The organism is Rathayibacter sp. AY1A3 (assembly GCF_002930975.1).
In the GTDB taxonomy this organism is placed as follows: Bacteria; Actinomycetota; Actinomycetes; order Actinomycetales; family Microbacteriaceae; genus Rathayibacter.
The window spans coordinates 1-55,851 of the sequence record NZ_PSTO01000019.1; the positions used below are offsets into that span (position 1 = coordinate 1).

A 55,851-nucleotide genomic window follows, 5' to 3' on the forward strand; every position below is an offset into this window, starting at 1 on the left:
GGAGCGCGCGGCGAGGGAGCGGGGGAGGGCGGCGCGTAGACTGGGGCGGCCATGATCCAGACTCTCGACCTCCGCGGCCGTCGTCCCTCCTCCGCCGAGCTCCTCGCCCTCGTGCCCCGCAATCCGGGCACCTCCGCCTCCGTCGGGCCCGTCGTCGCCGAGCTGATCGCCGACGTCCGAGAACGCGGCGCGGAGGCGCTCCTCGACCAGGCGGAGCGGCTGGACGGCGTGCGCCCCCCGCACCTCCGCGTGCCCGCCGAGCAGATCGCCGAGGCGCTCGACCGCCTCGACCCGGCCATCCGCAGCGCACTCGAGGAGGCGATCGCGCGCGTCCGCCGCGCCAGCGCCGCGCAGATCCCCCCGCCCCGGACCACCGAGCTCGACGACGGCGCCACGGTCACCCAGCGCTGGCAGCCCGTCGCCCGCGCCGGGCTGTACGTCCCCGGCGGCAAGGCGGTCTACCCGTCGAGCGTCGTCATGAACGCCGTGCCCGCGCAGGCCGCCGGAGTCGCCTCCATCGCCCTGGTCTCGCCGCCGCAGAAGGCGTTCGGCGGCTCCGTCCACCCCACGATCCTCGCGGCGGCCGCTCTGCTCGGCATCGACGAGGTCTATGCGATCGGAGGCGCCGGAGCCGTCGCCGCGCTGGCCTACGGCGTCGACTCGATCGGGCTGGATCCCGTCAGCATCATCACCGGGCCGGGCAACGTCTGGGTCACCACCGCGAAGCGCCAGGTGCTCGGCCAGGTCGGCATCGACTCCGAGGCGGGCCCGACCGAGATCCTCGTGATCGCCGACGACTCCGCCGACCCGCGCCTGGTCGCAGCCGACCTGGTCAGCCAGGCCGAGCACGACGAGGCCGCCTCCGCGGTCCTGGTCACCGACAGCGCCGAGCTCGCCGCCGCCGTCGAGCGCGAGGTCGCCGTCCAGGCCGCCGCCACCCACCACGCGGAGCGCGTGGCCATCGCGCTCGACGGCCCGCAGTCCGCGCTCGTGATCGTCGACGACCTCGAGCTCGCCTGCGCGTTCAGCGACGCCTACGGCCCCGAGCACCTCGAGCTGCACACGGCCGACCCCGTCGCGACCGCCGAGCGGATCCACGACGCCGGCGCGATCTTCCTCGGCCCGACCACCCCGGTGAGCCTGGGCGACTACCTCGCCGGCTCCAACCACGTGCTCCCGACCCTCGGGCAGGCGCGCTTCTCGTCCGGGCTCGGCGCCTACACCTTCCTCCGGCCGCAGCAGGTGATCTCGTACGACCGCGGTGCGCTCGAGCGCGTCGCCCCGCACATCCGCGCTCTCAGCGACGCCGAGGCGCTGCCCGCCCACGGCGACGCCGTCGACGCCCGCTTCGCCTGAGACCGAGAGGCCCTCGATGTTCTGCCCCTTCTGCCGGCACCCCGACTCCCGAGTGATCGACTCGCGCACGAGCGACGACGGCCTCTCGATCCGCCGCCGCCGGCAGTGCCCGTCGTGCGGCCGGCGCTTCTCGACGACCGAGACCGCGAGCCTCGTCGTGATCAAGCGCAGCGGAGTCGTGGAACCGTTCAGCCGCGAGAAGATCGTCAGCGGCGTCCGGAAGGCCTGCCAGGGCCGACCCGTCACCGACACCGATCTGGCCGTGCTCGCGCAGCGGGTGGAGGAGAGCATCCGCTCCACGGGCGCCTCGCAGATCGACGCGAACGACATCGGCCTCGCCATCCTGCCGCCGCTGCGCGAGCTCGACGAGGTCGCCTACCTCCGCTTCGCGAGCGTCTACCAGGCGTTCGACTCGCTGGACGACTTCGAGTCGGCGATCACCCTGCTCCGCGCCGAGCGCACCTCCGTGCCCCACAGCGCCGACGAGATCTGAGGCCCGGGTGTACCCGCTCCTGTTCCGCACCGTCCTGCGCCGCCTCGACCCGGAGCGGGCGCACCACCTGAGCTTCCCGGTGATCCGGGCCCTCGGAGCCCTCGCTCCGGTCCTGCGCCGGACCACCGTCCCGCGCGGAACGCCCGCGGTAGAGACGCTCGGCCTCCGCTTCGAGACCCCGTTCGGCGTCGCGGCCGGCTTCGACAAGGACGCCACCGCGGTCCTGGGCTTCGGCGCGCTCGGCTTCGGACACGTCGAGGTCGGGACCCTGACCGCTCGGGCGCAGCCGGGCAACGACCGGCCGCGCCTCTTCCGGCTGATCGCGGACCGCGCCGTCGTCAACAGGATGGGCTTCAACAATCACGGCGCCGAGGCCGCGGCGCAACGGCTGATCCGGCTGCGCAGCGCGCGCCGCCGCCCCGTGATCGGCGTGAACATCGGCAAGAGCCGGGTGGTCGAGGTGGACGACGCGATCGAGGACTACCTGATCAGCACGCGCCTGCTCGCGCCGCTCGCCGACTACCTCGTCGTGAACGTCAGCTCGCCGAACACCCCCGGGCTCCGCGGCCTGCAGGAGATCGACCGCCTCGAGCCGCTCCTCGCGGCCGTCAAGGACGCCGCCGACACGACGCCCCTGCTGGTCAAGATCGCCCCGGACCTCTCCGACGACGAGGTCGGCCGGGTCGCCGAGCTCGCCGTCCGCCTGGGTCTGGACGGGATCATCGCGACCAACACGACGCTCTCCCGCGAGGGCCTCTCGACCGATCGTGCCGTGGTCGAGGCGGCCGGCGCCGGCGGCCTCTCCGGTGCCCCGCTGGCCGCGCGCTCGCTCGAGGTGCTCCGCGTGATCCGCGGCGTCGTCCCCGCGGCCTTCTGCGTGATCTCCGTCGGAGGAGTCGAGACGGCCGAGGACGTGCGCGAGCGCCTCGACGCGGGCGCCACCCTCGTCCAGGGCTACACCGCCTTCATCTACCGCGGGCCCCTGTGGGCTCGGGACATCAACCGGGGACTGGCCCGCGCCTCCTGACCCGCCGTGCACGACAAGGGCCCCGGAGCCGCGCGAGGCGCGACCGCAGGGGCCATTCGTGGTCCGCCGTCCGACTACTCGGGGAAGGCGCGGCGCTTGACCTGGGGCTTCGGCAGTCGCATGACGCGCAGCTGGAGGGCGCGCATCGCGGCGTACCAGCGGATGCCCTTCTCGACCTTGTCGGCGCCGTAGCGCTCGGCGAGCTTCCGGCGCATCCGCATGCCGAGGAGGATGCAGTCGATCACCGCGAGGAGGAAGAACACCCAGAGGATGACGAGCGTCGCGTACTGCAGCTCCGGCTGCGGGAAGAAGCTCAGCAGCAGGACGACGACCATCACCGGGATGAGGAACTCGCCGAGGCTGAAGCGCGCGTCGACCCAGTCGCGCACGAACTTGCGCTGGGGACCCTTGTCGCGCAGCGGCAGGTAGCGCTGGTCGCCGGCGGCCAGGCCGATGCGGGCCTGCTCGCGCGACACGGCGGCCTTCTCGCGGGCGTCGCGGGCGGCCTGCTTGCGGTCGGTGACGACCAGCGGACGCTTGCGGGCCAGCTCCTGCTCGCGCCGGGTCGGCGTCGGCCGGCCCTTCCCGGAGCCGGGGGAGCCGGCGTCGTCGGGCGTGTCGGTTGCGATCGGGTGCTTGGCCACGGGGAACGTCCTTGGAATCGGGGGTCTCTTAAGATTACCTCCATGGCTCACGACGCTCCGACTCCGCCCGCACTCTCCTCCGACGAGGAGGCCGTCCTCGCCGCCGTCCGCGACGATCTGCCGCGCTCGCTCGCCCAGCTCGGGCAGCTCGTGCGGATCCCGTCCGTCTCGTGGGACGGCTTCGACGCGACCCGCGTGGCCGCCAGCGCCGAGGCCATCGCCGAGCTCGCACGCGAGACGGGCGTCTTCGACGACGTCGCGATCCACAGCGCCACGATCGACGGCACCGACGTGCTCGGCCAGCCTGCCGTCCTGGCCACCCGCGCCGCCCGCAACGGAGCGCCGACCGTCCTCCTCTACGCCCACCACGACGTGCAGCCGCAGGGCGCCGAGTCGGCGTGGGAGACGCCTCCGTTCGAGCCGACCGTGCGCGGCGACCGCCTGTACGGGCGCGGTGCCGCCGACGACAAGGCCGGAGTCGTGTCCCACCTCGCCGCGGTGCGCGCACTCCGCGAGGTCGCGGGCGAGGACCACGACCTCGGGCTCGTCCTCTTCATCGAGGGGGAGGAGGAGTTCGGGTCGCGCTCGTTCCCCACCTTCCTCCGCGAGCACCACGACGCACTCCGCGCGGATGCGATCATCGTCGCCGACAGCGACAACTGGGACGTCGACACCCCCGCGCTGACGGTGGGCCTGCGCGGCAACGTCACCTTCACCCTCACCGTCAGCACTCTCGCGCACGCCTCGCACTCGGGCATGCTCGGCGGAGCGGTCCCGGACGCGATGCTCGCGGCGGTCCGCCTGCTCGCGACGCTCTGGAACGAGGACGGCTCGGTCGCCGTCGCAGGCCTCACCGAGCACGACGGAGCGGTGCCCGAGACGACCGAGGAGGACCTCCGCCGCGACTCCGGGCTGCTCGACGGGGTCTCGCCGATCGGCACCGGCGCGATCCTCTCGCGCCTGTGGTCGAAGCCGGCCGTCACGGTCACCGGGATCGACGCGCCCAGCGTCGTCGACGCCTCCAACACCCTCGTCCCGTCCGTGCGCGTGAAGATCAGTGCCCGCATCGCCCCCGGCCAGGACGCGGAGGAGGCGTTCGCCGCCATCGAGAGCCACCTGCGGGCGAACTCCCCGTTCGGCGCCAACCTCGCGATCGAGGACGTCGACACCGGCAGCCCGTTCCTGGTCGACGCGACCGGCTGGGCCGTGGACCTGGTGAAGGGCGCGATGGCCGACGCGTGGGGACGCGAGCCCCTCGAGACCGGGATCGGCGGGAGCATCCCGTTCATCGCCGACCTCGTGCGCGAGTTCCCCGAGGCGCAGATCCTCGTCACCGGTGTCGAGGACCCCGACTCGCGCGCGCACAGCCCCAACGAGTCGCTGCACCTGGGCGTCTTCAAGCGCGCCGCGCAGACCGAGGCGCTGTTCCTGCTCCGCGCCGCCGCTCACCGCGACTGACCACCGGTCGTGGAATACCCGGGTGACCACCCGGGTTGCAGCCGTAGAATCCCGGAAGGCACGACGACCGTTCCGCCCGTCCCCTGAGGAGTGACATGTCAGACACACTGACCGACCAGACGGCGACCCCCCTCGCCACCCCGCCCAGCGCGGCCCACGGCGTCTCGATGACCCCGACCGCCGCCGCCAAGGTCAAGAGCCTGCTCGAGCAGGAGGGCCGCGACGACCTGCGCCTGCGCGTCGCCGTGCAGCCCGGCGGCTGCTCCGGCCTCATCTACCAGCTCTACTTCGACGAGCGCACCCTCGACGGCGACGCCGCAGTGGAGTTCGAGGGCGTCGGCCTCGTCGTCGACAAGATGAGCGTCCCCTACCTCGACGGCGCCTCGATCGACTTCGAGGACACCATCCAGAAGCAGGGCTTCACCATCGACAACCCCAACGCGGGCGGCAGCTGCGCCTGCGGCGACAGCTTCCACTGACGCCGCGCGGCCCCGGGCCGCAGCGCCTCCGAACGGCGTCCGACAGTCCACTCCGGTGGCCCGTCGGGCGCCGTTCGTCATGACTGCACCACTCGGCCGGGACGTCAAGAGCGGGTCGTCGTGCACCGGGCCGCCGGAGCGGAAGGGTAGGCTGGAGCCGGTCTAATACAGTTTCGTGTGAACTGGTCCCCAGTCTTCCGAAAGGTCACCGGTGCGCTTCAATCGCCGAATCCGCAGATGGGTCGCTGCCCCCGTCGCAGGAGCCCTCGCCCTCGTCCTCGCGGGCTGCACGCAAGAGCAGCTCCAGGGCTGGCTCCCCACCGAACCCGGCACGACGAACCACGTCGACCGCGTCATCGGACTCTGGGTCACCTCCTGGATCGTCCTGCTCGCCGTCGGCGTCGTCACGTGGGGTCTCACCATCTGGGCGGTGGTCGTCTACCGCCGTCGCAAGGGGCAGACCGGCCTGCCGGTCCAGCTGCGCTACAACATGCCGATCGAGATCTTCTACACGATCGTGCCGCTGATCCTCGTGATCGGCTTCTTCGCCTTCACCGCGCGCGACCAGGCCGCCATCGAGCAGCCCTACGACGACCCGGACGAGACCATCCAGGTGTACGGCAAGCAGTGGGCGTGGGACTTCAACTACGTCGACGAGGACGTCTACTCCGCCGGTATCCAGGGCCAGTACCAGGAGGGCGGAGACGCCGCCGGCTCGCTCGTCGAGTCCGAGATCCCCACGCTCTACCTGCCCGTCGGACAGAAGATCAAGATCCAGCTCGACGCGCGCGACGTGATCCACTCCTTCTGGGTAGTCGACTTCCTCTACAAGAAGGACATGATCCCCGGCAAGACGAACTACATGTACGTCACGCCTCTCAAGGAGGGGACCTACGCGGGCAAGTGCGCCGAGCTCTGCGGCGAGTACCACTCCGCGATGCTCTTCAACGTCAAGGTCGTCTCGCAGGGCGAGTACGACGACTACATCCAGTCGCTGCGCGACGCGGGCCAGACCGGTCAGCTCGGCGCCGAGTACAACCGCAATTCGAACCTTCCCGGAACCGGCGCGCCGGCCCGCGAGAACGAGGAGTAAGGGAGCATGAGCACCGCCACGGCACCCCGCCCGACGCGCACCGCCGGCACTCCGCCGGTCCAGCGCAAGGCGAACGTCCTCGTCCGCTGGATGACGTCGACCGACCACAAGGTCATCGGGTACATGTACCTGATCACGTCGTTCATCTACTTCTGCATCGCCGGCGTGATGGCCCTGGTCATCCGCGCCCAGCTGTTCGAGCCCGGCCTGAACGTGGTCGAGACGCGCGAGCAGTACAACCAGCTGTTCACGATGCACGGCACGATCATGCTGCTGATGTTCGCGACGCCGCTCTTTGCCGGGTTCGCCAACGTCCTGATGCCGCTGCAGATCGGCGCCCCCGACGTCGCGTTCCCCCGCCTCAACGCCTTCGCGTACTGGCTCTACAGCTTCGGCTCGCTCATCGCGGTCGCCGGATTCGTCACTCCGCAGGGTGCGGCGTCCTTCGGCTGGTTCGCGTACGCGCCACTGTCGAGCACGACGTTCTCACCAGGGCTCGGCGGCAATCTCTGGGTCTTCGGCCTCGCGCTCTCGGGCTTCGGCACGATCCTCGGCGCGGTGAACTTCATCACGACGATCATCACGATGCGCGCTCCCGGTATGACGATGTTCCGCATGCCGATCTTCACCTGGAACATCCTGGTGACGTCGATCCTCGTGCTGCTCGCGTTCCCGGTGCTCGCCGCCGCGATGTTCGCCCTCGGCGCCGACCGGGTGTTCGACGCCCACATCTACGACGCGGCCAACGGCGGTGTCCTGCTCTGGCAGCACCTGTTCTGGTTCTTCGGCCACCCCGAGGTGTACATCATCGCGCTGCCGTTCTTCGGCATCGTGTCCGAGGTCTTCCCGGTCTTCAGCCGCAAGCCGATCTTCGGCTACAAGACGCTGATCTACGCGACCATCGCGATCGCCGCCCTCTCCGTGACGGTGTGGGCGCACCACATGTACGTCACCGGATCGGTCCTGCTGCCGTTCTTCTCGCTGATGACCATGCTCATCGCGGTTCCGACCGGCGTGAAGATCTTCAACTGGGTCGGCACCATGTGGCGCGGATCAGTGACCTTCGAGACCCCGATGATCTGGGCGATCGGCTTCCTGATCACCTTCACCTTCGGTGGACTCACCGGCGTGATCCTCGCGTCGCCCCCGCTCGACTTCCACGTCTCGGACTCGTACTTCGTGGTGGCGCACTTCCACTACGTCGTGTTCGGAACCGTCGTCTTCGCGATGTTCTCGGGCTTCTACTTCTGGTGGCCCAAGTGGACCGGCAAGATGCTGAACGAGACGCTGGGCAAGTGGCACTTCTGGCTGCTGTTCATCGGCTTCCACACCACCTTCCTCATCCAGCACTGGCTGGGCGTCGTCGGCATGCCGCGCCGCTACGCCAGCTACCTGCCCGAGGACGGCTTCACCTGGATGAACCAGGTGTCGACGGTCGGAGCGATGATCCTCGCGGTGTCGCTGATCCCGTTCTTCCTGAACGTGTACATCACGGCCCGCAAGGCGCCCAAGGTGACGGTGAACGACCCGTGGGGCTTCTCCCGGTCGCTCGAGTGGGCCACCTCGTGCCCGCCGCCCCGCCACAACTTCACCTCGATCCCGCGCATCCGCAGCGAGGCCCCGGCGTTCGACCTCAACCACCCCGAGGCCGGCATCCCCGTCGGAATCGGTCCGGCGAAGGACGCTCCGGACGCCCCCACGTACGACAAGTCCGAAGGCACGGTGAAGTAGGCCATGCGCGCCAACGTCAATCTCTTCTGGCTCCTCGCGGGCTTCTTCCTCCTCGCCGACATCACGTACATCGTGTGGTCGCTGCTCGACACGGGCCAGGTGGAGTGGGTCGGCACCGTCGGCATCGGCCTCTCGGCCGTGCTGGGAGCGTTCATCGCGTTCTACGTCGGCCGCGTCCACAAGGCGCAGGGTGCCGAGCTCCCCGAGGACCGCCTCGATGCGGACATCGATGACGGAGACCCCGAGCTGGGCTTCTTCAGCCCGTGGAGCTGGTGGCCGCTGATCCTGGGCGGTTCCGCGGCCCTCGGATTCCTCGGCCTGGCCGTGGGGTTCTGGATCACCTACATCGCCGTCGGACTCTTCCTGGTCGCCATCGCCGGCTGGGTGTACGAGTACTACCGCGGGTACTTCGCCCGCTAGGGCGCATCGCACGGCCGAGGGCCGGGTGCACGAGGGCTTCGGCTCCGTGCACCCGGCCTTTTCGCTTATCCAGGAGGAAGCGATGCGCGGTCGGGGCCCGGTCGGCTCGGCCGTTCGGCTGCGTGCAGGGGCGTCATTCGCCGATCGGTGGCGGATCGAGCCTTCCGGTGAGAGCCGGGACCTCCCGGTGAGGGCCGGGGCCTCCCGGTGAGGGCCGGGATCGCTCAGTGAGGGATGACGAGGTGAGCTGGATCTCTCGCGGTGTCCTGCTGGCGGGACACCGAGGCGTCCTGCGCGGAGGAACTCGTCTGGGCACATCCCGACGGCCCGCGACGTGAAAGCTCGCAGGGCAGTGCAGCGGGCGGCGCCGAGCAGGAGCGTCGGCCCGCGTCATCACCCCTACGGGTCTGCGCTGCGACGGCTCCTGCTCCGGTCAGGGGTGAGCGGGCTACGCCTGTGGCGGCTCTCCTGTGCGCCTATGGGCGTGCCGACGGCGGTGGCGCGCTACGGATCGCGGATACTGCTGCGCCTGCGGCTGTCGTGGGGCTGCTGCGCCTGTTCTGGCGCCTGCGCCGCCCTGCGGACGTCTGTACACCGTTCCGAACCCAGCGGAGCCCGCACCCCGGCGGAACCGCGCGCGCCCCTGCGGCTCTCGGAGCTCCTCGGTACGGCTAGCGGGTCGTGCCGGTCGGCGCGGGGACAGGGAGCCTGAGACGCCGCTGCAGCGACGGTCGTCGATGTCCGGAGGTCGCCTCCTCGGTCTCACCGGCGAGCGTCGCCGTCGCCGATCACAGAGGGTTCGACCGTGAGTGGGGGGAGGGCAGTCCTGATAGGCCTGCTGGGGACGGGTGCCCTCGAACTGATCCGGAGCGTCTCGACGTGTAGGGGGACCGGGGACCTCACCGGACGACCACACTGCGAGCACGCAGAGGGGCTGGATCACTCCATGATCGGACGGGGGCGGACGTCTCCAGCTCGGCGGTGAGACGGCGTCTCGTGATCCAAGGAGCGGAGGTCTCGAGGTCCGGAGTATCGCCCCACCTTCCTGCCGGCTTGTCGCCGTCGAGGCGCTGTGATCCGGTCTCACCGGCTCCCGCTCTACCGCCGACCTCCACCGCTCCAGGAGTCAGGCGCCGCCCCGCTGCAGGAACGACGAAGGGCCCGGACGAACGAACGTCCGGGCCCTTCGGGGGAGGATCAGTGCTCGCTGTGCGAGCTCTCGAGCTCCTTCTGGGTGACGGGGGTGATCCGGTCCTCGAAGAACCAGCGGGAGAGGCCGGCGCGGACGCGCTGCGGGGCGGTGATGCGGCCACGCGAGTCCGGACGGATCATCAGGGGCTCGTACTCGTCCTGACCGACGAGCTTCCAGCGCTCGTACTCGTCGAGCTGCTGGTGCACCTCGATGAACTCGCCGCCGGGGAGGCGGACGATGCGGCCCGACTCGAAGCCGTGCAGCGCGATCTCGCGGTCCTTCTTCTGCAGCGCCAGGCAGATGCGCTTGGTGATGAAGTACGCGATGAACGGACCCGCGATGAGCAGGAACTGCAGGCTGTGGATCACGCCCTCCATCGTGAGGTGGAAGTGCGTCGCGATGAGGTCGGACGAGGCGGCGGCCCAGAGGACGGCGTAGAAGCTGACTCCGGCGGCGCCGATCGCGGTGCGGGTCGCGGCGTTGCGCGGGCGGTCGAGCAGGTGGTGCTCGCGCTTGTCACCGGTGATCCACGCCTCGAGGAACGGGTAGAGCATGACCACGGCGATGAACAGTCCGAGACCGACGAGCGGGATCAGGATGTTGAACGACAGGGTTCCGATGCCCGGGATGGCCCACTCGAGTCCCGGCGGGACGAGGCGCAGGGCGCCGTCGGCGAAGCCGATGTACCAGTCGGGCTGGGTTCCCGCGGAGACGGGCGAGGGGTCGTACGGGCCGTAGTTCCAGATCGGGTTGATCGTGAACAGCGAGGCGATGAGGACGACGACGCCGAAGACGATGAAGAAGAATCCACCGGCCTTCGCGGCGTAGACCGGCAGCACCGGGTAGCCGACGACGTTCTGCTCGGTCTTGCCCGCACCGGGGAACTGGGTGTGCTTGTGGACGACCACGAACACGAGGTGCAGGGCGATGAACGCGAGCACCAGCGCCGGCAGCAGCAGGATGTGCAGCGTGTAGAGGCGGCCGACGATGTCGGTGCCCGGGAACTCGCCGCCGAAGAGCAGGAACGAGATCCAGGTGCCGACGATCGGGATGCCCTTGACCATGCCGTCGATGATGCGGAGGCCGTTGCCCGAGAGCAGGTCGTCGGGGAGCGAGTAGCCGGTGAAGCCCTCGGCCATCGCGAGGATGAAGAGGACGAAGCCGATGACCCAGTTGAGCTCGCGGGGCTTGCGGAACGCACCGGTGAAGAAGATGCGCAGCATGTGCAGGCCGATCGAGGCCACGAACAGCAGCGCCGCCCAGTGGTGGATCTGCCGCATCAGCAGGCCGCCGCGGATGTCGAAGGAGATGTCGAGCGAGGACGACATCGCCGCCGACATCTCGATGCCCTTGAGGGGCAGATAGCTGCCCTCGTAGTGCGTCTCGACCATCGAGGCCTGGAAGAAGAAGGTGAGGAAGGTGCCCGACAGCAGGATGATGACGAAGCTGTAAAGCGCGACCTCGCCGAGGAGGAAGGACCAGTGGTCGGGGAAGATCTTGCGACCGAACTCCTTGACGACCGCGGAGATGCTCGTGCGCTCGTCGATGTAGTTCGACGCCGCTCCGACGTACCCCTTCTGGAACTTGCCGGATCCGAGGATGACGCCGTCCTCGGGCTCCGCGGGGGAGCTGGAGGGGCGTGAGGGGGTGGTGGTGGACATGTGAGTCATCGCTCCCAGAAGGACGGTCCGACGGGCTCCGTGAAGTCGCTTCTGGCGACCAGGTAACCCTCGGCGTCGACGGTGATGGGGAGCTGCGGAAGCGGACGCTTCGCCGGGCCGAAGATGACGGCGGCCTCGCGCGTGATGTCGAATTGCGACTGGTGGCACGGGCACAGCAGGTGGTGGGTCTGCTGCTCGTACAGCGCCACAGGGCAGCCGACGTGCGTGCAGATCTTGGAGTAGGCGACGATTCCGTCGTAGTTCCAGGTCTCGCGACCCTCACTGACGATGAGGTCCTCCGGCTTCAGGCGCATCAGGAGGACGGCGGCCTTGGCCTTCTCCTCCAGCTTGCCCTCGGCGTCGTTGAGGCCCTCGGGGATGACGTGGAAGGCGGATCCGAGGGTGACGTCCGATGCGAGGATCGGCGCTCCCGACGGGTCCAGGGTGAGCCTCGTGCCCTCTTCCCACAGGGTGGTCTTGAGGAGGGCGACGGGGTTCTGGTCCTGCGGGCCGAGGCCCCGGAACAGGATCACGGCGGGCAGGGGGAACACGACGAGGGAGGCGATCAGGCTGTTCCGGACGAGGGAGCGGCGGCCGAAGCCGGACTCCTTGTCGGACTGGTCGAAGATCTCGAGCGCACGGGCGCGGGTGGGCTCCGCGCTGCGGACGGGGTGGCGGATGTCGATGCCCTCGTGGTCCGACATCAGCTGCTTGCCCCAGTGGACGGCGGCGATGCCGATGCCCAGGAGCGCGAGGGACATGCCCAGGCCGATGAACAGCGTGTTCAGCCGGACCGACGCGACGTCCTCGGTGATCGGGAACGCCATGTAGGCGGCGACCGCGAAGATCGAGCCCGCGAAGGAGAGGTAGAAGAGCGTGTACACCGTGCGCTCGGCACGCTTCTCGACCTTGGGGTCGAGGTCGGTCATCCGGGGGCGGTGCGGCGGGAGGCCCGGGTCCTGGACGCGGTCCCGCGTCACGACCGCGGTGCCGGCCGGAGCCGTTCCGTGCCCGGTGGCCGACGAGGTGGCGAGGTCCGTGCCACCCTCATCGTGCTCTGCCATGGTTCTCCTTTTCACGCCGTGTCGGCACCAGTCGGTGCCGTGGGTCAGTCGCGCCCGTCAGGGCGCTGCAGTCGTCTAGTTGGATCGGGCGGTGATCCACACCGTCAGGGCCACGATCGCGCCGAGGCCGAAGATCCAGAGGAACAGGCCCTCCGCGACCGGCCCGAGGGAGCCGAGCGCGAATCCGCCCGGGGACGGGTTGGCCTCGATGTACTTGAGGTACGAGATGATGTCGCGCTTGTCCTCGGGCGAGATGTTCAGGTCGTTGAAGACCGGCATGTTCTGCGGGCCGGTGACCATCGCCTCGTAGATGTGGGCCTCGGTCACGCCGCCCAGCGGGGGGGCGAACTTGCCCTCGGTGAGCGCGCCGCCGGCTCCGGCCACGTTGTGGCACATGGCGCAGTTGATGCGGAACAGCTCGGCGCCGTTCGCCGCGTCGCCCTGTCCGTCGAGGACCTCGCCCTCGGGGATCGCGGGGCCGGGGGCCAGCGACGCGACGTAGGCGGCGAGCTCGCCGACCTGCTCGTCGGTGAACTGCACCGGCTTCTCGAGCGCCTGGGGGCCGTGCATCTGCATCGGCATGCGGCCGGTGCCGACCTGGAAGTCGACCGACGCCGCGCCCACTCCGATGAGGGAGGGAGCGTTGTCGGTGCCCGCGGCGTCGAGGCCGTGGCAGGTGGCGCAGTTCGCGGCGAAGAGCTTCGAGCCCTCGTCGATCGTCTGCTGGCTGGTGGACGACGTCTCCGCGGAGGCGGACGTCGCGACGCCGACCGCGGCGTAGGTCCCGCCGGTGAGCCCGAGGCCGATGGCGATCAGGGCCAGGGTGGCGAGCGGGTGGCGGCGACCCTTCTTGGCTCGGCTCTTCGTCTTCGGGGAGGCCATCGAGGCGTCCTTCCTGCGGGGGTCGGGAGTGGAGTGGGGCATCGGCGGGCGCGTCACTTGAGGAAGTAGATGACGGCGAACAGGCCGACCCAGACGACGTCGACGAAGTGCCAGTAGTACGAGACGACGATGGCGCTCGTCGCCTCCTTGTGGCCGAAGTTCTTGACCGCGAAGCCGCGGCCGATGACGAGGAGGAACGCGATGAGGCCGCCGGTGACGTGCAGGGCGTGGAAGCCGGTCGTCAGGTAGAAGGCGGAGCCGTAGGCGTTGCTGGAGAGCGTGACGCCCTCGGAGACGAGGGTCGCGTACTCGAGCACCTGGCCGGAGACGAAGACCGCGCCCAGGGCGTAGGTGAGGAAGAACCACTCGACCATGCCCCACTTGAACGGGCTGAGGCCCGTCGCACGCGGCTGCAGGCGCTCAGCGGCGAACACGCCGAACTGGCAGCTGAACGACGAGGCCACGAGGATCACCGTGTTAACGCCCGCGTAGGGGACGTTGAGGATCTGGGTCTCGGCGCCCCAGAGCTCGGGAGAGGTGCTGCGCAGGGTGAAGTAGATCGCGAAGAGGCCCGCGAAGAACATGACCTCGCTGCCCAGCCAGACGATCGTTCCGACCGCGACCGGGTTGGGTCGGTTCACTACGGGCGCGGTGGCCGTGGGGGAGAGAGAGGTGCTCGTCACACAGACCATTATGGCCGATGGCAGGGGAGGGAAGTCGCACTAGCCGGGAGGCGATCCTCGTCGCATAATCTGGGAGCCATGTCGGAAACCCTGTCCTGGCCGCACGTTCTCAGCGCACTCCTCGAGTCCTCCGATCTGAGCGTCTCCGAGGCGACGTGGGCCATGGAGCAGGTGATGGAGGGCGCGGCGACTCCGGCGCAGCTCGCCGGACTGCTGGTGGCCCTCCGGGCGAAGGGCGAGACCGTCGACGAGATCGTCGGCTTCCGCGACGCGATCCTCGACCACGCGGTGCCGCTGGACGTGGACCCGATGGCCCTGGACATCGTCGGGACGGGCGGGGACCGCTTCGGGACCGTCAACATCTCCTCCACCGCGTCGATCATCGCGGCCGCCGCCGGCACGCCCGTCGTGAAGCACGGGAACAAGGCCGCGTCCTCCTCCTCCGGCTCCTCCGACGTGCTCGCGGCACTCGGGGTCGACCTCTCCCTCTCCCCCGAGCGGGTGGCCGAGGTGTTCCGGCGGACGGGGATCGCCTTCGTCTTCGCGTCCCTCTTCCACCCCGGCTTCCGGCACGCCGGTCCGGTGCGCGCCGAGCTGGGCGTGCCGACGGTGTTCAACTTCCTCGGCCCGCTCTGCAATCCGGCGCGTCCCGAGGCCTCGGCGGTCGGAGTGGCGCACCTCGACCGGGTGCCGCTGGTCGTCGGCGTGTTCCGGACGCGCGGGGCGACGGCTCTGGTGTTCCGCGGGGACGACGGCCTCGACGAGCTCACCACCACGGGTCACAGCCACATCTGGGAGGTGTCGCGCGGCTCCGTGGTCGAGCACGACCTCGACCCGCGCGACCTGGGCCTGCCCCGCGCGCGGATCGACGAGCTGCGCGGCCGCGACGCCGCCTACAACGCGAGCGTGGTGCGCTCGGTGCTCGCGGGAGACGGCGGCCCCGTCCGCGACATCGTCCTTCTGAACGCGGCCGCGGGCCTCGCGGCGTTCGACCTGGCGCGCGACCCGGACCTGGTGCGCACGCCCGTCCTGGAGCGCCTGCGGACGTCGATGGACCGCGCGGCGGAGGCCGTCGACTCCGGGGCCGCCACGGCCAAGCTCGAGGAGTGGGTCCGCGAGACGCAGCGCGCCGTCGTCCCGCTGCCGTAGGCGCGAGCGCAGGGCGTAACGTGGGGATGCTGTCCGCGACGGTGCGGGCGGCGATCCACCACGCGCCGGATCGCCCGCAGGTCACGGGACGCCCGAGTGGTGGCCCGATCCTGGAGGAGACCTCGATGAAGAAGCTCATCAACGACCCGAAGAACGTCGTCACGGAGTCGGTGGCCGGCTTCGGCCTGGCGCACGCCGACCTGGTCCGGGTGGTGTCGGATCCCCTGTTCGTGGTGCGGGCCGACGCGCCCCGCTCGGGCAAGGTGGGCATCGTCAGCGGTGGCGGCAGCGGGCACGAGCCGCTGCACGCGGGCTTCGTCGGATTCGGGATGCTGGACGCCGCCGTCCCCGGTCCCGTCTTCACCTCGCCCACGCCCGATCCGATCGTCGCGGCCACGCAGGCCGTCGACGGCGGCGCGGGTGTGCTGCACATCGTGAAGAACTACACGGGCGACGTCCTGAACTTCGAGACCGCGGCCGACCTCGCCGGCGCCGAGGGGATCGAGGTGCGCAGCGTGATCGTCGACGACGACGTCGCGGTGAAGGACTCGCTCTACACCGCCGGCCGCCGCGGCGTGGCCGGCACCGTGCTGGTCGAGCGGATCGCGGGCGCCGCGGCCGAGCGGGGCGACTCCCTCGACGAGGTCGCGACGATCGCCGAGACGGTGATCGCCAACGTGCGCTCGATGGGCGTCGCCCTCACGCCGTGCATCGTCCCGCACGCGGGCGAGCCGAGCTTCGAGCTGGGCGAGGACGAGATCGAGATCGGCATCGGCATCCACGGCGAGCCCGGCCGGGAGAAGATCGCGCTGGAGCCGGCCGACCGCATCGTCGACCGGATCCTCGGCCCGATCCTGGAGGACCTGCCGTTCTCCTCCGGGGACGAGGTGCTGCTCCTGGTGAACGGCATGGGCGGCACGCCGCAGATCGAGCTGTACCTCGCCTACCGCCGCGCAGCCGAGGCGCTGGCCGAGAAGGGGATCACCGTCGCACGCAGCCTCGTCGGCAACTACACGACGTCGCTCGAGATGCAGGGCTTCTCGCTCACCGTCCTCAAGCTCGACGACGCCCTGACCGAGCTGTGGGACTCCCCGGTGCAGACCGCAGCGCTGCGGTGGGGACGCTGAGCGCCCGCGCGCACACCATGACCGGAACGACAGCCGCAGGAGCGGCCCACGAGGAGGAGACGACCATGCAGGACGCACAGGGAGCCGGGCTCGACGCGGCGTGGGCGACGGCGTGGATCCGCCGCGCCGCCGAGTCGATCGCGGAGCACCGGGTCGAGCTGATCACGCTCGACCGGGCGATCGGCGACGGGGACCACGGCGAGAACATGGACCGCGGCTTCCAGGCCGTGGTCGCGAAGCTGGACGGGGCGCCGGAGCAGGGGCTCCCGGCGGACGTGCTCAAGCTGGTCGCGACGACGCTCATCTCCACCGTCGGCGGCGCCTCGGGCCCGCTGTTCGGCACGGCGTTCCTGAAGGCCTCCGCCGCGGTCGCGGGCGAGGACGCGCTCGAGGGCGCTGACGTCGCAGCTCTCCTGGCCGCGGCGAGGGACGGCATCGTGCTCCGCGGCAAGGCCGAGGTGGGCGACAAGACGATGGTGGACGCGTGGACGCCGGCGGTCGACGCGGCCGCGGCCGCCGCCGAGGAGGGAGCGGCTCCGGCCGACGTCCTCGCCGCGGCGGCCGAGGCGGCGCAGAGGGGAGCGGAGTCGACGGACCCGCTGGTCGCCCGCAAGGGACGCGCCAGCTACCTCGGCGAGCGCGCCATCGGGCACCGAGATCCCGGCAGCGTGTCGACCGTTCTCCTGCTCCGCGCAGCAGCCGAGGCGGCGGCGTGAGCGTCGGGCTGGTCCTGGTCTCGCACAGCGCGCAGCTGGCGGAGGGGCTGGTCGAGCTCGCGGAGCAGATGGCGGCCTCGGTCGCGCTGGTCGCCGCGGGCGGGACGGACGACGGCGGCATCGGCACCAGCTTCGACCGCATCACGGCGGCCCTGGCGGAAGCGGACTCCGGCGAGGGGGTCGTCGTCCTCTGCGACCTCGGTTCGGCGATCATGACGGCGGAGACCGCGGTCGAGTTCCTCGACGACGACGCGCGCGCCCGGGTCCGGATCGCCGACGCCCCGCTGGTGGAGGGGGCGGTCGCGGCCGCCGTCGCCGCGGGCACGGGGGCGTCGCTGGACGAGGTGCTCGCCGCCGCGGAGTCGGCCCGGGGCGAGGCGCTCGCTGCTCCCGCCGAGGAGACCGCGCCCGGTGACGAGCGCGTGCAGCGCCGCGTCCGCCTCATCAACCCGAACGGCCTGCACGCCCGTCCCGCGGCCGACTTCGTCACGCTCGCCGCCACCTTCGACGCCCGGATCGACGCGAACGGCAAGGACGCCACGAGCCTGCTCGGCGTGATGTCGCTGGGGCTCGACCGCGGGGACGAGGTCGTCCTCTCGGCGTCGGGGCCGCAGGCCCAGGAGGCGGTCGGCCGGCTCGGCGATCTGGTCGAGTCGGGCTTCGGCGAGGTGTAGCGCGCCGTCGACCGGTCCAGGGACCGCGGAGGCGCCTCCTCCTACGCTGAGCGCATGGCCCTCCGCGGAACCCGACCCCCGTCCGTCCTGCTCCGCCGACTCGTCACCGTCCCGCGCGTCGTGCGCCGGGCGGACGCTCGTGCGGCCCGGCGGCTGAACGCCCGTCGCCCGTCGCCCGTCGTCGACGGGGCGCTCGTGGGGCTCTCCCGGGCCGCGGACCACGGAGTCCTCTGGGCCGGCGTCGGCGTCCTGCTGCTCCTGGCGGGCCGTCCCCGCGAGGCTCTGCGGGGGACCGCGTCGCTTGCCGCGGCCAGCGCGCTCGCGAACCTGGTCGGCAAGCGCGTGTTCGGCGGCGACCGGCCGCTCCTCGTCGACGTCCCGGTCGGCCGGCGCCTGGCGACGGTGCCGACGTCGGCGTCCTTCCCCTCGGGGCACGCGGCGAGCGCCGCTGCCTTCGCCGCCGGGGTCGCGCTCGAGTCGCCCCGAGTGGGGGCGGCGGTCGCCCCGCTCGCCGCCGCCGTGGCCTTCTCCCGCCTGCACGTCGGCGTCCACTGGCTCTCGGACGTCCTCGGCGGCGCGGCGCTCGGCGCGGCGGTCGCGGTCGTCGGCCGAGCCGTCCTGCCGGCCGAGCCGCGCCACGTGCCCGTCTCGGAGCGCGCGACCCGGCCCCCCGTCGACCGCAGCCCGCTGGGGGACGGCGCCGCCCTCCTCGTGGTCCTCAACCCCGGCGCGGGCCGGGACTCGCACCGCCCCGATCCCGAGCCGCTGGTCCGAGCCCGGTTCCCGAAGGCGCGCGTGCACCGGCTGACCGAGGGGGAGGACCTCGCCGACGTGGTGCGCGAGGCGCGCTCGGGGGACTCTCCGCCCCGGGTGCTCGGGATCTACGGCGGGGACGGGACCATGTCGGTCGGTGCCGCTCTCGCCCGCGCCGAGGGGATGACGCTGCTCGTGCTGCCGGGCGGGACCATGAACCACTTCGCGAAGGCGCTGGGGCTGCTCACCGTCCAGGACGCGCTCGACGCGGCGACGATCGGCGAGCGCCGCGACGTCGACGTGGCCGAGGTCGTCGCGGACGGGGGAGACCCGGTCACGGTGCTCAACACGGTCTCGATCGGCGTCTACCCGGAGTTCGTCGCGGCCCGCGAGAAGCGCGAGAAGCGGATCGGGAAGCCGCTCGCCGCCGTGATCGCGGCCCTCTCGGTCGTGCGGCGCACCGATCCGTTCGAGCTCCGGCGCGACGGGCGCACGCAGCTCGTCTGGTCGTACTTCGTCGGGGTGAACCAGGAGCACCCGCGCACGGCCGCCCCGCTCGCCCGGCGTCGGCTCGACGACGGCCACCTCGACGTGCGCATCCTGCACTCAGGACGGACTCCTCGCACCCGGGGAGCGTTCTCGCTCCTGCTCGGCCGTACGGCGACCCCGGTGGTCGGCCGTGTGCCCGGCTGGCGGGCACCGGTGGTGGAGTCGTTCTCGACGCCGGAGATCACCGTCGGCGCGCGCCGACCCGCGGGGGACGACCCCGAGTGGGCGCACGACGGCGAGACCGAGCGCTTCGACGGCTCCCGCGACGGATTCGACGAGGCCGTGGTGCGGATCGTGCCGCTGGGCCTGCGGGTCTACGCGACCGCGGACTAGGGGGCGGTGCCGGCCCGGTCCCCGCCGTCCGGATCCGCCAGCAGTTCGGCCAGCGCGTCGAGGGCGGCGACCTGCCCGGCCACCACCAGCGAGCGGGCCTCGTCGAGCGGGTGCCACCGGGCGTCCTCCAGCTCGGGGAAGCTGCGCAGCACGCCGGAGCCCCGCGGCCACTCCAGCTCGAAGGTGTTGCTCGCGACGAAGGCGGTGTCCGCGTGTCCGCGCCCGGCGAAGACCGTGACGGTCTTGGCCGCGCTCTGCCGGAACGCGCCGAGGAGGGTCAGCTCCCCTTCGGGCGGAGGAGCGCCGGTCTCCTCCTCGAACTCGCGGCGCGCGGCGTCCAGCGGCGTCTCGTCGCCCGTGTGCACGCCCTTCGGGATCGTCCACGCGCGGGGGCGCCGGGTCCAGAAGGGGCCGCCCATCCGCCCGAGGAACACCTCGGTGCCGGAGGGGCCCTCGCGGTGCAGCAGGATCCCCGCGCTCGTCACCGCGGCCATCGCGTCTCTCCGGTCATCCCGCCATCCTGCCCCGCGCCCGTGGAAGGATCGGCAGGACCCGCCCGCGACCGCACGGAGTGAACCATGCACGACCACGAGATCCTCCGACAGCTGCGCGACGCGCTCGGCGACGCGGTCCTGACCGAGGGCCCCGGGTTCGAGGCCGTGCACACCGACAAGTCGGGCTTCTCCGCACCGGGTCGCGCGCTCGCGCTCGTCGCTGCCCGCTCGGTCGAGGACGTGCAGGCGGCGCTGCGCATAGCGACGGAGCACCGGCTCTCGGTCGTGCCGCGCGGAGCGGGAACGGGCCTCGCTGCCGGGGGAGTGGCGAGCGAGGGAGCGCTCGTCCTCTCGACCGCCGCCATGGACCGCATCCTCGAGGTGTCGCTCGAGGACGAGCTGGCGGTGGTCGAGCCCGGGGTCATCAATCAGGCGCTGTCGGACGCCGTCGCTCCGCACGGCCTCGTCTTCTCGCCCGACCCCGCGAGCCGCGCGATCTCGAGCATCGGCGGCAACATCGCGACGAACGCCGGGGGGCTGCTGTGCGCCAAGTACGGCGTGACCCGCGAGGCGGTGCTCGGGTTGACAGTCGTCCTCCCCGACGGACGCCTGCTCCGCACCGGCCGCCGCAGCGTGAAGGGAGTCACCGGGTACGACCTCACCGCGCTCCTGACCGGCTCCGAGGGGACGCTGGGCGTCATCGTGGAGGCCACCGTGAAGCTCCGCCCGATCCCGACCGGGCGCGTGGTCACGGTCGGCGCGTACTTCCCGAGCGTCGTCGCCGCGGCCGCCGCCTCCGCCGCGATCACCGCCGCGCGGCTCCGTCCCGCGGTGATGGAGCTGATGGACGAGGCGGCGCTCGCCGCGATCTCGCGCTACACCGGAGCGGCCCTGGACCGCGGTGCCGCCTACCTCCTCGTCCAGACGGACGGCGGAGGAGCGGCGGAGGAGTCGCAGCGCGTCCTCGAGATCGTGACCGCCTCCGGGGGCGCCGCCGAGGCGACCGAGGACCCGGCCGAGGGCGAGGCTCTGCTGGCCGTCCGCCGGGCCTTCCACCCGGCGCTCGAGGCGGAGGGCCGGGTGCTGATCGAGGACGTCTGCGTGCCCCGCTCCGCGCTGCCGGCGATGTTCGCGGCGATCCGCGGCATCGAGGAGCGGACGGGGCTCAGCATCCCCACCGTCGCCCACGCGGGGGACGGGAACCTCCATCCGAACTTCGTGCTGCCCGCGGGGGACGGACCCGTGGGGGAGCACGTCTGGGGCGCCGCGGCGGAGCTCTTCCGCACGGCCCTGGCCCTCGGCGGCACGCTCACGGGCGAGCACGGCGTGGGACTGCTCAAGCGGCGCTGGCTGGCGGAGGAGCTGGGCGAGGACTCGCTGGCGCTCCAGCGCGGGATCAAGGCCGTGTTCGACCCGCTGGGGATCATGAACCCGGGGAAGGTCTTCTGAGGAGGGCCCCCGGGCTACAGCAGCTCGGCCGTGATCATCGAGGCGGTGAGCACGATCGTCGCCGCGGACATCAGCCAGTAGAGGACCGTCTCGCGCCAGGACCCGGCGGAGCCCAGCACGGGCAGCGCGGCGTAGCCGCCGGTGGTCCAGACGTGGCGCAGCGGTGTCCGGCGCAGGCGCCGCGGCAGGCGCACGCGCAGCGGCCACAGCCAGTTGATCCCGCCGGTCGTGAGGGCGTCGCCGGCCACGTGCACGAGGTAGCCCAGCGTCGCGGCGACCCGGAGCCACGCCCAGGTGCCGTCGGCGAGCGCGACGAGCAGGACCGTGACGACCGTCGCCCCGGCCCAGGCGATGCGCCAGGAGGGGGCGGCCCGGACGGCCTTCGCGGCGAAGGCGAGGGCGGGCAGCGTGAGCACAGCGGCCACGGCGACGGGACCGACGACCGGCACCGGGAAGCGCAGCGCCGTGAGCACCGGCACCAGGTACCAGACGACGGCGACCGCGAGCAGCGAGTGCATCCCGTGCCGGTGCCCTCCGCTGATCCGGCCCGCGGTCGCGGTGAGCAGGGAGGCGCCCGGCGCCGAGCGGGAGACGGTCGCGCTCGCGTGGTCCGCGTCGGGCACCAGGGCCCAGCCGGCGGCGACTCCGAGGCCGACCAGCCGGAGGTCCAGCGGGAGACCCGCGAGGCCGAGGGGCCCGGCGACGGCGGGCACGGAGGCGGCGACGGCCCAGGCGAGCGCACCGGAGACGGCGTGCGAGCGGCCCATCATCGCGGGTCGGCTCCTTCGACTGGGCGCTGCGACGACGGAGGACGGCCGCGGCGGCACGAGAGAACCCCCGGCCGAGTGCGTGAGCACGGACCGGGGGTGAGGGTGGGCGATACCGGACTCGAACCGATGACCTCTTCCGTGTGAAGGAAGCGCGCTACCAACTGCGCCAATCGCCCTGGGGGACGTGCTGGACGACCCGAGAGACGATCGTAGCGGATCCGCGGGGCCCGGATGCACCGCCGACGCCCGCCACGCCCGGGTGAACGGACGGCGACGAGCCGGTTTCGCGCGGAAAGACGCGGATCGGACTCCGAGCGGCGGGATCGGCGTCCGCTCGATTTGGATTCCGGCGCCGCTGTCGTATACATTCTTCTAGGTCGAGCCGGGCAGCGAAAGCGCCGGACAGGCAGCACGACAGCACGACACGCAAGACGGCAACACCAGTACGACCTACATGCGGATGTGGCGCAGCGGTAGCGCATCACCTTGCCAAGGTGAGGGTCGCGAGTTCGAATCTCGTCATCCGCTCGAACACCGGTCCTCGGACCGGCGTCATCGGGACGGCACCCTCGGGTGCCTCCCACCTGGTCGGCCCTCGGGCCGCCGACACCGAATCCCGTACACGGTGGATTGGCCGAGAGGCGAGGCAGCGGCCTGCAAAGCCGTATACACGGGTTCGAATCCCGTATCCACCTCGATCGTTCACCGAACGAGGCGCTCCGCACGGAGCAACGGGCGATTGGCGCAGCGGTAGCGCGCTTCCCTGACACGGAAGAGGTCACTGGTTCGATCCCAGTATCGCCCACCACGAGAACCCCCGGCCCCTGGCCGGGGGTTCTGTCGTTCCCGGCTCCGGCGCTACCCTCGCAGGATGCCCGCCCCGATCCCCGTCGACGACCAGGGCACCCTCCTGCGGCTCGTCTCGCGGGACGACGGACCGGCCCTCGCCGCCGCGTACCGGCGCAACCGCCGGCACCTCGCGCCCTGGGAGCCGACGCGCTCGACCCGCTTCTTCGAGGCAGGGGGCCAGACCGATGCCGTCGCCGACGCGCTCGCCGCGCACCGGGCCGGCAGCGTGCTCCCGCTCGTCCTCGACTCGGGCGGCGTGATCGTCGGTCGGCTGACCCTCGCGAACATCGTCCGCGGCGCCTTCGACAGCGGCGAGCTCGGCTACTGGCTCGACAGCGGTCTGGAGGGCCGCGGCGTGATGACCCGCGCGGTCGGAGCCGTCCTGCGCACCGCACGGGAGGATCTGGGGCTGCACCGCGTGCAGGCCGGGACGCTCCTCCACAACGTCGGATCGCAGACCGTGCTGCAGCGCAACGGCTTCGAGCGGATCGGCGTCGCGCGGCGCTACCTGCGGATCGCCGGGGAGTGGCAGGACCACGTCCTCTTCCAGGCGCTGCTCGAGGGCGGCCCGCTCCAGCCTCCGCCGACTCCGCTCGTCTAGGGTGAGCGGCGCCGGCCTTCTCCCGGCGCTCCGAGCGGGAGGGACGCGCCCATGACCACGCGGCACATCGGCGGACGAGAGTTCGACTTCGAGCGGCAGGTGGCCGTGATGGCGGTCGTGAACCGCACGCCCGACTCCTTCTACGACAAGGGCTCCACCTTCGCCCTGGACAGCGCCATCGCGGCCGCCGTGCGCGCCGCGGAGCTCGGCGCCGACTGGGTCGACATCGGCGGAGTGCCGTTCGGCCGCGGCCCCGCCGTCACGCTCCAGGAGGAGCTCGACCGGGTCGTCCCCGTCGTGGCGGGCATCGCGGAGCGGAGCGACGTGGTCGTCTCGGTGGACACGACGAGCGCCGAGGTCGCGCGCGCGAGCATCGCCGCGGGCGCCTCCGTCATCAACGACACGAGCGGGCTGCACGACCCCCGGATGCTCGAGGTCGTCGCCTCCTCCTCCGCCCAGCTCGTCATCACCCACAGCGTGGGCGCCCCCCGCAGCGAGCCGGAGAGACCCGAGTACGACGACGTCGTGGCGACCGTGGTCGACCATCTGCGGAGCCGCGTCGATCGCGCGCTCTCGGGTGGAGTGCCTGCCGGGAGGATCATCGTCGATCCGGGTCACGACCTGAACAAGAACACCCTGCACACGCTCGAGCTCACCCGCCGGCTGGGCGAGGTGGCCGCGCTCGGCTTCCCGGTGCTCGCCGCGGTGTCCAACAAGGACTTCATCGGCGAGGCGCTGGACCGGCCGCAGGGGGAGCGCCTCGAGGGCTCCCTCGCCGCCGCGGTGATCTGCATCCTGAACGGTGCGCGGATCGTGCGCATGCACGACGTGCGCCAGGCGGTGGACGCCGTGCGGATGACGGAGGCGGTGCTGGGCTGGCGGGCGCCCGCCTTCCTCCGCCACAACGTGGAGCCGGCGGCGTGAGCGCCCGCATCGACGGCCTGTCGCCGGCCGAGCAGGACCTGTCCGACGAGGCTCTGCTGGCCCTCTACGCGGACGGGGCCGGCGAGCAGTGGCTCCGGGTCAACTTCGTCGCGAGCGTCGACGGAGCGATCACCCGTGACGGCGTCTCGGGCGATCTCGGGGGCGCGGCGGACCTGCGCGTGTTCGATCTGCTCCGCCGGCTCGCCGACGTCGTGCTCGTCGCGGCCGGCACGGTGCGGACCGAGGGCTACGGCCCGATGGTGCTGAGCGACGAGTCCGTGCGGGCCCGGCTCGGCACCGGGCTCGCCCCGCAGCCCGTCTTCGCGATCGTCTCGGGGTCGCTCGACCTCGATCCCGCCTCGCGGATCTTCACCGAGGCGCCGGTGCGCCCGATCGTCGTGACCACCGGCTCCTCGCCGGCCCGCCGCCGCGCGGAGCTCGCCGAGGTCGCCGACGTGCTCGTCTGCGGCGACGCAGAGCTCGACGCGACGCGGATGCGGGCGCAGCTCGCGGAGCGGGGGCTCGGCAGGATCCACTGCGAGGGCGGTCCGTCGCTGCTCGGGACCCTCCTCGCCGCGGACGCCGTCGACGAGCTCTGCCTGACCGTCGCTCCGACGCTCGAGGCGGGGGACTCCGGGAGGCTCGCCCGCGGCGACGTCCCCGGACCGCGCCCGCAGCACCTGGCGCACGTGCTCAGCGCCGGCGACACGCTGCTCCTGCGCTACCTCCGCCGGCGCTGACCCGCCCTACTCGCGGCGCCGCTCGTTCTCGTCGCGCTTGGCCTCGGAGGCCGGACGGGCGGCGATCACGGGGTGGGCGCCGGTGAAGCCGTCCCGGGCGGACGCGATCGCCAGGATGCGCGGCTTCGCGACGTGCCAGCCCACGATCAGGGCGGGCACGCCGACCACCGCGACGATCCCCACGGTCCAGGTGCCGGTTGGGAAGTCGACGGCGATGAGGACCACCACGATCACCAGGAACGCCAGGGTGAGCCACGAGGTCACCGGGGCGCCGGGCATCCGGAAGGACGGGCGCTCCAGGCGCCCCTGGGCCGCCCAGCGCTGCAGCTGCATCTGGCAGAGGACGATCATGCCCCAGCCCGTGACGATGCCCAGCGCCGAGACGTTGAGGACGATCTCGAAGGCCTCGGACGGCACGAAGAGGTTCAGCACGATCCCGATCAGGGTGATGCTCGCCGTGAGCAGGATGCCGCCGTAGGGGACGCCCTGCTTGTTCATCCGGCCGGTGAAGGCGGGGGCGGAGCCGTTGAGCGCCATGGAGCGGAGGATGCGGCCGGTCGAGTAGAGCCCGGCGTTGATGCTGGAGAGCGCGGCCGTCAGCACGACGAAGTTCATGATCGATCCGGCGATCTCGCCCGAGGAGCCGTCGCCCAGCGAGCTGAAGAACGTGACGAACGGGCTCTCGCCCTTCGAGTAGGCCGTGTAGGGCAGCAGCAGCGTCAGCAGCAGCACCGAGCCGACGTAGAAGACGGCGATGCGCAGGATGACCGAGTTGATCGCCCGCGGGATGACCTTCGCCGGCTCCGCGGTCTCGCCCGCCGCCGTGCCGACCAGCTCGACTCCGGAGTAGGCGAACACCACGCCCTGGACGACCAGGACGCTGGCGATCAGGCCGCCGGGCAGGATGCCGCCGTTGTCGTTCCAGAGGCTGATCCCGGGGTCCACGGCGACGCCGCCGGACTGCAGCGGCCAGCCCGCGGCGAGCACGACGACGCCGATCACCAGGAAGACCACCAGCGCCGTGACCTTGATGAGCGCGAACCAGAACTCCAGCTCCCCGAAGACCTTGACCGAGACGAGGTTCAGCGAGAGCACGACGACCAGGGCGATGAGTGCGAGGAGCCACTGGGGCACGGAGGAGAAGAGCGACCAGTACTTCACGTACAGGGCCACCGCGGTGACGTCGGCGATCGCGGTCATCGCCCAGTTCAGGAAGTACATCCATCCGGCGACGAAGGCGGCCTTCTCGCCCAGGAACTCGCGGGCGTAGGAGATGAAGGAGCCCGAGCTCGGCCGGTGCAGGACCAGCTCGCCCAGCGCGCGGAGGATCAGGTAGGCGAAGACGCCGCAGACCGCGTACACGACGACGAGCGAGGGACCGGCGGTGGCGAGTCGCCCGCCCGCGCCGAGGAAGAGGCCGGTGCCGATCGCGCCGCCGATGGCGATCATCTGCAGCTGCCGGGGCTTGAGGCCGGGACGGTAGCCCTCCTGCTCCTTCGAGAAGTCGGGCTGCACGGGCCCGCGGTCGTCGTCGCTCTGCGTCACGGGGGCTCCCTCGTCACCGGATCGCGCCGGGCGGCTGCTCCGGCACGCCCGTCAGGGTAAGGGCGCGCTGCTCGGAGGAGGCGGGTGGCGCGGTCCGCGGCATGCGGATCCTCTCAGGATCGGGGCGCCTACCCTGGAGGCATGAGCGGTCCCGACCTCGCACGGCAGTCCTCGCTCGAGGGCGTCCGGATCCCGTCGCCGGCGAGGCGCCTGAACGGCGGCACCGATCCGGCGCTCGTCTGGCGCAACGAGCTCGACGGGCTGACCTTCCGCGTGGACGCCGGGTACCTGAAGTGGAATCCCCGGTCCACGGGCGTCGACCTCAGTCGCGAGATCGCGCGTCTGCGCTGGCTGGAGGGGCGGATCGACGCGCCCCGGATCCTGGAGGCGGGCGAGGACGAGGAGGGGCAGTGGCTCCTCACCGCACCGCTGCCCGGGCAGAGCGCCGTCGATCCGAAGTGGACCGCCCGGCCGGAGGAGGCCGTCCGCGCGATCGCGGCCGGCCTGCGGGCGGTCCACGCGCTCCCCGTCGACGCGGTGCCCGAGGAGCTGCGCGGCGACTCCTGGTTCGCGCGCCGGCCGTCGGCGCTCGGCGCGGCTCCGGAGCTCGTGGACCCCGTCGTGGTGCACGGCGACGCGTGCGCTCCGAACACGCTGGTCGACGACGACGGACGCTGGAGCGGCACGGTCGACGTCGGCGACCTGGGCGTGGGCGACCGCTGGGCGGATCTGGCGGTCGCCGCGGTCAGCCTCGGCTGGAACTACGGCCCCGGCCACACCCCGCTGCTCCTCGCGGAGTACGGAGCGGATCCGGACGACGAGCGCGCGGCCTACTACCGCGCGCTCTGGTCGTCCGAGTCCTGAGTCATTTCTTCTTCGCGGCCTCGTCGTCCTGGGCCGCGCCCTCGCCGCTGCGGTTCTCGCTCGCCAGGCGCAGCCAGCGTCCGTCGCGGACGTCCTTCTCGTGCACGGCCGCCTTCTTGTCGCTCGCGGCGGTGTCGCGCGGGGGGAGCTGGATGGTCTCCTCCGCCTCGATGCCCGCCTGCAGCTCGCGTCCGCGCTCGAGCTCGGCGTCGAACTCCGCGCCGAAGAGCAGGGCGATGTTGGTGATCCAGATCCAGAGGAGGAAGACGATCACCGCGCCGAGCGAGCCGTAGGTCTTGTTGTAGTTGGAGAAGTTGGCCACGTAGAACGCGAAGCCGGTCGAGGCGATCAGCCAGATCGCCAGGGCGACGATCGATCCGATGCTGATCCAGCGGAACTTCGGCTGGCGGATGTTGGGCGCCCAGTAGTACAGGATCGCGACGATCACGATCGCGATGACCACGAGCACCGGCCATTTCGCGATGTTCCACACGGTGAGGGCGGCGGGCCCGAGGCCCACGACGTCGCCGACGGCGGTCGCGACCGGTCCGCTGAGCACCAGGATGAGCGCCGCGATCACGATCAGGACGACCGTCACCACGGTCACGCCGAGCATCGTCGGGCGGAGCTTCCAGAAGGGGCGCCCCTCGTCGATCTGGTAGACGCGGTTCATCGCGCGGCCGAAGGCGCCGACGTAGCCGGAGGCGGACCAGATCGCTCCGACGACACCGGTCACGAAGGCGAGACCCGCGGCGGAGGAGCTGGTCAGCGCCTGGATCGGGTCGCGCAGCAGGTCGACGACCTCGCTCGACGCGAGGTTCCCGATCAGGTCGAGCACCAGATCGGTGGTGGCCTGCGCCTGGCCGAAGAGCCCCAGCACGGACACGATCGCGAGCAGGGCGGGGAAGAGCGCGAGCACGGCGTAGTAGGTGAGCGCGGCGGCGAGGTCGGTGCACTGGTCGGCGCCGAACTCGCGGGCCGTCTTCTTGAGGACGTAGAACCAGGAGCGCTTGGTGATGTCGGTGACGTCGTCGGGCTTCCGGGAATCGTCGGGATCGGGCGCTGTCTTCTCGCGGGTCGTGCTCTGCTCGGCCATGCGGACACGCTACGGGGCCGACAGTCGTCGGACGGCCCCCTTGACGGCGCGGCCGGTCGTGTCGCGAGTCAGGCCCGGCGCTGGCGCGCGGCGGCGAGGGTGCCGAAGAGGAGGAAGGAGCAGGTCGCGGCGAGGACGGTCAGCAGGGGAGCCTCCCAACCGCCGCTCGCGTCGTGCGCGAAGCCGATGACGGTCGGGGCGGTGGCGGCCACGGCGTAGCCGATCCCCTGCACCGTGGCCGAGAGCCGCGACGCGTGGGCGTCGGAGCGGGAGAGCCGCACGACGAGCACGAAGACCACCGTGAATCCTCCGCCCTGGGCCGCGCCGCCCAGCACGCACCAGAGCGCCCAGAGCTGCGGCGCGAGCAGCAGCCCCGCCGGCACCGTGCACCAGAGGAGGCCGACGAGCACGATGCTCCCCAGCGGTCCGAGCCTCCGGACCAGGAGCGGGACGCCGAGGGCGCCGGCGACCGCGGCGAGCTGGAACACGGAGGCGCTCGCGCCCGCGGTCGCGATCGAGAAGCCGTTGCGGTCGACGAGCAGCGAGGGGAGCCACGCCGTCACTCCGTAGTACGAGAACGCCTGGCTCGAGAAGCAGAGCGCGAGCGCCAGCACGGTCGCGCTCCGGAAGATCCGCGGAGCCGGTGCGGCCGGTGCGCGGTCGGCGCGGGCCGGGCGGGGAGTCGGACGCAGGGCCGCCCGAGGCCCCACGGCCACGAGCCAGCCGGCCAGAGCGAGGGCGTTGAGGGCGAGCCAGACGAGCAGGGCGCCGCGCCAGCCGAGCGCCAGAGCGAGCGGAGCGGTGCCGAGCGAGGTGATCGTCGAGCCGATGTTGAGGGCCGCGGTGTAGACGCCCGTCGTGAGGTCGACGCGCTCGGGAGCGACGTCCCGCCGGATCACGACGGGGAGGACGACGTTGCCGATCGTGATGGAGACGCCGATCAGGATCGTGCCCGCCACGGCCGGTCCCACGTCGCCGATCGAGCGGACGATCGTGCCGAGCGCGACGCCGATCACCGTGACGGTCACGGCGGCGTCGGTTCCCGCGCGGCGGATCACCAGGAGGGCGAGCGGAGTCGCCAGGGCGAAGCAGAGCACGGGGATGCTGGTGAGGATCCCCGCCTGGCCCGCGGACAGCGCGAGGTCCTCGCGCACCGCGTCGATGATCGGCGCGACGGCGACGATCGGACCGCGCAGGACCAGCGCGACCAGGGCGACCGCCACGACGAGGAGCCAGGGAGCGCTCCGGCGCGCGGTCATCGGGGCGTCGAGGGCCGCGGCACCCCGGTCAGCCGGCCAGGCCGGGGACCCCGGCCGAGAGGTTGCCGACGATGGTGAAGACGCCCGACACCAGACCGAGGATCCCGGTGACGAGTCCTGCCGTCGCGAGCCCGCGACCGCCTCCGACGACCGGTGCGGCCGCCCGGCCCTTCGCTGAGAAGACGATGGCGAGTATCGAGGGGATCAGCAGCGGATTGATCAGCAGGCTCAGGACGCCGAGCACGAGGCTCGCGATCGCCATCGGGTTGCGGCCGGCCGCGGAGGACAGGACGGACGGATAGGCGAACAGCTCCTGCTCCGGAGCGCCCGGGGGCGTGCCGTAGGCGGGAGCGGGCGCCGAGGAGGACGGGCGGGACCGGTTGGTCCACGCCGCCCCGTCCCAGTAGAGCTCCGAGCCGAGGTCGGCCGGGTGCGGGTACCACCCGGGCGCGGGCAGCGGAGCGGAGTCGTCGGGCATGGGGCGAGTCTAGAGCGGCGCCGATCAGCTCTTGGGCTGCTCGATGCCGAGCGCGTTCCCGTCGGGATCGAGGATCCAGGCCGCCCAGACGCTGCCGCGGTCGGCCACGCCGTTCTCGGTGCGCAGCTCGTCGCTGTCGTAGTCCTCCGGAGCCACGCCCCGAGTCGCCAGCGCGTCCAGCTCGGCGCGCAGGTCGGCCACCCGCCAGGCGGCCTTGGTCTGCTCGTCCTTCGAGCCCGTGGTGCTGGCGGTGACGGTGAGCCGGGTGCCGCCGCAGGAGTAGGCGATCGCCGACTCGCTCTCCTCGAGGACCTCCAGTCCCAGGGAGCCGGCATAGAAGGCGCGGGAGGCGGCGAGGTCGCGGGAGAGCAGAACGGGGCCGATGGGGGAGTCGGAGAGCACGGTGAGTCCTTTCGTCGGTGGGCCTCCAGTCGACGCCCGCTGCGGCCCGGCGCGGAAGGGGTTGCCACCGGGCCGGCCGGAGGGGGCGGGCGCGGCAGAATGGCCTCGGCCGTGCCCGTCGCGCGGCCGGGAGGAGCCCTCATGAGCTGGACCATCGACGAGGTGGCGTGGACCCACCCGGACGCCGAGCGTCTGCGCGACGCGCAGCGGCGCGAGCTCGACGAGCGCTACGGCAACGACGACCACGAGCCCGGCACGCCGCCCTCGGCCGACGACGTGCCCGTCTTCCTCGTCGCCCGCGACGCGAGCGGCACGGCGGTGGCCTGCGGCGGACTGCGGCCTCTCGACGACGACGTCCTCGGACCGGGGGCGATCGAGGTGAAGCGGATGTTCGCCGACCGCGCCGCCCGCGGCACCGGAGCGGCCACGGCCGTCCTGCGCGCGCTCGAGGCGCGGGCGGCCGCTCTGGGCACGACGCGCCTGGTGCTGGAGACCGGGACGCTCCAGCCCGACGCGATGCGGTTCTACCTCCGGGAGGGCTACCACTCCATCCCGCCGTTCGGCGCCTACATCGGGTCCGAGCACTCGGTCTGCTACGCCCGCGATCTCGCTCCCGGCGCCTGAGCGTCAGCGGCGCAGGGTCTCCACCGGGTACTCGCCGAAGCGGCGGTGGTACGCCCCCGAGAAGCGGCCCTGGTTGAGGAAGCCCCAGCGCGCGGAGACGGCGCGCACGGTCTCCTCGCCCGGAGCGCCCTCGCGCAGCTCGACGCGCGCCCGGTCGAGACGCACGCCGCGCAGGTAGCCGAGCGGAGTGTCGCCGAAGTGCCTCCGGAACGCGGCCTGCAGCGCCCGCGGAGTGAGCCCCGCCGCTGTCGCGATGTCGGACACGGTGACGGGCGACGCGGCGAACGCGTGCAGGAACTCGGCGGCACGCAGCAGGTGCTCGAGCCCCGGCCGCAGCACCTGCGCCGGAACGACGACCGGCCGGTGCGCGAAGGTCGCGAGCAGGTGCAGAGCGACGCCGCGCTCCGCCGCCACGAGCTGCAGCGCGGTCGCCTCGCGGCCCGACCGCAGGACGCCCGCGAAGTCGTCGACCGCCCGCCACCAGCCCGGGAGTGCCGACGCGGAGGCGATCGAGCGGTGGTCGAAGACGAGCGGCAGCGGCACGCCGTCGCCGGCCTCGGACGCGACCTGCTCGAGGAGGCCGGCGGCCACGTGCACGAGCCGCTGCTGGAAGTCGCGGCTGACGAACTCGAACGGACGCGCGCTGGGGAACACGACCGGCCGCCCCGGCAGGTGGACGATCCGATCGCCCTCCGGGTCCACCACGCTCGTGCCGGAGAGGAACCACGAGACGACGTACTCGCCCTCCGGACGCAGCCCCCCGGACACGGAGCCCCGGAACACCGACGTCCGCAGGCTCACGCCCTCGCTCCCGGAGACGTCGTAGCGGAAGGAGAAGGGCCGCTCGACCGGTTCCGTCCGGAATCCCGACCCGCCGTAGCCGTCCGAGTAGAAGCGCCGCGCCTCCTCCAGGTCGGCCCCGGAGCGCGTGAAGCGCTGCAGCGCAGGACCGGCACCCATCGGACCAGGATGCCACCTGGACGGATTGCGCACCGGTCGCCCCCGCGCCCCTCTCCGGGGCACGTCCTGTCGGCAGGGTGACGGGGTCGGACGACACGGACGGAGACGCATGGAGATCAGCGCACGCAGACTCGCGGCACGCGACGCGGTGGCCGTCGTCGCCGTGCTCGCCGCACTCGAGGGGGCGCTCGCCGTGGACTCCCTGCCGCCCGGCCTGGAGGAGGTCCTCCTGCACCAGCTCGAGCGCAGCTCGCTCGTGCTCCCCGGCGCCGACCGGGACGAGCTCGCCTCCGCTCTGCGCGCGCTCGACGCCCGCGTGCGCGACGCGCTCGGGTAGAGGCCGCCGCCGACTACAGTCGAGGGGTCAACCGAGCCCGAGGAGTGCCCGCACGTGTCGAACGAACCGTCGAATCCCGCAGAGAACGAGTCCCACTCGGTCGTCACCGAGGCGGGCACGGGATTCACGCACTTCACCGACCGGGCCGTGGTCGCGATCCGCGTCAACGGGGAGCTCAAGGATCTCGCCGCCGACGTCGTGCCGGGCGACCGCATCGAGCCGGTGCTCATCTCCTCGCCGGACGGGCTGAACATCCTCCGCCACTCCGCGGCCCACGTGCTCGCACAGGCGGTGCAGCAGATCAACCCGGAGGCGAAGCTGGGCATCGGCCCGCCCGTCACCGACGGCTTCTACTACGACTTCGACGTCGAGGAGCCCTTCACGCCCGAGGCGATGAAGGCGCTCGAGAAGGCGATGGACCGCATCGTCCGCCAGGGCCAGCGGTTCGTGCGCCGCGTCGTCTCCGAGGAGGAGGCGCGCGCCGAGCTCGCCGGCGAGCCCTACAAGCTCGAGCTGATCGGGATCAAGGGCGGGGGAGCCGAGGACGAGAGCGTCGAGGTCGGCGGCGCCGAGCTCACCATCTACGACAACGTCGACCCGCGTTCCGGCGAGACGGTCTGGAAGGACCTCTGCCGCGGCCCGCATCTGCCCAACACCCGCATGATCGGCAACGGCTACGCCCTGACCCGCAACGCTGCCGCCTACTGGCGCGGCTCGGAGAAGAACCCGCAGCTGCAGCGCGTCTACGGCACCGCGTGGCCCACGAAGGACGAGTTGCGCGAGCACCAGGCCCGCCTCGAGGAGGCGGCGCGCCGCGACCACCGCAAGCTCGGCCACGAGCTCGACCTGTTCTCCTTCCCGGACGAGATCGGCTCCGGCCTCGCGGTCTTCCACCCCAAGGGCGGGATCATCCGCTACGAGATCGAGCAGTACATGCGCGAGCAGCTGCTCGCCCACGACTACGAGCTCGTCTACACGCCGCACATCACCAAGGGCGACCTGTTCCTCACGAGCGGGCACCTGCAGTGGTACTCCGAGGGGATGTTCCCCCCGATGCACCTCGACGAGCTGCAGGACGAGGACGGCAACGTCACCCGCCAGGGCCAGGACTACTACCTCAAGCCCATGAACTGCCCGTTCCACAACCTGATCTTCCGCTCGCGCGGCCGCAGCTACCGCGAGCTCCCGCTGCGCCTGGCCGAGTTCGGCACCGTGTACCGCTACGAGAAGAGCGGCACCCTGCAGGGCCTCACCCGCGTGCGCGGCCTGACCCAGGACGACGCCCACATCTACGTCGCGCAGGAGGACGTGTCGGCCGAGCTGACCCGCAACCTCGAGTTCGTGCTGCAGGTGCTGCGCGACTACGGCCTCGACGACTTCTACCTCGAGCTGTCCACGAACGAGGAGGGCAACCCGAAGTTCGTCGGTGCGCCCGAGCAGTGGGAGGAGGCGATCGAGTCGCTGCGCGCGGTCGCCGTCGCCTCCGGTCTCGAGCTGGTGCCGGATCCGGGAGGAGCGGCGTTCTACGGTCCGAAGATCTCGGTGCAGGCGCGCGACGCCATCGGCCGCACCTGGCAGATGTCGACCATCCAGCTCGACTTCAACCAGCCCGAGCGCTTCGAGCTCGAGTACACGGCCTCGGACGGCTCGAAGAAGCGGCCCGTGATGATCCACCGTGCGCTCTTCGGCTCCATCGAGCGCTTCTTCGCGATCCTCACCGAGCACTACGCCGGGGCGTTCCCGGTCTGGCTGTCGCCGGTCCAGGTCGTGGGCATCCCGATCGCCGACGAGTACCTGCCCTACCTCGAGGAGGTCGTCGGCGAGCTCAAGCGGTCGGGCATCCGCGCCGAGATCGACTATTCCAGCGACCGGATGCAGAAGAAGATCCGCAACGCCACGCTGCAGAAGGTGCCCTTCCAGATGATCGTGGGGGAGAAGGACCGCGACGCCGGAGCCGTCAGCTTCCGCTTCCGCGACGGCACGCAGGAGAACGGGATCCCGGTCGCCGACGCCGTCGCGCGCATCCGCGAGGCCGTCGCCTCGAAGGCGCAGGTCTGAGCGTGAGCGACGGCTGCGTGCCCGAGGGAGCGGAGGGCTCGGCGCACCTCGCCGGGGTTCCCGACGAGTTCCAGCGCCTGTGGACGCCGCACCGGATGGTCTACATCCAGAAGGGGCAGCCCGGAGCCGACGACTGCCCCTTCTGCGTGGCGCCGACGCTGAGCGACGAGGAGGCCCTCATCGTCGCCCGCGGGGAGCACGCCTACGTCCTGCTGAACCTGTTCCCGTACAACTCCGGCCACCTCCTGGTCTGCCCGTACCGGCACATCCCGCTCTACGACGAGGCCACTCCCGAGGAAGTGGCCGAGATCGGAGCGCTCACGCAGACGGCCATGCGCGTCGTCCGCTCGGTCTCGAACAACGACGGCTTCAACCTCGGGATGAACCAGGGCGCGGTCGCGGGAGCGGGGATCGCCGCGCACCTGCACCAGCACGTGGTTCCGCGCTGGGCGACCGACGCGAACTTCTTCCCGATCATCGCCCGCACGAAGGCGCTCCCGCAGCTGCTCGGCGACGTGCGGGCGAGCCTCGCGGCGGCCTGGCCGAGCCTCTAGACCGCCGCCCGGTCCCCTGTCCAGCGCCGCGGACGGTGGGCGCCGTCTCGTAGACTCGGAGCTGCCGTCGGCGGAAGTCGCCGCACAGAACAGGACTCGCGAACATGACCGACACCACCACTCCGTCCTCGTCCGCTCCCGAGCAGTTCGGCTCGAGCCGCGTCAAGCGCGGTCTCGCCGAGATGCTCAAGGGCGGCGTCATCATGGACGTCGTCGACGCCGATCAGGCCCGCATCGCGGAGGACGCCGGCGCGGTCGCCGTCATGGCGCTCGAGCGCGTCCCCGCCGACATCCGCTCGCAGGGCGGCGTCGCACGCATGAGCGACCCCGACCTGATCGACGGCATCGTCTCCGCCGTGTCGATCCCCGTCATGGCGAAGGCGCGCATCGGCCACTTCGTCGAGGCGCAGATCCTGCAGGAGCTCGGCGTCGACTACATCGACGAGTCCGAGGTCCTCTCGCCCGCCGACTACGTGAACCACATCGACAAGTGGAACTTCACCGTCCCCTTCGTCTGCGGAGCGACCAACCTGGGCGAGGCGCTGCGCCGCATCACCGAGGGCGCAGCGATGATCCGCTCGAAGGGCGAGGCCGGCACCGGCGACGTCTCCGAGGCGACCAAGCACATCCGCACGATCTCCGGCGAGGTCAACCGCCTGAAGGCGATGACCAAGGACGAGCTCTACGTCGCCGCGAAGGAGCTGCAGGCCCCCTACGACCTGGTCGTCGAGATCGCCCGGACCGGCAAGCTCCCCGTCGTCCTCTTCACCGCCGGCGGGGTCGCGACCCCGGCCGACGCGGCGCTGATGATGCAGCTGGGCGCCGACGGCGTGTTCGTCGGCTCCGGCGTCTTCAAGTCGGGCGAGCCCGCCAAGCGCGCGGCCGCGATCGTGAAGGCGACCACCTTCTTCGACGACGCGAAGGTCGTCGCGGAGGCCTCGCGCGGCCTGGGCGAGGCGATGGTCGGCATCAACGTGGCCGACGTGCCCGCGCCGCACCGCCTCGCCGAGCGTGGCTGGTAGCGCCGACGCGCCGCTCGCCGGCGCAGGACCGACGCGGGAGTCGCTCGAGGGGCTCCGCGTCGGCGTCCTCGCGCTGCAGGGCGACTTCCGCGAGCACGCGCACGTCCTGCGCGAGCTGGGCGCCGAGGTGGTGCTCGTGCGCCGCCCGGAGGAGCTCGCCACCGTCGCGGGGCTGGTCATCCCGGGCGGCGAGTCCACGGTGATGGACAAGCTGTCGCGACTCTTCGGCCTCGCGGAGCCGGTCGTCGAGGCGATCAGTGCGGGGATGCCCGTCTACGGGACGTGCGCCGGGCTGATCATGCTCGCCGACCGGGTCCTCGACCGCATCGACGGCCAGAGCAGCTTCGGCGGCCTGGACGTGTCGGTCCGGAGGAACGCGTTCGGCAACCAGCTCGACTCCTTCGAGACCGATCTCGACGTGCCGGCCATCGGCGATCCGCCGGTGCACGCGGTCTTCATCCGCGCACCGGTCGTGGAGGAGCTGGGGGAGCGGGCGACCGCGCTCGCCAGCGTCGCCGACGGGCGGGTGGTCGCGGTCGAGCAGGGCAACCTCCTCGGGACGGCGTTCCATCCCGAGATCACCGGCGACTACCGGTTCCACGAGCTGTTCCTGCGGAAGGTCGCGGCGACGCGCTTCGGCGACTGACCCGCTGCCGTCCCCTCTGCCAGGGGTGGACGGTGCGGGACCCGCGGGCCAGGGTGGTCGCATGCCCGAACTCCCCGAGGTCCAGGCCCTCGCCCTCGATCTCGACGCGCGCCTGGGCGGACGCGTCCTCGAGCGGCTCGACGTGTTCGCGATCTCCGCCCTCAAGACCGTCGCCATCTCGCCGTCGGCTCTGTCCGGCGAGACCGTCCACGGAGTATCGCGGCACGGCAAGTTCCTCGACATCGCAGTCGGCGAGGCCCACGTCCTCCTGCACCTCGCCCGCGCCGGCTGGGTCCGCTGGCGGCCCGAGCGGCCGACGGCTCCGGCGAAGCCCGGCCGGGGCCCGCTCGCCGCTCGGCTCGTCCTCGACGACGGGTCGGGATTCGACGTGACGGAGGCCGGCACCAAGAAGAGCCTCGCGCTCTCGATCGTCGCCGATCCGCTCGACGTCCCGGGCGTCGCCCGGCTGGGTCCCGATCCGCTGGACCCGGAGTTCACCGAGGAGATCCTCGGCGCGATCCTCGCCACGGCGGGCCGGGCGCAGGTGAAGGGCGTCCTCCGCGACCAGTCCCGCATCGCCGGCATCGGCAACGCCTACTCCGACGAGATCCTCCACGTGGCGCGCATGTCGCCCTTCAAGCCCGCCGCGCTCACCGCCGACGAGCTGGACCGCCTCTACGCGGCCCTCCGCTACACACTCGAGGAGGCGCTCGCCCGCGCCGAGGGCCTGCACGCGGCCGACCTCAAGCGCGAGAAGAAGCTCGGCATGCGCGTCCACGGCCGCACAGGAGAGGCGTGCCCCGTCTGCGGCGACACGATCCGCCAGGTGGTCTTCCACGACTCCACGCTCCAGTACTGCCCCACCTGCCAGACCGACGGCAGGATCCTCGCCGACCGGCTGCTGTCGCGGCTGATCAAGTAGCGAGCCGGTCCTCGCCCGGCTCGCCGCGGTCGGCTTCCGGAGATGGCGGGACGGGTGGAGCGGGTCGCGTCCGCCTACAGTGATCCGCTGGCACGCGGATCACTGGTTCGGCTGTGCTTGTGGCGAGCCGGTCCCTGCCCGGCTCGCCGCGGTCGGCTTCCGGGGGTGGCGGGACGGGTGGAGCGGGTCGCGTTCGCCTAGCGCGATCCGCTGGGACGCGGATCGTGCGTTCGGCGGTGCGGGGGCTGCCGAGACGGCGGCTCGTCTCCGGCGAGACGGGCGCGGAAGGCTCGGTGCTCGGGCCGAGACGGGCGCGGACCGGCTCTCGAATAGACTGGCCCCTGCCATCAGCGGCGCCCTCGGGGGCCGCACGCAACGAGATTTCCGAGGGAGCACCGTGTCCGGGCATTCCAAGTGGGCCACGACCAAGCACCAGAAGGCGATCAAGGACTCGCGCCGCGCGAAGTCCTTCGCCAAGCTGATCAAGAACATCGAGGTGGCCGCCAAGATCGGCGGCGCCGACCTCTCCGGCAACCCGACGCTCGTCGACGCCGTGCAGAAGGCGAAGAAGACCTCGGTGCCGAACGACAACATCGACCGCGCGATCAAGCGCGGCGCCGGCCTCACCGGCGAGGTCATCGACTACACGACGATCATGTACGAGGCCTACGGCCCCAACGGCATCGCCCTGCTCGTCGAGTGCCTCACCGACAACAAGAACCGCGCCGCGGCGGACGTCCGCACCGCGATGACCCGCAACGGCGGCACCATGGCCGACCCGGGCAGCGTCGCCTACAACTTCGCGCGCAAGGGCGTCATCTCCGTGCCCCACGGAGAGAGCGTCACCGAGGACGACGTGCTCGGCGCGGTCCTCGACTTCGGTGTCGACGACGTGCTCGACCACGGCGAGAGCTTCGAGGTCCGCGTCGAGCCGAGCGAGCTCGTCCCGGCCCGCTCGGCCCTGCAGGAGGCGGGCATCGACTACGACTCCGCCGACATCGAGTTCGTCGCCTCCCTCCAGGTCGAGGCCGACGCCGAGACGGCTCGCAAGGTCTTCCGCCTGATCGACGCGCTCGAGGACTCGGACGACGTGCAGAACGTTTACACCAACCTCGACATCACGGCAGAGGTGCGCGCCGAGCTCGAGAACGAGGAGTGACGCGGTGAGCCCGGCCCGATCCTGGAGGGCGGCCTGATGCGCGTCCTCGGGATCGACCCCGGGCTCACCCGCTGCGGCGTCGGCATCGTCGACGTCTCGCGCGACCGCCGCGCGACCCTCGTGCACGTGACGGTCCTCCGGACACCGCCCGATGACGCGCTGGAGCGCCGCCTGCTGGCCCTGGGCGACGGGCTCGAGGCGCTGCTCGACGAGCACCGCCCCGACGCCGTCGCGATCGAGCGGGTCTTCGCGCAGAACAACGTCAGCACCGTGATGGGCATCGCGCAGATCAGCGGCGTCGCCCTCGTCGCGGCGGCCCGGCGCGGGCTCCCGGTCGGGATGCACACGCCGAGCGAGGTGAAGGCCGCCGTCACCGGCTACGGAGCCGCGGACAAGCGCCAGGTCACCGCGATGATCCAGCGCGTCCTCCGGCTCGACGCCCCGCCGCGGCCGGCCGACGCGGCCGACGCTCTCGCCCTGGCCGTCTGCCACGCTTGGCGGGCCCCTCTCGCGCCCTCCTCCGGGTCGGCGGGAGCCGGTGCCGACGGAGCGGCGGGCGGCACAGCAGCGCAGCGGGCGTGGCGCGCCGCCGAGGCCGCGAGTCGAACGCCTGTTCGAGCGTCTAGACTGACGCGGTGATCTCCTCCCTCCGCGGCACCGTCCTCTCCGCCCGCGGGAGTCTCGCCGTCCTCGACGTCCACGGCGTCGGCTACGCGGTGAACGTGACCCCGCAGCACGCGCTCGAGATGCGCGTCGGCGACGAGACCACGGTCAGTACCGTGCTCGTCGTCCGCGAGGACTCGCTCACCCTCTACGGCTTCCCCGACGAGGAGCAGCTCGAGATCTTCGAGCTGCTGATCGGCGTGACCGGCGTCGGCCCGAAGTCCGCCCTCGGCGTTCTCGGCGCGGTCGAGCCGGACCGGATCGCGCAGGCGGTCGCCGACGAGGACGACGGGGTGTTCCGGAAGGTCAGCGGCATCGGCCCGAAGACGGCCAAGCTGATCATCCTGTCCCTCGCCGGCAAGGTGACCGTCCGTCCGCGCGCCGCCCGCGGCTCCGGTCCCGCCGCCACCGCCGCGCAGAACGTGCTCGCGGCGCTCGTCGGCCTGGGCTGGCCCGAGCGCACCGCGGCCGATGTGGTCGACGAGATCCTGCTCGACGCGCAGGCCTCCGACGCCGCGAACGTGCAGGCGCTGCTCCGGCTCGCCCTCGCCCGCCTCGGTCCGGCGGCCCGCTCGTGAGCGACGAGGTGCTGGGCGCCGAGGTCGCATCGGAGGCCGAGGTCGCCTTCGAGGGCGCCCTGCGGCCCAGGAACCTCAGCGAGTTCGTCGGCCAGCGCAAGGTGCGCGGCCAGCTCGAGCTGCTGCTCAAGGCCGCGGCCATGCAGGGCCGGACCCCGGACCACATCCTGCTGGCGGGCCCGCCCGGTCTCGGCAAGACGACCCTCGCGATGATCGTGGCGGAGGAGAGCTCCTCGCCCCTGCGGCTCTCCAGCGGCCCCGCGATCCAGCACGCGGGCGACCTCGCCGCCGTCCTCTCCTCGCTGCTGCCCGGCGAGATCCTCTTCATCGACGAGATCCACCGCATGGCGCGCTCCGCGGAGGAGATGCTCTACCTCGCGATGGAGGACTTCCGGATCGACATCATGGTCGGCAAGGGGGCGGGAGCGACGTCCGTCCCGCTGGATCTCGCCCCGTTCACGCTCGTCGGCGCCACGACCCGCTCCGGCCTGCTGCCCAATCCGCTCCGCGACCGCTTCGGCTTCACCGCGCACCTCGAGTTCTACGCGGAGGACGAGCTGCGGCAGGTGCTCGCCCGGGCGGCACGGCTGCTCGAGCTCGACATCGACGCGGACGCGATCGCCGAGATCGCCGGCCGCTGCCGAGGCACCCCGCGCATCGCCAACCGCCTGCTCCGGCGGGTGCGGGACTTCGCCCTGGTCCACGGCGGACGGGCCGACGTGACCGCCGTCCGCGCGGCGCTGGAGCTCTACGACGTCGACGCGCTCGGACTCGACCGGCTCGACCGCGCGGTGATGGAGATCGTGCTGACCCGCTTCGACGGCGGGCCGGTCGGCCTGAACACCCTCGCCGTGTCGGTGGGGGAGGAGGCGGAGACGGTCGAGGCCGTCGTCGAGCCGTTCCTCGTGCGGATCGGATTGCTGACCCGGACGCCGCGCGGCCGCGTGGCGACCCCCGCCGCCTACCGCCACTTCGGCATCGACCCCCGGGGGACGGCGGCTCAGCCGCCCCTGTTCCCCGATGATCTATGATTCTCTAGGCCCGACGGGCCGCTCGATCCGCTCCGCCTCGACCTGAGGCCGCGCGGCGGATCGCCCATCCACTCCGGAAGGCCCACCCATGGATCCGACGATCATCCTGCTCGTCCTGCTGCTCGCCGTGATGATCATCTTCATGTTCCGCAACAACAAGAAGCGCCAGCGCGACGCGGAGAGCATGAAGAACAACCTCCAGCCGGGGGTGGAGCTCATGACCGGCTCCGGCCTCTTCGGCACCGTCGTGTCGATCGACGACGAGGCGAACAAGATCGTCATCGAGTCGACCCCCGGCACGCTGCTGACCATCCACCGTCAGGCGATCGCCCGCCTCATCGACCCGAGCGAGAACGCCGTCGCCGTCGACACCGAGGACGAGGCCGACCCGCTGACCGCGACCGGCTCGCCCGAGTTCGGCGAGCGCGACTCCGCGCACCGCGACCCGCTGGTGGACCCGGTCGAGCGCGACCGCCGCCCCGACGCGCAGTAGTCTCCTGGGCGGGCCGGGCGCATCGGCGCCCGCCCGCCCTTCTCCACGCCCGGGCGACCCCGGGCCGATCACCGTCGACCGAAGAGAAAGCTGAGCCCTGGGTGGCCGCATCAACCCCCGTCCGGAAGGCCCGCCGCTCCCTGAGCTGGCTCGGTGTCCTGATCCTCGCTCTCGTCGGACTCAACACGGCGGCCGTCCTCTGGGGCGGCGGCTCCTGGACGCCGAAGCTCGCCCTCGACCTCGAGGGCGGCACGCAGATCGTCCTGCAGCCGCAGCTGAACGACGGCGACACCGTCTCGTCGGAGCAGCTGACCCAGGCCGTCTCGATCATCCGCCAGCGCATCGACGCGTCCGGCGTCTCCGAGGCCGAGATCACGACCCAGGGCTCGAGCAACATCGTCGTCTCGATCCCGGGCACGCCCGACGACGAGACGCTCCAGCGCATCGAGGCCTCGGCGAAGCTCGACTTCCGCCCGGTCCTCGTCGCGAGCCAGGCCACCAACAGCTCGGTCGGCGGCGACGCGACGTCCTCGCCCACGCCGACGCCCGTCGATCCGTCGCTCGCGACGGAGCCGACCGCCTCGCCGACGAACGCGAGCGACCTCGCCTACCTCACGCCGGCGCTCGAGGCCCAGTACACCTCGTTCGACTGCGCGTTCCTCAATGGCCAGGACCCGAACCTCGCCCCGGCCGACCAGCCGCTCATCACCTGCGACGACAGCGGGACGGTGAAGTACGTCCTCGGCCCGGTGGAGATCACCGGCGAGGACATCTCGGACGCCTCGAACGGCCTGATGACGACCTCCTCCGGTGCCAGCACCGGCACCTGGGCCGTCAACCTCTCGTTCGACGACCAGGGCACGCAGGCCTTCGGCGACGTGACCTCGCGCCTCGTGGCGCTGCAGGGTGCGCAGAACCAGTTCGCGATCGTCCTCGACGGCCGGGTCATCTCGGCCCCGTCGACGAACGCCGCCATCACCGACGGCAACGCGCAGATCTCGGGCTCCTTCACCCAGGAGTCGTCGAAGACGCTCGCCGACCAGCTCAAGTACGGCGCGCTGCCGATCGGCTTCCAGGTCCAGAGCTCGGACAGCATCTCGGCGACGCTCGGCTCCGCCCAGCTCGCCAGCGGCCTGCTCGCCGGCCTCATCGGCCTGATCCTCGTCATCGTCTACTCCATCGCGCAGTACCGCGTGCTCGGAGCCGTCACGATCGCCTCGCTGCTCGTCGCGGCGATCGTCACCTACCTCGTCGTCACGCTGCTGTCCTGGCGGGAGGGACTGCGCCTCTCGCTCGCAGGAGTCGCGGGTCTCATCGTCGCGATCGGCATCACGGCCGACTCGTTCATCGTGTACTTCGAGCGCATCCGCGACGAGCTCCGCGACGGACGCGGCCTCGAGTCCGCCGTCGAGTCCGGCTGGCGGCGCGCGCTGCGCACGATCTTCGCGTCCGACATGGTGAACCTGCTCGCCGCGGTGGTCCTCTTCCTCCTCGCCGTCGGCAGTGTCCGCGGCTTCGCGCTCACCCTCGGGATCACGACGATCATCGACCTGATCGTGGTGGCGCTGTTCACCCACCCGATCCTGCAGCTGATGGCCACGAGACCGTTCTTCGCCGAGGGGCACAAGGCCTCGGGCCTGGATCCCCGGGCGCTCGGGGCCGTCTACCGCGGCCGTGCCGCCTTCCGTCCGCAGGACCAGGTGGTCGCCGGCAAGCGCGCCTCCGCGTCCCGTGAGGCGGCCAAGCGCCAGACCATCGCCGAGCGGAAGGCCGCCGAGGCGGCCGGCCTGCGCCACTCCAACGACTCGAACGGGAAGGACGCGTGATGGCCAGCTTCTCGCAGTTCGGAAACGACCTCTACACCGGTGCGCGATCGATCGACTTCGTCGGCCGGCGCCGCACGTGGTACCTCGTCTCGCTCGCCCTGATCCTGATCACGCTGCTCGGGACGGTCGCCCGCGGCGGCTTCAACTTCGGCATCGAGTTCACCGGCGGCTCGCAGTTCACGGTGTCCTCGCCGTCGAGTCTCGAGCAGGCGACGGCGACGGACGCGGTGACCTCGGTCGCTCCGGAGACCGTGCCGCGCGTGTCCATCGTCGGCGACGACTCCATCCGCGTGCAGACCGGCCAGCTCTCGACCGACGAGTCGACCGCGGTGCGGAACGCCCTGTCGGAGGCCTACGACGTGCCCACCGACCAGGTCGCCTCCTCCTTCATCGGAGCGGCGTGGGGCAACGATGTGACCCAGCAGGCCCTGCGCGGCCTGGTGATCTTCGTGGTCCTCGCGGCCCTGGCCATGTGGGCGTACTTCCGCACCTGGAAGATGTCGCTCGCGGCGATCGTCGCGCTCCTGCACGACCTCGTGATCGTGGCGGGCGTCTACGGCATCACCGGCACCGAGGTGTCGCCGGCGGCGGTGATCGGACTGCTGACGATCCTCGGCTACTCGCTCTACGACACGGTCGTGGTCTTCGACAAGATCCGCGAGAACACCGTGGAGGCGCTCGGCAGCACGACCCGCACCTTCTCCGAGACGGTGAACCTGGCCGAGAACCAGACTCTCGTGCGCTCCATCAACACCTCCATCGTCGCCGCCCTCCCGGTGGCCGCGATCCTCGTGATCGGCGCGTTCGTCCTCGGCGCGGGCACTCTCCGCGACATCTCCCTCGCCCTGCTGATCGGCATCATCGTCGGCACGTACTCGACGATCTTCGTCGCGGCGCCGCTGTACGCCCAGCTGCGCAGCCGGGAGCCCGAGATCTCCAAGCACGACACGCGCGTGGAGTCGGCCCGGGCGAAGGCGACCGCTCCGGCCGCGCCGGCCGTGCAGGGCTGAGCCGTGGCCGACTACGCACAGGTCACGGCGGCCGACGCCGTCGGACTCGTCGAGCGCGACGAGGTCTGGCTGCTCGACGTCCGGGAGCCGCACGAGTGGGCGGCGGGGCATGCTCCGGCCGCCCACCACATCCCGATGGGGGAGATCGGCGCCCGGCAGGACGAGCTCCCGGCCGACACGGCGATACTGGTGGTCTGCCACTCCGGAGTCCGCTCCGCGATGGTGACGCAGGCCCTCGACGGCGCCGGCTACGAGGTCGCCAACGTCGACGCCGGCATGACCGCCTGGGCCGCGGCGGGCGGCGACGTGGTCGACGGCGAGGGGCGCCCGGGACGCATCGGCTGACGCCGGCGCCGTCCGCCCCGGGCGGAACGGTCATCGGCGCCGTCCGCACGGGCGATAATGGGGCGATGGAGATCCTCGCGTGACGGAAACGACGACGACGTCCTCGACCGCTGCCCTGCGCAGACTGGTCCCGCGGATCTTCTCGCGCGCGCAGCCCTCCGGTGCTGTCGACACCCTCGTCCGCACCGTCCGGATGCACCACCCCAAGAGCGACATCGCGCTCATCGAGCGCGCGTACTCGGTCGCGGAGCGGGCGCACGCGAACCAGAAGCGCCGCAGCGGCGAGCCCTACATCACGCATCCGCTGGCCGTCGCGCAGATCCTCGCCGACCTCGGCATCGGCTCGAAGACGATCGCCGCCGCGCTGCTGCACGACACCGTCGAGGACACCGACTACCAGCTCGACGAGCTCCGCGCGGACTTCGGCGACGAGGTCGCGATGCTCGTCGACGGCGTCACCAAGCTCGACAAGGTCAAGTACGGCGACAGCGCGCAGGCCGAGACCGTCCGCAAGATGATCGTGGCGATGTCGAAGGACATCCGCGTCCTGATCATCAAGCTCGCCGACCGCCTTCACAACGCGCGGACCTGGGGCTTCGTCCCCGCCGAGTCCGCGGCCCGCAAGGCCACCGAGACCCTCGAGATCTACGCGCCGCTGGCGCACCGCCTCGGCATCCAGGCCATCAAGTGGGAGCTCGAGGACCTGTCCTTCGCGGTGCTCTACCCCAAGATCTACAACGAGATCGAGAGCCTGGTGAAGCGGCGGACGCCGCAGCGCGAGGAGTTCGTGCAGAACGTCATCGACCTGATCAGCGAGGACCTGCGGGCCGGGCGGATCCGCGGTCGCGTCGTCGGCCGGCCGAAGCAGTACTACTCGATCTACCAGAAGATGGTCGTCCGCGGTCGCGAGTTCGACGAGATCTACGACCTGGTCGGCATCCGCGTCCTCGTGAACTCGGTGCGCGACTGCTACGCCGTGCTCGGCTCGATCCACGCCCGCTGGACGCCGATGCCGGGCCGGTTCAAGGACTACATCGCCACTCCGAAGTTCAACCTCTACCAGTCGCTGCACACGACGGTCGTCGGGCCGAAGGGCCGCGCGGTCGAGATCCAGATCCGCACCAACGAGATGCACCAGCACGCGGAGTTCGGCATCGCGGCGCACTGGAAGTACAAGGAGCAGATGGCCACCGGCAAGGTGCCCACCTCCGGATCGAACGACACCGACCTCGCCTGGCTCGCGCACCTCTCGGACTGGCAGTCGGAGACCACAGACCCGAACGAGTTCCTCGACTCCCTCCGCTTCGAGATCGGCGCCAAGGAGGTCTACGTCTTCACCCCGAAGGGACGCGTGATCGGCCTGCCGACCGGTGCGACCCCGGTCGACTTCGCCTACGCGGTGCACACCGAGGTCGGGCACCGGACGATGGGCGCCAAGGTCAACGGGCGCCTCGTGCCGCTGGAGTCGGCTCTGACGACGGGCGACGTGGTCGAGGTCTTCACCTCGAAGAACCCCGACTCGGGACCGAGCCAGGACTGGCTCCACTTCGTGCAGAGCCCGCGGGCCCGCAACAAGATCCGGCAGTGGTTCACCAAGGAGCGGCGCGACGAGGCGATCGAGCAGGGCAAGGACTCCATCGCCCGGGCGATGCGGAAGCAGAACCTGCCGCTGCAGAAGCTGATGAGCCAGGACACCTTCACCGAGGTGGCCAGCCAGCTGCGCTACAACGACGTCGAGGCGCTCTACGCGGCCGTCGGCGAGGGCCACGTCTCGACCCAGTCGGTGCTCGAGAAGGTCGTCTCCTCCATCCAGGGCGATCCGGAGTCGGACGAGAACGAGGTCACCCTCCCGCGCTCGCCCCGGCCGCGGAGCCGGAGCAGCGAGTCGGGCGTCCTCGTGAAGGGCGCGCCGGACATCCTCGTGAAGCTCGCGAAGTGCTGCACTCCGGTTCCGGGCGATCAGATCGTCGGATTCGTGACGCGGGGGGCCGGCGTCTCCGTGCACCAGGCGAACTGCCACAACGTGCAGGAGCTGCTGAAGGAGCCGGAGCGGATCGTCGACGTCGAGTGGGCGCCGTCCTCCAAGAGCATCTTCCTCGTGCAGATCCAGGTCGAGGCGCTGGACCGCTCGGGCCTGCTGAGCGACGTGACGCGCGTGCTCTCGGAGCACCACGTCAACATCCTCTCGGCGACGGTCTCGACCTCGAGCGACCGGCTGGCGATCAGCCGGTTCGTCTTCGAGATGGGCGACACCACCCACCTGGACCGCGTGCTGAACGCCGTCCGCCGGATCGACGCCGTCTACGACGTCTACCGGGTGAACGCGGGCTGATCCCTGGGCGGCGCCTCGCCGAGCGCCGCCCGCAGCCGTCGTCCGACGATCCTCCGTCCGGCGACGGCGCTGCCCTCCTCCAGCCTCGCGAGGACGGCGTCGAGGCCGGTCCGGGTGCTCCGAGAGAGCGCTCGGAGGATCGCGCCCGTGTCCTCCGTCCGGGCGAGGTCGATCAGCGTGCGAGCAGGCGACGTGACCGGCGCGCCGCCGAGGAGGACGACGTCGTCCTCGTCGAGCAGGACCTCGTGGCAGCGCAGGCGGGGGTCGGACGGCGCCTGTCGGCGCTTCCGACGGTCGATCGAGGCGCTGTGCACCCGCGGCGGACGGTGCGTCGCTCCGTGCACCCACGCGGCGGAGAGACGATCGGCGACGGCGCCACGGGGGAGCAGCGAGCGCAGGGAGGCGGCCCGCTCGGCCGCCCCCAGGGGCAGGTCCGCGACGAGGAAGCCCTCGTCGAGCGCGACCAGCTCGCCGTCGAGGCGGGCGGCGCACAGCTCCGCGAGAGGGAGGTGCCCGGGGAGGAGCACGGAGGGGAGGCGCATCCGGCCATGCTGGCCGATACGCCTCCCCTCCGGAGCGTCGCGAGCGGATCTGTGGAGGGATCCGCCGGAGCGGGTCTAGCCGATCGCGTCGAGCCAGACCTTGCGGGCGTCGAGCGCCTCCTGAGCCTGGGCGATCGCGTCGCGGTCGCCGCGCGCCTTCGCCTCGTCGAGCTCGTCCTGGAGCTTCTGGATCGCGGCGGTCAACTGCGAGGCGAGACCCTCGGAGCGGGCCTTGCGCTCCGGGTTGCTGCGGTTCCAGTGCTCCTCGTCGAGCTTGCGGACGTGCGCCTCGACCTTGCGGAGGCGGTCCTCGACGGTGCGCACCTGCTCGCGCGGCACGCGGCCGACGGCGTCCCAGCGCTCCTGGATCGAGAGCAGCACCCGCTTGGCCTTCTCGCGGTCCTGCTCCTGCAGGAGCGGCTCCGCCTCCTCGAGGAGGGCGAGCTTGAGGTCGAGGTTCTCGGTGTACTCGACGCTCTCCTGCGCGACGATCTCGGCCTTGGCGCCGTAGATCGCGTCGCCGGCGGCCTTGAAGCGCGCCCAGAGCGCGTCGTCGAACCGCTTGCCGGCACGGCCGGCGACCCGCCAGCGCTCGAGGAGCGCGCGGTAGTCCGGGATGGCGTCGGCGCCCTGGGGCACCAGCGCCTCGGCCTGGTCGATGAGCGCCTGCTTGGCCTGCTTGGCCTCGCGGTGCGCGGAGTCGAGGTCGGCGAAGAACGCCTTGCGGTTCTGCTCGATCGTGGTGCGCGCACCGCGGAACCGGCGCCACAGCTCGTTCGCGTCGTTCTTGGGCAGGCGCGGACCCTGCTGCTGGTGGTTCTGCCAGCGGGCGAAGAGGTCGTCGATCGCGGCGCTGGCCTGCTTCCACTGCGTCTTCGCCGGGTCGACCGCCGCCAGGGCCTCGGCCTCGGCGACGATGGCCTCGCGGTAGGCGAGGGCCTCGGACAGCGCGGCCTTCGACTCGGCCGCCTGCTGCTCGGTCAGATCCTCGACGGAGCCGCTCAGCGCGTCGACCCGGGTCTGCAGCGACTCGAGGTCGCCGACCGCGTTCGCCTGCGCGATGGCCGCGGACAGCGACTGCACCGTGCGGGCGACGTCTCCGGCGGGTGCGCCCCGCTTGGCGCGCTGCTCGAGCAGGGAGACCTGCCCGGCGAGCTCCGTGTACTTGCGCTCGTAGTAGGCGAGCGCCTCCTCGGGAGTCGCATCGGGGTACTGGCCGACCTCTCGCTCCCCGTCGCCGACGCGGACGTAGACCGTCCCGTCGTCGCCGACCCGTCCCCACGGCTGCTGGTCACTCATCGCTCGGAGCCTCACCTTGCTGTTCGATGTCGTGCTTCTCGGTGCCCGTCGCGTCGTCGGCCGGTGGGGCTCGACGGCCGGAGGGCCGAAGACCGCGCTCGGCCGCGAACGGGCAGTGACGACAAGCCTATTGCACTCCCCGCGCGGGCGGACCGTGACGACGCCGCGGGTGCGGCTACTCGACGGAGACGGAGGTGATGGTCACGGGCTCGGCGGGGGCGCCGTCACCCGATCCGTCGGCCGTGCCCTTCGACACGACGTCGCTGACGAGCGCGTCGAGTCCCGAGGTGACCTGCCCGAGCACGGTGTACCCGCCGGCCGCGTCGGCGGGCAGGGTCGTGTCCTGGTAGACGACGAAGAACTGGCTGCCCTGGCTGTAGCCGTTGCCGCCCTGGCGGGCCATCGCGATGGTCCCGGCCGGGTAGACGCCGTCCTCGGGCGCGTTCTCGACGGGGCCGTAGCTGTAGCCCGGTCCGCCGGTGCCGTCGCCGTCCGGGTCGCCGCACTGGAGGACGTAGAGGCCCTCCGTGGTGAGGCGGTGGCAGGAGACGCCGTCGTAGAAGCCGGACTGCGTCAGCGAGATGAAGGAGGACACCGCCTGCGGGGCGGCGGCGCCGGCGAGCGTGATGCCCAGCGGGTCCTCGCCGATCGTGAGCGTGCCCGTCCAGTCGCGGCCCTCGGCGATGTCGGATGAGGGGACGTCGCCGGTGTTCGACCCCGTCGCCTCGGGCGTCGGGGTCGCGGAGGAGGAGGAGGTCGGCTCGGCGACCGGGGTGCCGGGGCCGCCGGAGAAGTAGAGGATCTGGGCGACGACCGCGAGCCCGATCACGACGACGGCGGCGATCGCCGCGATCACGTTGTCGCGCACGCGCCGCTTCTGCCTCGAGCGGTGGAGGCTCTGACGGGCCTGGTAGGCCCGGAGCCGGGTGCGCGCCTCGCGGTCGTTCGACTTGCCCTGGGCCACGTGTTCCTCCGACGTCCTCGTCCGCGCGGCTTCGGCGCGGCGGCCCGCGCACGCAGGCCGCGTCGAGCCTACGAGAACCGCCGGAGACGCGACAAACGCCGCTCCGTCGCGCCGGGCAGTCGGGCCGGGGCTCTGTCGGAGGCCGTCGTTACGCTGGGGGCATGACCATGCAGCAGGCCGGACTCCGCTCCGGGGCGACTCCGCTCGCCGTGCGGATGCGGCCGCGCAGCCTCGAGGAGGTCGCCGGCCAGCGCCACCTCCTGACGCCCGGCTCGCCCCTGGTCGCCCTCGCCGCCGACACGACGGGGGAGCGGGGAGCGGTGTCCGTGATCCTCTGGGGCCCTCCCGGCACGGGCAAGACCACGCTCGCGCAGGCGGTGGCCCACTCCAGCGGCCGCCGCTTCGTCGAGCTCTCCGCCGTCACGGCGGGCGTGAAGGACGTGCGGCAGGTGATGGAGGAGGCACTCTCCACCCGCGACCTCTACGGCACGTCCACCGTGCTCTTCCTCGACGAGATCCACCGCTTCACCAAGGCACAGCAGGACGCACTGCTGCCCGGGGTCGAGAACGGGTGGGTCATCCTCATCGCGGCCACGACCGAGAACCCCTCGTTCTCGGTGATCGCGCCGCTGCTCTCGCGCTCGCTCCTGCTGACCCTCGAGCCGCTCAGCGACGACGACCTGGGCGTCCTGGTCGACCGCGCCCTGCACGACGAGCGGGGTCTGCGCGACTCGGTGACGCTGGAGGAGGAGGCCCGGGCGAGCATCGTGCGGCTCGCCTCCGGAGACGCCCGGCGGGCGCTGACCGCGCTCGAGGCCGCCGCCACCTCCGCCCGCTCGGAGGCCCGCGAGGCCGACCGGGTCGCCCGCGCCGCCGCCGCGGAGGACCCGGACGAGGAGGACGAGGACGACGAGGGCGCTCCCGTCGAGGCCGCCGCCGCGGAGCCCGCGCTCCCCGTGATCACGACCGAGGTCGTCGCGCGCGCCGTCGACCGCGCCCTGCTGCGCTACGACCGCAACGGCGACGAGCACTACGACGTCATCAGCGCCTTCATCAAGTCCATCCGGGGCTCGGACGTCGACGCGGCGCTGCACTACCTGGCCCGGATGATCGAGGCGGGGGAGGATCCGCGGTTCATCGCCCGCCGCATCATCGTCTCCGCGTCCGAGGACATCGGCATGGCCGACCCGCAGGCGCTCGTCGTCGCGATCGCCGCGGCCGACGCCGTGCAGTTCATCGGCATGCCGGAGGGGCGCATCCCGCTCGCCCAGGCGGTCGTGCACCTGGCGACCGCCCCGAAGTCGAACGCGTCCTACTCCGCCATCGACGCGGCCATCGCGGACGTGCGCGCGGGCCGCGCGGGTCGGGTGCCGGCGCACCTGCGCGACGCGCACTACCCCGGCGCCAAGAAGCTCGGCCATGGGAAGGGCTACCGGTACCCGCACGACGCCGACCTCGGCGTCCTCGAGCAGCAGTACCTCCCGGACCCGCTCCAGGGCGCGCGGTACTACCGGCCCACCGAGCACGGCAACGAGCGCGACGTCTCCGCACGACTGGCGAAGCTCCTGCGCATCATCCGCGGCGACCGGGGCTGACCGCGCCGACCGCGAACTCGCGCGACCCGCACGGGAGGCCGTGGCCTGATAGTCTTGCGAGGTTGCCCACCGCTCTGTAGCCGAGCGGAGCAGCGCATCCCTCTGAATCGCGCAGCCCGCCACTGCGGTCACCCTTCCCCCGCACCCGCGGAGGACACGACCGCGGCGTCCGCCCTCCTCCCGGAGCCGGCGGTCGAGAGCTGCGACCGAACCTCTCAGACCTTGGAAGGACCACTGTGTCGACCACGTCCCGTACCCGCTCGAAGACGCGCCTCTCGCGCGCCCTCGGCATCCCCCTGACCCCGAAGGCCGCCCGCTACCTCGAGAAGCGTCCCTACGCTCCCGGCGAGCACGGCCGCTCGAAGCGCAAGGCCGACTCCGACTACGCGGTCCGCCTGCGTGAGAAGCAGCGTCTGCGCGCCCAGTACGGCATCCGCGAGAAGCAGCTCCGCATCGCCTTCCAGGAGGCGCGCCGCACCCAGGGCCTGACCGGTGAGAACCTGGTCGAGCTCCTCGAGATGCGCCTCGACGCCCTCGTCCTGCGCTCGGGCTTCGCCCGTACCACCGCGCAGGCCCGCCAGTTCGTCACCCACCGCCACATCATGGTGGACGGCAAGACGGTCGACCGCCCCTCCTTCCGCGTGAAGCCGGGCCAGGTCATCCACGTCAAGACCCGCTCCGAGGGCACCGAGCCCTTCCAGGTCGCCGCCGCCGGTGGACACGTCGACGTCCTCCCCAAGACCCCGGGCTACCTCGAGGTCGAGATCGACAAGCTGCAGGCGACGCTCCTGCGCCGCCCGAAGCGCGCCGAGGTCCCCGTGACCTGCGAAGTGCAGCTCGTCGTCGAGTACTACGCGGCCCGCTGAGTCCAGCCCCGCAGAGAAAGGCCCCGGTGTCCGCACCGGGGCCTTTCCCGTTCCCGGGGTCGCGATCCGGAGTGCCCGCCGCGCTCCGAGAGTCCTGCGCTGCGCCCGATCCGGCCGTCGCGCCCGAGCCGAGCGCCCGTCCCCGCGTCCGACCCTCTCGCGGCCCGTCGGTAGGCTGGAGTGCCGCGCTGGGCGGCATCGAACGGAGGTCACCGTGACCGGTGGAGACATCGCAGGGCTCATCGCCGCGGGGGTGTTCGCGATCCTGGTGGCGATCACCGCCGTCCCGCTCTGGAAGCTCGGGCGCGTCTTCGACAGCACGAGCGAGGCCATCAAGCAGGCCAGCGACGGCCTGACGCCGATCCTCGACGAGTCGGCCTCCACCCTCCGCGAGGCCAACCACCAGCTCGCGCGGGTGGACACGATCACCAAGGACGTCGCCGAGGTCACCGGCAACGTCAACGCGCTCGTCGCCCTCACAGCCGCGACCGTCGGCGGTCCGCTCATCAAGCTCGCCGGCTTCACCGCCGGAGTCCGCGCCGTGCTCGTCGCCGGACGCACGGCCGACAAGGCCGGAGCCGCGGTCGGCCGCTCCGCCGCGAAGCGCACGAAGCGCCCGCGCTCGAAGTAGCGTCGCGCCCGCGCCCTAGAATCGAACGGGTCGTCGCGCCGTCGCGCCCGCCCCGCCGCTGTGGAAGGACACCCCGTGAAGAACATCCTCCTGATCGTCATCGGGATCGGCCTCGGATTCGCGGTCGCCCACCAGGTCTCGCGCACCGAGGCGGGCGCCCGGCTCTTCGCCGACATCAACCGCACCGCGAAGGAGCTCGGCGAGGCCGTCTCCGAGGGCTACCACCAGCGCGAGGCCGAACTGAAGGCCGCCATCGGCGAGGGCTGACGCCCCGCCGCCCGACATCCGCGTCGTCACCGACCGAACCGTAACGGAACCCATGCAGACCGCAGACATCCGCAACCGCTGGCTCGACTTCTTCGGGAGCCGCGGCCACACCGTGGTCCCCTCCGCCTCCCTCGTGAGCGAGGACCCGAGCCTCCTCTTCACCGTCGCCGGCATGGTGCCGTTCGTGCCCTACCTCACCGGAGTGGTCCCCGCGCCGTACCCGCGTGCCACCAGCGTGCAGAAGTGCATCCGCACCAACGACATCGAGGAGGTCGGCAAGACGCCTCGTCACGGCACCTTCTTCCAGATGAACGGCAACTTCTCCTTCGGCGACTACTTCAAGGAGGGGGCGATCGGCTACGCCTGGGAGCTGCTCACCGGCGCCGAGAGCGACGGGGGACTGGGCTTCGACGAGAAGGACCTCTGGGTCACCGTCTACAAGGACGACGACGAGGCGATCGCGCTCTGGAAGACGATCGCGGGACTGCCGGACGAGCGCATCCAGCGCCTGGACAAGGACACCAACTACTGGTCGACCGGCCAGCCCGGCCCCGCGGGCCCCTGCTCCGAGATCTTCTTCGACCGTGGACCCGCCTACGGGATCGACGGCGGCCCGGCGACGGACGACGACCGCTACGTCGAGATCTGGAACCTCGTCTTCATGCAGTACCTCCGCGGCGAGGGCACGAGCAAGGTCGACTTCGACATCCTCGGCGAGCTGCCGCGCAAGAACATCGACACCGGCATGGGCCTCGAGCGCGTCGCCTTCCTCAAGCAGGGCGTCGAGAACATGTACGAGATCGACCAGGTCCGTCCGGTCCTCGATCGCGCCGCCGAGCTCTCGGGCCGCCGCTACGGAGCCGTCCACGAGGACGACGTCCGCATGCGCGTCATCGCCGACCACGTGCGCTCCTCGCTGATGCTGCTGTCGGACGGCGTGACGCCTTCCAATGAGGGGCGCGGCTACATCCTCCGTCGCCTGATGCGCCGCACGGTGCGCGCCATGCGCCTGCTCGGAGTGGACACCGCGACGTTCCCCGAGCTCTTCGCCGCCTCGCGCGACGCGATGGCGTCGGCCTACCCCGAGGTGTCCACGGAGTTCGAGCGCCTCTCGACCAGCGCCTACGGCGAGGAGGAGGCGTTCCTCCGCACCCTCGCGGCCGGCACCGAGATCCTCGACCTCGCGGTCCTGAAGACGAAGAAGGCCGAGTCGCCGACGCTGCCGGGCGACACCGCGTTCCTCCTGCACGACACCTTCGGGTTCCCGATCGACCTCACCCTCGAGATCGCCGAGGAGTCGGGTCTGACGGTCGACCGCGAGGCGTTCGACTCCCTCATGACCGCGCAGCGCACGCGTGCGAAGGCCGACGCGAAGTCGAAGAAGTCGGCGCTGGCCGATCTCTCGGTCTACGCCGACTTCCGCGCGCACGGCGAGACGCTGTTCACCGGCTACGACGTGCTCGACACCGAGACGCGCATCCTCGGCCTCATCGTCGGCGGGCACTCCGTCACGAAGGCGGTCGCGGGCGACATTGCCGAGGTGATCCTCGAGGCGACCAGCCTCTACGCGGAGTCGGGCGGCCAGGAGGCCGACGCCGGCCGCATCGTCGGCTCCGGCTTCGATCTCGAGGTCCTCGACGTGCAGAAGCCCGTCAAGGGGCTCATCAGCCACAAGGTCCAGGTCGCCAGCGGCGAGGTCGGAGTGGGCGACGCCGCCACCTCCGTCGTCGACCGCGACTGGCGCCGGGGCGCCACGCAGGCGCACTCGGGCACGCACCTCATCCACGCCGCGCTGCGCCAGGTGCTCGGTCCGCAGGCGCACCAGTCCGGCTCCTACAACAAGGCGGGCTACCTGCGCCTGGACTTCTCGTGGAACCAGGCCCTCTCGCTCGAGACCCGCAGCGAGATCGAGGAGATCGCCAACACGGCGATCCGGGACAACCTCGAGGTCGTCACGCGCGAGCTCCCGATCGACGAGGCGAAGGCGCTCGGCGCGATGGCCCTCTTCGGCGAGAAGTACGGCGACGTCGTCCGCGTGGTCGACATCGGCGGGCCCTGGTCGCGCGAGCTCTGCGCGGGCACCCACGTCGGGCGGTCGTCCGAGGTCGGCGTGATCAGCCTGGTCAGCGAGTCCTCGGTCGGATCGACCAACCGCCGCGTCGAGTCGCTCGT

At 71.8% G+C, this 55,851-nt stretch carries 55 protein-coding genes and 4 tRNA genes (1 of these 59 only partly in view); 42 read left to right on the plus strand and 17 right to left on the minus strand.

Going from position 1 to position 55,851, the window contains the following annotated elements:
- Positions 1-51: 51 nt before the first annotated feature.
- Genes hisD through C5C10_RS10320 form a run of 3 tightly spaced genes read left to right on the plus strand, consistent with a single transcriptional unit; the run spans position 52 to position 2,876 of the window.
- Positions 52-1,356 (plus strand): histidinol dehydrogenase, encoded by a 1,305-nt coding sequence (gene hisD / locus C5C10_RS10310; protein ID WP_104329183.1) that lies wholly within the window; start codon positions 52-54, stop codon positions 1,354-1,356.
- Positions 1,357-1,372: 16 nt separating this feature from the next.
- The gene (nrdR, locus tag C5C10_RS10315) at positions 1,373-1,849 is read left to right on the plus strand and encodes a transcriptional regulator NrdR (protein ID WP_104224657.1); all 477 of its coding nucleotides are present in this window, start codon (positions 1,373-1,375) and stop codon (positions 1,847-1,849) included.
- Positions 1,850-1,856: 7 nt separating this feature from the next.
- Positions 1,857-2,876 carry a quinone-dependent dihydroorotate dehydrogenase gene (locus C5C10_RS10320; RefSeq protein ID WP_104224656.1) on the plus strand — a complete coding sequence of 340 codons (1,020 nt, stop codon included), beginning with the start codon at positions 1,857-1,859 and terminating at the stop codon, positions 2,874-2,876.
- Between the two features lie 74 nt (positions 2,877-2,950).
- Here C5C10_RS10320 and C5C10_RS10325 read toward each other — a convergent pair whose 3' ends face one another.
- On the minus strand, positions 2,951-3,520 hold the full coding sequence (locus tag C5C10_RS10325; protein WP_181027102.1) for a DUF3043 domain-containing protein: 570 nt from the start codon (positions 3,518-3,520) through the stop codon (positions 2,951-2,953).
- A gap of 42 nt (positions 3,521-3,562) precedes the next feature.
- On the opposite strand from C5C10_RS10325, the gene C5C10_RS10330 reads away from it, so the two are divergent.
- From C5C10_RS10330 to C5C10_RS10350, 5 genes are all read left to right on the plus strand, one after another.
- Positions 3,563-4,978, plus strand: a complete 1,416-nt coding sequence (locus tag C5C10_RS10330; RefSeq protein ID WP_104283721.1) for a dipeptidase — start codon at positions 3,563-3,565, stop codon at positions 4,976-4,978.
- A gap of 95 nt (positions 4,979-5,073) precedes the next feature.
- Positions 5,074-5,457: an iron-sulfur cluster insertion protein ErpA gene (erpA, locus tag C5C10_RS10335; protein WP_104224654.1), complete on the plus strand. Its 384-nt coding sequence runs from the start codon at positions 5,074-5,076 to the stop codon at positions 5,455-5,457.
- A 211-nt stretch (positions 5,458-5,668) separates the two neighbouring features.
- Complete coding sequence (coxB, locus tag C5C10_RS10340) at positions 5,669-6,550, plus strand: cytochrome c oxidase subunit II (RefSeq protein ID WP_104224653.1); 882 nt, start codon at positions 5,669-5,671, stop codon at positions 6,548-6,550.
- Positions 6,551-6,556: 6 nt separating this feature from the next.
- The gene (ctaD, locus tag C5C10_RS10345; RefSeq protein ID WP_104224652.1) at positions 6,557-8,281 is read left to right on the plus strand and encodes a cytochrome c oxidase subunit I; all 1,725 of its coding nucleotides are present in this window, start codon (positions 6,557-6,559) and stop codon (positions 8,279-8,281) included.
- 3 nt (positions 8,282-8,284) lie between these two features.
- On the plus strand, positions 8,285-8,701 hold the full coding sequence (locus tag C5C10_RS10350; protein WP_104224651.1) for a cytochrome c oxidase subunit 4: 417 nt from the start codon (positions 8,285-8,287) through the stop codon (positions 8,699-8,701).
- A gap of 1,197 nt (positions 8,702-9,898) precedes the next feature.
- On the opposite strand, the gene C5C10_RS10360 is transcribed toward C5C10_RS10350, so the two are convergent.
- The 4 genes from C5C10_RS10360 to C5C10_RS10375 form a co-directional block, all read right to left on the minus strand.
- Positions 9,899-11,554: a ubiquinol-cytochrome c reductase cytochrome b subunit gene (locus C5C10_RS10360; protein WP_104224650.1), complete on the minus strand. Its 1,656-nt coding sequence runs from the start codon at positions 11,552-11,554 to the stop codon at positions 9,899-9,901.
- Between the two features lie 5 nt (positions 11,555-11,559).
- Positions 11,560-12,618, minus strand: a complete 1,059-nt coding sequence (locus tag C5C10_RS10365; protein WP_104225358.1) for a ubiquinol-cytochrome c reductase iron-sulfur subunit — start codon at positions 12,616-12,618, stop codon at positions 11,560-11,562.
- 75 nt (positions 12,619-12,693) lie between these two features.
- Positions 12,694-13,500 carry a c-type cytochrome gene (locus C5C10_RS10370; protein WP_104224648.1) on the minus strand — a complete coding sequence of 269 codons (807 nt, stop codon included), beginning with the start codon at positions 13,498-13,500 and terminating at the stop codon, positions 12,694-12,696.
- Positions 13,501-13,553: 53 nt separating this feature from the next.
- Complete coding sequence (locus C5C10_RS10375) at positions 13,554-14,192, minus strand: heme-copper oxidase subunit III (protein WP_104224647.1); 639 nt, start codon at positions 14,190-14,192, stop codon at positions 13,554-13,556.
- A 69-nt stretch (positions 14,193-14,261) separates the two neighbouring features.
- On the opposite strand from C5C10_RS10375, the gene trpD reads away from it, so the two are divergent.
- The 5 genes from trpD (at position 14,262) to C5C10_RS10400 (ending at position 19,484) form a co-directional block, all read left to right on the plus strand.
- The gene (trpD, locus tag C5C10_RS10380; protein ID WP_104225357.1) at positions 14,262-15,332 is read left to right on the plus strand and encodes an anthranilate phosphoribosyltransferase; all 1,071 of its coding nucleotides are present in this window, start codon (positions 14,262-14,264) and stop codon (positions 15,330-15,332) included.
- A gap of 125 nt (positions 15,333-15,457) precedes the next feature.
- Entirely contained in the window at positions 15,458-16,459 is a 1,002-nt protein-coding gene (gene dhaK, locus C5C10_RS10385) for a dihydroxyacetone kinase subunit DhaK (RefSeq protein ID WP_104224645.1), read from the plus strand.
- A 65-nt stretch (positions 16,460-16,524) separates the two neighbouring features.
- Positions 16,525-17,175, plus strand: coding sequence for a dihydroxyacetone kinase subunit DhaL (dhaL, locus tag C5C10_RS10390; RefSeq protein ID WP_104251072.1), 651 nt, complete (start codon positions 16,525-16,527; stop codon positions 17,173-17,175).
- Positions 17,172-17,849 carry a dihydroxyacetone kinase phosphoryl donor subunit DhaM gene (gene dhaM, locus C5C10_RS10395; RefSeq protein ID WP_104329185.1) on the plus strand — a complete coding sequence of 226 codons (678 nt, stop codon included), beginning with the start codon at positions 17,172-17,174 and terminating at the stop codon, positions 17,847-17,849. The genes dhaL and dhaM overlap by 4 nt, the downstream gene beginning before the upstream one ends.
- 54 nt (positions 17,850-17,903) lie before the next feature.
- Positions 17,904-19,484 carry a bifunctional phosphatase PAP2/diacylglycerol kinase family protein gene (locus C5C10_RS10400; RefSeq protein WP_104239316.1) on the plus strand — a complete coding sequence of 527 codons (1,581 nt, stop codon included), beginning with the start codon at positions 17,904-17,906 and terminating at the stop codon, positions 19,482-19,484.
- Here the strand turns inward: C5C10_RS10400 and C5C10_RS10405 are convergent.
- Positions 19,481-19,978 (minus strand): NUDIX domain-containing protein, encoded by a 498-nt coding sequence (locus tag C5C10_RS10405; RefSeq protein ID WP_104329186.1) that lies wholly within the window; start codon positions 19,976-19,978, stop codon positions 19,481-19,483. The genes C5C10_RS10400 and C5C10_RS10405 overlap by 4 nt on opposite strands.
- 84 nt (positions 19,979-20,062) lie before the next feature.
- Here C5C10_RS10405 and C5C10_RS10410 point away from each other — a divergent pair, with 84 nt between their 5' ends.
- The gene (locus tag C5C10_RS10410; protein ID WP_104329187.1) at positions 20,063-21,427 is read left to right on the plus strand and encodes an FAD-binding oxidoreductase; all 1,365 of its coding nucleotides are present in this window, start codon (positions 20,063-20,065) and stop codon (positions 21,425-21,427) included.
- 14 nt (positions 21,428-21,441) lie between these two features.
- Here the strand turns inward: C5C10_RS10410 and C5C10_RS10415 are convergent, their stop codons facing one another.
- Together C5C10_RS10415 and C5C10_RS10420 are read right to left on the minus strand one after the other, a co-directional pair.
- Positions 21,442-22,197 carry a metal-dependent hydrolase gene (locus C5C10_RS10415; protein ID WP_104269509.1) on the minus strand — a complete coding sequence of 252 codons (756 nt, stop codon included), beginning with the start codon at positions 22,195-22,197 and terminating at the stop codon, positions 21,442-21,444.
- 103 nt (positions 22,198-22,300) lie between these two features.
- Positions 22,301-22,373, minus strand: a tRNA-Val gene (locus C5C10_RS10420).
- A 280-nt stretch (positions 22,374-22,653) separates the two neighbouring features.
- Between C5C10_RS10420 and C5C10_RS10425 the strand changes: the two genes are divergently transcribed.
- From C5C10_RS10425 to C5C10_RS10450, 6 genes are all read left to right on the plus strand, one after another.
- Positions 22,654-22,725 (plus strand) — tRNA-Gly (locus C5C10_RS10425).
- A 96-nt stretch (positions 22,726-22,821) separates the two neighbouring features.
- Positions 22,822-22,892 (plus strand) — tRNA-Cys (locus C5C10_RS10430).
- Positions 22,893-22,930: 38 nt separating this feature from the next.
- Positions 22,931-23,005: transfer RNA gene (locus C5C10_RS10435), tRNA-Val, on the plus strand.
- Positions 23,006-23,068: 63 nt separating this feature from the next.
- Positions 23,069-23,647 (plus strand): GNAT family N-acetyltransferase, encoded by a 579-nt coding sequence (locus tag C5C10_RS10440; protein ID WP_104329188.1) that lies wholly within the window; start codon positions 23,069-23,071, stop codon positions 23,645-23,647.
- A gap of 51 nt (positions 23,648-23,698) precedes the next feature.
- On the plus strand, positions 23,699-24,571 hold the full coding sequence (gene folP / locus C5C10_RS10445; RefSeq protein WP_104224638.1) for a dihydropteroate synthase: 873 nt from the start codon (positions 23,699-23,701) through the stop codon (positions 24,569-24,571).
- On the plus strand, positions 24,568-25,311 hold the full coding sequence (locus C5C10_RS10450; protein ID WP_104329189.1) for a pyrimidine reductase family protein: 744 nt from the start codon (positions 24,568-24,570) through the stop codon (positions 25,309-25,311). Before folP ends, C5C10_RS10450 begins: the two co-directional genes overlap by 4 nt.
- Positions 25,312-25,317: 6 nt before the next feature.
- On the opposite strand, the gene C5C10_RS10455 is transcribed toward C5C10_RS10450, so the two are convergent.
- Positions 25,318-26,856, minus strand: coding sequence for an amino acid permease (locus tag C5C10_RS10455; protein WP_258060542.1), 1,539 nt, complete (start codon positions 26,854-26,856; stop codon positions 25,318-25,320).
- Between the two features lie 141 nt (positions 26,857-26,997).
- Here C5C10_RS10455 and C5C10_RS10460 point away from each other — a divergent pair, with 141 nt between their 5' ends.
- On the plus strand, positions 26,998-27,720 hold the full coding sequence (locus tag C5C10_RS10460) for an aminoglycoside 3'-phosphotransferase (protein ID WP_104329190.1): 723 nt from the start codon (positions 26,998-27,000) through the stop codon (positions 27,718-27,720).
- 1 nt (position 27,721) lies between these two features.
- Here C5C10_RS10460 and C5C10_RS10465 read toward each other — a convergent pair whose 3' ends face one another.
- The 4 genes from C5C10_RS10465 to C5C10_RS17840 form a co-directional block, all read right to left on the minus strand.
- Entirely contained in the window at positions 27,722-28,816 is a 1,095-nt protein-coding gene (locus C5C10_RS10465) for a YihY/virulence factor BrkB family protein (protein WP_104329191.1), read from the minus strand.
- A gap of 68 nt (positions 28,817-28,884) precedes the next feature.
- Positions 28,885-30,075, minus strand: coding sequence for a CynX/NimT family MFS transporter (locus C5C10_RS10470; protein WP_104329192.1), 1,191 nt, complete (start codon positions 30,073-30,075; stop codon positions 28,885-28,887).
- A gap of 28 nt (positions 30,076-30,103) precedes the next feature.
- A complete protein-coding gene (locus C5C10_RS10475; RefSeq protein ID WP_104329193.1) occupies positions 30,104-30,553 on the minus strand; it encodes a DUF2510 domain-containing protein in 450 nt (149 codons plus the stop codon).
- A 24-nt stretch (positions 30,554-30,577) separates the two neighbouring features.
- Positions 30,578-30,955 (minus strand): VOC family protein, encoded by a 378-nt coding sequence (locus C5C10_RS17840; protein WP_104283707.1) that lies wholly within the window; start codon positions 30,953-30,955, stop codon positions 30,578-30,580.
- 141 nt (positions 30,956-31,096) lie between these two features.
- Between C5C10_RS17840 and C5C10_RS10485 the strand changes: the two genes are divergently transcribed.
- Positions 31,097-31,579, plus strand: a complete 483-nt coding sequence (locus C5C10_RS10485; protein ID WP_104329194.1) for a GNAT family N-acetyltransferase — start codon at positions 31,097-31,099, stop codon at positions 31,577-31,579.
- 3 nt (positions 31,580-31,582) lie between these two features.
- Here C5C10_RS10485 and C5C10_RS10490 read toward each other — a convergent pair whose 3' ends face one another.
- The gene (locus C5C10_RS10490; protein ID WP_219813252.1) at positions 31,583-32,539 is read right to left on the minus strand and encodes an AraC family transcriptional regulator; all 957 of its coding nucleotides are present in this window, start codon (positions 32,537-32,539) and stop codon (positions 31,583-31,585) included.
- Between the two features lie 109 nt (positions 32,540-32,648).
- Here C5C10_RS10490 and C5C10_RS10495 point away from each other — a divergent pair, with 109 nt between their 5' ends.
- The 15 genes from C5C10_RS10495 (at position 32,649) to C5C10_RS10565 (ending at position 47,515) form a co-directional block, all read left to right on the plus strand.
- The gene (locus tag C5C10_RS10495) at positions 32,649-32,876 is read left to right on the plus strand and encodes a hypothetical protein (RefSeq protein WP_104261680.1); all 228 of its coding nucleotides are present in this window, start codon (positions 32,649-32,651) and stop codon (positions 32,874-32,876) included.
- Positions 32,877-33,023: 147 nt separating this feature from the next.
- Positions 33,024-34,934 (plus strand): threonine--tRNA ligase, encoded by a 1,911-nt coding sequence (gene thrS / locus C5C10_RS10500; RefSeq protein ID WP_244230674.1) that lies wholly within the window; start codon positions 33,024-33,026, stop codon positions 34,932-34,934.
- 2 nt (positions 34,935-34,936) lie between these two features.
- Positions 34,937-35,488 (plus strand): HIT domain-containing protein, encoded by a 552-nt coding sequence (locus C5C10_RS10505; RefSeq protein WP_244230646.1) that lies wholly within the window; start codon positions 34,937-34,939, stop codon positions 35,486-35,488.
- A gap of 104 nt (positions 35,489-35,592) precedes the next feature.
- The gene (gene pdxS / locus C5C10_RS10510) at positions 35,593-36,510 is read left to right on the plus strand and encodes a pyridoxal 5'-phosphate synthase lyase subunit PdxS (RefSeq protein WP_104224629.1); all 918 of its coding nucleotides are present in this window, start codon (positions 35,593-35,595) and stop codon (positions 36,508-36,510) included.
- Positions 36,500-37,156, plus strand: a complete 657-nt coding sequence (gene pdxT / locus C5C10_RS10515) for a pyridoxal 5'-phosphate synthase glutaminase subunit PdxT (RefSeq protein ID WP_104256164.1) — start codon at positions 36,500-36,502, stop codon at positions 37,154-37,156. Before pdxS ends, pdxT begins: the two co-directional genes overlap by 11 nt.
- Positions 37,157-37,217: 61 nt before the next feature.
- Positions 37,218-38,078 carry an Fpg/Nei family DNA glycosylase gene (locus C5C10_RS10520; protein WP_104329195.1) on the plus strand — a complete coding sequence of 287 codons (861 nt, stop codon included), beginning with the start codon at positions 37,218-37,220 and terminating at the stop codon, positions 38,076-38,078.
- A gap of 397 nt (positions 38,079-38,475) precedes the next feature.
- Positions 38,476-39,237 (plus strand): YebC/PmpR family DNA-binding transcriptional regulator, encoded by a 762-nt coding sequence (locus tag C5C10_RS10525; RefSeq protein ID WP_104224772.1) that lies wholly within the window; start codon positions 38,476-38,478, stop codon positions 39,235-39,237.
- Between the two features lie 36 nt (positions 39,238-39,273).
- Positions 39,274-39,876: a crossover junction endodeoxyribonuclease RuvC gene (ruvC, locus tag C5C10_RS10530; RefSeq protein ID WP_104225338.1), complete on the plus strand. Its 603-nt coding sequence runs from the start codon at positions 39,274-39,276 to the stop codon at positions 39,874-39,876.
- On the plus strand, positions 39,873-40,478 hold the full coding sequence (ruvA, locus tag C5C10_RS10535; RefSeq protein ID WP_104225337.1) for a Holliday junction branch migration protein RuvA: 606 nt from the start codon (positions 39,873-39,875) through the stop codon (positions 40,476-40,478). Before ruvC ends, ruvA begins: the two co-directional genes overlap by 4 nt.
- Positions 40,475-41,509, plus strand: coding sequence for a Holliday junction branch migration DNA helicase RuvB (ruvB, locus tag C5C10_RS10540; protein ID WP_104224769.1), 1,035 nt, complete (start codon positions 40,475-40,477; stop codon positions 41,507-41,509). The genes ruvA and ruvB overlap by 4 nt, the downstream gene beginning before the upstream one ends.
- Positions 41,510-41,597: 88 nt before the next feature.
- Positions 41,598-42,002, plus strand: a complete 405-nt coding sequence (gene yajC, locus C5C10_RS10545; RefSeq protein WP_104224768.1) for a preprotein translocase subunit YajC — start codon at positions 41,598-41,600, stop codon at positions 42,000-42,002.
- A gap of 101 nt (positions 42,003-42,103) precedes the next feature.
- Complete coding sequence (secD, locus tag C5C10_RS10550; protein WP_104329196.1) at positions 42,104-43,828, plus strand: protein translocase subunit SecD; 1,725 nt, start codon at positions 42,104-42,106, stop codon at positions 43,826-43,828.
- Positions 43,828-44,838, plus strand: coding sequence for a protein translocase subunit SecF (gene secF, locus C5C10_RS10555; protein WP_104329197.1), 1,011 nt, complete (start codon positions 43,828-43,830; stop codon positions 44,836-44,838). Before secD ends, secF begins: the two co-directional genes overlap by 1 nt.
- 3 nt (positions 44,839-44,841) lie before the next feature.
- A complete protein-coding gene (locus C5C10_RS10560; protein WP_104224765.1) occupies positions 44,842-45,183 on the plus strand; it encodes a rhodanese-like domain-containing protein in 342 nt (113 codons plus the stop codon).
- Between the two features lie 79 nt (positions 45,184-45,262).
- On the plus strand, positions 45,263-47,515 hold the full coding sequence (locus tag C5C10_RS10565; RefSeq protein ID WP_104225334.1) for a bifunctional (p)ppGpp synthetase/guanosine-3',5'-bis(diphosphate) 3'-pyrophosphohydrolase: 2,253 nt from the start codon (positions 45,263-45,265) through the stop codon (positions 47,513-47,515).
- On the opposite strand, the gene C5C10_RS10570 is transcribed toward C5C10_RS10565, so the two are convergent.
- The 3 genes from C5C10_RS10570 to C5C10_RS10580 form a co-directional block, all read right to left on the minus strand.
- A complete protein-coding gene (locus C5C10_RS10570; RefSeq protein WP_104329198.1) occupies positions 47,494-48,057 on the minus strand; it encodes a type IV toxin-antitoxin system AbiEi family antitoxin in 564 nt (187 codons plus the stop codon). The two genes, C5C10_RS10565 and C5C10_RS10570, sit on opposite strands and share 22 nt — an antisense overlap.
- Positions 48,058-48,132: 75 nt before the next feature.
- On the minus strand, positions 48,133-49,356 hold the full coding sequence (locus C5C10_RS10575; RefSeq protein WP_104224762.1) for a DUF349 domain-containing protein: 1,224 nt from the start codon (positions 49,354-49,356) through the stop codon (positions 48,133-48,135).
- Between the two features lie 175 nt (positions 49,357-49,531).
- A complete protein-coding gene (locus C5C10_RS10580) occupies positions 49,532-50,320 on the minus strand; it encodes a peptidylprolyl isomerase (RefSeq protein ID WP_104325434.1) in 789 nt (262 codons plus the stop codon).
- A 161-nt stretch (positions 50,321-50,481) separates the two neighbouring features.
- Here C5C10_RS10580 and C5C10_RS10585 point away from each other — a divergent pair, with 161 nt between their 5' ends.
- The 5 genes from C5C10_RS10585 to alaS all read left to right on the plus strand — a co-directional run.
- On the plus strand, positions 50,482-51,915 hold the full coding sequence (locus C5C10_RS10585) for a replication-associated recombination protein A (protein ID WP_104239056.1): 1,434 nt from the start codon (positions 50,482-50,484) through the stop codon (positions 51,913-51,915).
- A 236-nt stretch (positions 51,916-52,151) separates the two neighbouring features.
- Positions 52,152-52,781 carry a 30S ribosomal protein S4 gene (gene rpsD, locus C5C10_RS10590; protein WP_068210518.1) on the plus strand — a complete coding sequence of 210 codons (630 nt, stop codon included), beginning with the start codon at positions 52,152-52,154 and terminating at the stop codon, positions 52,779-52,781.
- Between the two features lie 214 nt (positions 52,782-52,995).
- Complete coding sequence (locus C5C10_RS10595) at positions 52,996-53,412, plus strand: DUF948 domain-containing protein (protein WP_104224759.1); 417 nt, start codon at positions 52,996-52,998, stop codon at positions 53,410-53,412.
- Between the two features lie 75 nt (positions 53,413-53,487).
- A complete protein-coding gene (locus C5C10_RS10600; protein WP_104225329.1) occupies positions 53,488-53,679 on the plus strand; it encodes a hypothetical protein in 192 nt (63 codons plus the stop codon).
- Positions 53,680-53,731: 52 nt separating this feature from the next.
- Positions 53,732-55,851 carry the 5' portion of an alanine--tRNA ligase gene (gene alaS / locus C5C10_RS10605; protein WP_104255387.1) on the plus strand. It continues 538 nt past the right edge of the window, so only the first 2,120 of its 2,658 coding nucleotides appear in the window; the start codon lies at positions 53,732-53,734; the stop codon falls past the right edge of the window.

Coding starts and splice junctions, on each gene's coding strand:
- hisD (WP_104329183.1), top strand. CDS start 52: ATGATCCAGACTCTCGACCTCCGCGGCCGTCGTCCCTCCTCCGCCGAG.
- dhaK (WP_104224645.1), top strand. CDS start 15,458: ATGAAGAAGCTCATCAACGACCCGAAGAACGTCGTCACGGAGTCGGTG.
- folP (WP_104224638.1), top strand. CDS start 23,699: ATGACCACGCGGCACATCGGCGGACGAGAGTTCGACTTCGAGCGGCAG.
- erpA (WP_104224654.1), top strand. CDS start 5,074: ATGTCAGACACACTGACCGACCAGACGGCGACCCCCCTCGCCACCCCG.
- C5C10_RS10520 (WP_104329195.1), top strand. CDS start 37,218: ATGCCCGAACTCCCCGAGGTCCAGGCCCTCGCCCTCGATCTCGACGCG.
- C5C10_RS10570 (WP_104329198.1), bottom strand. CDS start 48,057: ATGCGCCTCCCCTCCGTGCTCCTCCCCGGGCACCTCCCTCTCGCGGAG.
- C5C10_RS10375 (WP_104224647.1), bottom strand. CDS start 14,192: ATGGTCTGTGTGACGAGCACCTCTCTCTCCCCCACGGCCACCGCGCCC.
- C5C10_RS10400 (WP_104239316.1), top strand. CDS start 17,904: ATGGCCCTCCGCGGAACCCGACCCCCGTCCGTCCTGCTCCGCCGACTC.
- C5C10_RS10350 (WP_104224651.1), top strand. CDS start 8,285: ATGCGCGCCAACGTCAATCTCTTCTGGCTCCTCGCGGGCTTCTTCCTC.
- C5C10_RS10330 (WP_104283721.1), top strand. CDS start 3,563: ATGGCTCACGACGCTCCGACTCCGCCCGCACTCTCCTCCGACGAGGAG.
- C5C10_RS10360 (WP_104224650.1), bottom strand. CDS start 11,554: ATGTCCACCACCACCCCCTCACGCCCCTCCAGCTCCCCCGCGGAGCCC.
- ruvC (WP_104225338.1), top strand. CDS start 39,274: ATGCGCGTCCTCGGGATCGACCCCGGGCTCACCCGCTGCGGCGTCGGC.
- C5C10_RS10575 (WP_104224762.1), bottom strand. CDS start 49,356: ATGAGTGACCAGCAGCCGTGGGGACGGGTCGGCGACGACGGGACGGTC.
- C5C10_RS10415 (WP_104269509.1), bottom strand. CDS start 22,197: ATGATGGGCCGCTCGCACGCCGTCTCCGGTGCGCTCGCCTGGGCCGTC.
- C5C10_RS10495 (WP_104261680.1), top strand. CDS start 32,649: ATGGAGATCAGCGCACGCAGACTCGCGGCACGCGACGCGGTGGCCGTC.
- C5C10_RS10465 (WP_104329191.1), bottom strand. CDS start 28,816: ATGGCCGAGCAGAGCACGACCCGCGAGAAGACAGCGCCCGATCCCGAC.
- secF (WP_104329197.1), top strand. CDS start 43,828: ATGGCCAGCTTCTCGCAGTTCGGAAACGACCTCTACACCGGTGCGCGA.
- C5C10_RS10460 (WP_104329190.1), top strand. CDS start 26,998: ATGAGCGGTCCCGACCTCGCACGGCAGTCCTCGCTCGAGGGCGTCCGG.
- C5C10_RS10410 (WP_104329187.1), top strand. CDS start 20,063: ATGCACGACCACGAGATCCTCCGACAGCTGCGCGACGCGCTCGGCGAC.
- C5C10_RS10470 (WP_104329192.1), bottom strand. CDS start 30,075: ATGACCGCGCGCCGGAGCGCTCCCTGGCTCCTCGTCGTGGCGGTCGCC.
- ctaD (WP_104224652.1), top strand. CDS start 6,557: ATGAGCACCGCCACGGCACCCCGCCCGACGCGCACCGCCGGCACTCCG.
- C5C10_RS10585 (WP_104239056.1), top strand. CDS start 50,482: ATGACCATGCAGCAGGCCGGACTCCGCTCCGGGGCGACTCCGCTCGCC.
- C5C10_RS10490 (WP_219813252.1), bottom strand. CDS start 32,539: ATGGGTGCCGGTCCTGCGCTGCAGCGCTTCACGCGCTCCGGGGCCGAC.
- C5C10_RS10475 (WP_104329193.1), bottom strand. CDS start 30,553: ATGCCCGACGACTCCGCTCCGCTGCCCGCGCCCGGGTGGTACCCGCAC.
- trpD (WP_104225357.1), top strand. CDS start 14,262: ATGTCGGAAACCCTGTCCTGGCCGCACGTTCTCAGCGCACTCCTCGAG.
- pdxS (WP_104224629.1), top strand. CDS start 35,593: ATGACCGACACCACCACTCCGTCCTCGTCCGCTCCCGAGCAGTTCGGC.
- C5C10_RS10365 (WP_104225358.1), bottom strand. CDS start 12,618: ATGGCAGAGCACGATGAGGGTGGCACGGACCTCGCCACCTCGTCGGCC.
- yajC (WP_104224768.1), top strand. CDS start 41,598: ATGGATCCGACGATCATCCTGCTCGTCCTGCTGCTCGCCGTGATGATC.
- C5C10_RS10405 (WP_104329186.1), bottom strand. CDS start 19,978: ATGGCCGCGGTGACGAGCGCGGGGATCCTGCTGCACCGCGAGGGCCCC.
- C5C10_RS10485 (WP_104329194.1), top strand. CDS start 31,097: ATGAGCTGGACCATCGACGAGGTGGCGTGGACCCACCCGGACGCCGAG.
- C5C10_RS10370 (WP_104224648.1), bottom strand. CDS start 13,500: ATGGCCTCCCCGAAGACGAAGAGCCGAGCCAAGAAGGGTCGCCGCCAC.
- dhaL (WP_104251072.1), top strand. CDS start 16,525: ATGCAGGACGCACAGGGAGCCGGGCTCGACGCGGCGTGGGCGACGGCG.
- nrdR (WP_104224657.1), top strand. CDS start 1,373: ATGTTCTGCCCCTTCTGCCGGCACCCCGACTCCCGAGTGATCGACTCG.
- C5C10_RS10440 (WP_104329188.1), top strand. CDS start 23,069: ATGCCCGCCCCGATCCCCGTCGACGACCAGGGCACCCTCCTGCGGCTC.